The 57671-nt window shown below is 72.2% G+C and carries 51 protein-coding genes and 3 tRNA genes (1 of these 54 running past the window's edge); 9 read left to right on the top strand and 45 right to left on the bottom strand.

What is annotated here, in order from left to right:
* Window positions 1–14 precede the first annotated feature (14 nt).
* From rpsG to ACFUC1_RS03810, 23 genes are all read right to left on the bottom strand, one after another.
* The gene (gene rpsG, locus ACFUC1_RS03700) at window positions 15–485 is read right to left on the bottom strand and encodes a 30S ribosomal protein S7 (RefSeq protein ID WP_316008220.1); all 471 of its coding nucleotides are present in this window, start codon (window positions 483–485) and stop codon (window positions 15–17) included.
* The gene (gene rpsL, locus ACFUC1_RS03705; RefSeq protein WP_310154129.1) at window positions 485–859 is read right to left on the bottom strand and encodes a 30S ribosomal protein S12; all 375 of its coding nucleotides are present in this window, start codon (window positions 857–859) and stop codon (window positions 485–487) included. The genes rpsG and rpsL overlap by 1 nt, the downstream gene beginning before the upstream one ends.
* Before the next feature lie 555 nt (window positions 860–1414).
* Window positions 1415–5293, bottom strand: a complete 3879-nt coding sequence (locus tag ACFUC1_RS03710; RefSeq protein ID WP_379116746.1) for a DNA-directed RNA polymerase subunit beta' — start codon at window positions 5291–5293, stop codon at window positions 1415–1417.
* Between the two features lie 103 nt (window positions 5294–5396).
* Window positions 5397–8873: a DNA-directed RNA polymerase subunit beta gene (gene rpoB, locus ACFUC1_RS03715; protein WP_379116842.1), complete on the bottom strand. Its 3477-nt coding sequence runs from the start codon at window positions 8871–8873 to the stop codon at window positions 5397–5399.
* Window positions 8874–9266: 393 nt separating this feature from the next.
* Window positions 9267–9719 carry a hypothetical protein gene (locus tag ACFUC1_RS03720; RefSeq protein ID WP_379116747.1) on the bottom strand — a complete coding sequence of 151 codons (453 nt, stop codon included), beginning with the start codon at window positions 9717–9719 and terminating at the stop codon, window positions 9267–9269.
* Between the two features lie 313 nt (window positions 9720–10032).
* Window positions 10033–10623 (bottom strand): hypothetical protein, encoded by a 591-nt coding sequence (locus ACFUC1_RS03725; RefSeq protein ID WP_379116749.1) that lies wholly within the window; start codon window positions 10621–10623, stop codon window positions 10033–10035.
* Complete coding sequence (locus ACFUC1_RS03730) at window positions 10620–11888, bottom strand: MCE family protein (RefSeq protein WP_379116751.1); 1269 nt, start codon at window positions 11886–11888, stop codon at window positions 10620–10622. The genes ACFUC1_RS03725 and ACFUC1_RS03730 overlap by 4 nt, the downstream gene beginning before the upstream one ends.
* A complete protein-coding gene (locus tag ACFUC1_RS03735; protein ID WP_379116753.1) occupies window positions 11885–13090 on the bottom strand; it encodes an MCE family protein in 1206 nt (401 codons plus the stop codon). The genes ACFUC1_RS03730 and ACFUC1_RS03735 overlap by 4 nt, the downstream gene beginning before the upstream one ends.
* Window positions 13087–14340 carry an MCE family protein gene (locus ACFUC1_RS03740; protein WP_379116755.1) on the bottom strand — a complete coding sequence of 418 codons (1254 nt, stop codon included), beginning with the start codon at window positions 14338–14340 and terminating at the stop codon, window positions 13087–13089. The genes ACFUC1_RS03735 and ACFUC1_RS03740 overlap by 4 nt, the downstream gene beginning before the upstream one ends.
* Window positions 14340–15317, bottom strand: a complete 978-nt coding sequence (locus ACFUC1_RS03745; RefSeq protein ID WP_379116757.1) for an MCE family protein — start codon at window positions 15315–15317, stop codon at window positions 14340–14342. The genes ACFUC1_RS03740 and ACFUC1_RS03745 overlap by 1 nt, the downstream gene beginning before the upstream one ends.
* Before the next feature lie 55 nt (window positions 15318–15372).
* Window positions 15373–16419 carry an MCE family protein gene (locus ACFUC1_RS03750; protein ID WP_379116759.1) on the bottom strand — a complete coding sequence of 349 codons (1047 nt, stop codon included), beginning with the start codon at window positions 16417–16419 and terminating at the stop codon, window positions 15373–15375.
* Window positions 16416–17759 carry an MCE family protein gene (locus ACFUC1_RS03755; RefSeq protein ID WP_379116761.1) on the bottom strand — a complete coding sequence of 448 codons (1344 nt, stop codon included), beginning with the start codon at window positions 17757–17759 and terminating at the stop codon, window positions 16416–16418. Before ACFUC1_RS03755 ends, ACFUC1_RS03750 begins: the two co-directional genes overlap by 4 nt.
* Window positions 17760–17762: 3 nt before the next feature.
* A complete protein-coding gene (locus tag ACFUC1_RS03760; protein WP_379116844.1) occupies window positions 17763–18527 on the bottom strand; it encodes an ABC transporter permease in 765 nt (254 codons plus the stop codon).
* A gap of 76 nt (window positions 18528–18603) precedes the next feature.
* Window positions 18604–19374: an MlaE family ABC transporter permease gene (locus ACFUC1_RS03765; RefSeq protein WP_379116763.1), complete on the bottom strand. Its 771-nt coding sequence runs from the start codon at window positions 19372–19374 to the stop codon at window positions 18604–18606.
* Window positions 19371–20354, bottom strand: a complete 984-nt coding sequence (locus ACFUC1_RS03770; protein ID WP_379116765.1) for an ABC transporter ATP-binding protein — start codon at window positions 20352–20354, stop codon at window positions 19371–19373. The genes ACFUC1_RS03765 and ACFUC1_RS03770 overlap by 4 nt, the downstream gene beginning before the upstream one ends.
* A gap of 195 nt (window positions 20355–20549) precedes the next feature.
* Complete coding sequence (rplL, locus tag ACFUC1_RS03775) at window positions 20550–20942, bottom strand: 50S ribosomal protein L7/L12 (RefSeq protein WP_316008235.1); 393 nt, start codon at window positions 20940–20942, stop codon at window positions 20550–20552.
* A 72-nt stretch (window positions 20943–21014) separates the two neighbouring features.
* A complete protein-coding gene (gene rplJ, locus ACFUC1_RS03780) occupies window positions 21015–21656 on the bottom strand; it encodes a 50S ribosomal protein L10 (RefSeq protein WP_379116767.1) in 642 nt (213 codons plus the stop codon).
* Between the two features lie 264 nt (window positions 21657–21920).
* Window positions 21921–22670, bottom strand: coding sequence for a hypothetical protein (locus ACFUC1_RS03785; protein WP_379116769.1), 750 nt, complete (start codon window positions 22668–22670; stop codon window positions 21921–21923).
* Between the two features lie 170 nt (window positions 22671–22840).
* Window positions 22841–23560, bottom strand: a complete 720-nt coding sequence (gene rplA, locus ACFUC1_RS03790) for a 50S ribosomal protein L1 (RefSeq protein ID WP_379116771.1) — start codon at window positions 23558–23560, stop codon at window positions 22841–22843.
* Window positions 23561–23666: 106 nt separating this feature from the next.
* Complete coding sequence (gene rplK / locus ACFUC1_RS03795; protein ID WP_379116773.1) at window positions 23667–24098, bottom strand: 50S ribosomal protein L11; 432 nt, start codon at window positions 24096–24098, stop codon at window positions 23667–23669.
* 95 nt (window positions 24099–24193) lie between these two features.
* On the bottom strand, window positions 24194–25057 hold the full coding sequence (gene nusG / locus ACFUC1_RS03800) for a transcription termination/antitermination protein NusG (protein ID WP_379116776.1): 864 nt from the start codon (window positions 25055–25057) through the stop codon (window positions 24194–24196).
* Window positions 25058–25119: 62 nt separating this feature from the next.
* Complete coding sequence (secE, locus tag ACFUC1_RS03805) at window positions 25120–25389, bottom strand: preprotein translocase subunit SecE (protein ID WP_310154069.1); 270 nt, start codon at window positions 25387–25389, stop codon at window positions 25120–25122.
* A gap of 61 nt (window positions 25390–25450) precedes the next feature.
* Window positions 25451–25523 (bottom strand) — tRNA-Trp (locus tag ACFUC1_RS03810).
* Between the two features lie 245 nt (window positions 25524–25768).
* On the opposite strand from ACFUC1_RS03810, the gene ACFUC1_RS03815 reads away from it, so the two are divergent.
* From ACFUC1_RS03815 to ACFUC1_RS03835, 5 genes are all read left to right on the top strand, one after another.
* Window positions 25769–27079, top strand: a complete 1311-nt coding sequence (locus ACFUC1_RS03815; protein WP_379116778.1) for an aminotransferase class I/II-fold pyridoxal phosphate-dependent enzyme — start codon at window positions 25769–25771, stop codon at window positions 27077–27079.
* Between the two features lie 64 nt (window positions 27080–27143).
* A complete protein-coding gene (locus tag ACFUC1_RS03820; RefSeq protein WP_379116780.1) occupies window positions 27144–27641 on the top strand; it encodes a DUF5709 domain-containing protein in 498 nt (165 codons plus the stop codon).
* Between the two features lie 137 nt (window positions 27642–27778).
* Window positions 27779–29221, top strand: a complete 1443-nt coding sequence (locus tag ACFUC1_RS03825) for an MFS transporter (RefSeq protein WP_379116782.1) — start codon at window positions 27779–27781, stop codon at window positions 29219–29221.
* Window positions 29218–30231, top strand: coding sequence for a hypothetical protein (locus ACFUC1_RS03830; RefSeq protein ID WP_379116784.1), 1014 nt, complete (start codon window positions 29218–29220; stop codon window positions 30229–30231). Before ACFUC1_RS03825 ends, ACFUC1_RS03830 begins: the two co-directional genes overlap by 4 nt.
* Window positions 30232–30252: 21 nt before the next feature.
* Window positions 30253–31275, top strand: a complete 1023-nt coding sequence (locus ACFUC1_RS03835) for an adenosine deaminase (RefSeq protein ID WP_379116785.1) — start codon at window positions 30253–30255, stop codon at window positions 31273–31275.
* A 12-nt stretch (window positions 31276–31287) separates the two neighbouring features.
* Here the strand turns inward: ACFUC1_RS03835 and ACFUC1_RS03840 are convergent, their stop codons facing one another.
* From ACFUC1_RS03840 to ACFUC1_RS03925, 18 genes are all read right to left on the bottom strand, one after another.
* Window positions 31288–32361, bottom strand: coding sequence for a UDP-N-acetylmuramate dehydrogenase (locus ACFUC1_RS03840; protein WP_379116787.1), 1074 nt, complete (start codon window positions 32359–32361; stop codon window positions 31288–31290).
* The gene (locus ACFUC1_RS03845; protein ID WP_379116789.1) at window positions 32361–32783 is read right to left on the bottom strand and encodes a MaoC/PaaZ C-terminal domain-containing protein; all 423 of its coding nucleotides are present in this window, start codon (window positions 32781–32783) and stop codon (window positions 32361–32363) included. Before ACFUC1_RS03845 ends, ACFUC1_RS03840 begins: the two co-directional genes overlap by 1 nt.
* A gap of 2 nt (window positions 32784–32785) precedes the next feature.
* A complete protein-coding gene (locus ACFUC1_RS03850) occupies window positions 32786–33232 on the bottom strand; it encodes a MaoC family dehydratase N-terminal domain-containing protein (RefSeq protein ID WP_379116791.1) in 447 nt (148 codons plus the stop codon).
* A gap of 190 nt (window positions 33233–33422) precedes the next feature.
* A complete protein-coding gene (gene rpmG, locus ACFUC1_RS03855; protein ID WP_310154042.1) occupies window positions 33423–33593 on the bottom strand; it encodes a 50S ribosomal protein L33 in 171 nt (56 codons plus the stop codon).
* 116 nt (window positions 33594–33709) lie between these two features.
* A tRNA-Met gene (locus ACFUC1_RS03860) sits at window positions 33710–33783 on the bottom strand.
* A gap of 32 nt (window positions 33784–33815) precedes the next feature.
* A tRNA-Thr gene (locus ACFUC1_RS03865) sits at window positions 33816–33888 on the bottom strand.
* A gap of 102 nt (window positions 33889–33990) precedes the next feature.
* Window positions 33991–35160: an acyl-CoA dehydrogenase family protein gene (locus tag ACFUC1_RS03870; RefSeq protein WP_379116793.1), complete on the bottom strand. Its 1170-nt coding sequence runs from the start codon at window positions 35158–35160 to the stop codon at window positions 33991–33993.
* An 84-nt stretch (window positions 35161–35244) separates the two neighbouring features.
* Entirely contained in the window at window positions 35245–35694 is a 450-nt protein-coding gene (aroQ, locus tag ACFUC1_RS03875; RefSeq protein WP_379116796.1) for a type II 3-dehydroquinate dehydratase, read from the bottom strand.
* 259 nt (window positions 35695–35953) lie between these two features.
* Window positions 35954–36709: an SRPBCC family protein gene (locus ACFUC1_RS03880; protein WP_379116798.1), complete on the bottom strand. Its 756-nt coding sequence runs from the start codon at window positions 36707–36709 to the stop codon at window positions 35954–35956.
* Window positions 36710–36713: 4 nt separating this feature from the next.
* Window positions 36714–37568, bottom strand: a complete 855-nt coding sequence (locus ACFUC1_RS03885; protein ID WP_379116800.1) for an FAD binding domain-containing protein — start codon at window positions 37566–37568, stop codon at window positions 36714–36716.
* Window positions 37565–40066 (bottom strand): xanthine dehydrogenase family protein molybdopterin-binding subunit, encoded by a 2502-nt coding sequence (locus ACFUC1_RS03890; RefSeq protein WP_379116802.1) that lies wholly within the window; start codon window positions 40064–40066, stop codon window positions 37565–37567. The genes ACFUC1_RS03885 and ACFUC1_RS03890 overlap by 4 nt, the downstream gene beginning before the upstream one ends.
* Entirely contained in the window at window positions 40063–40545 is a 483-nt protein-coding gene (locus ACFUC1_RS03895) for a (2Fe-2S)-binding protein (RefSeq protein ID WP_379116804.1), read from the bottom strand. The genes ACFUC1_RS03890 and ACFUC1_RS03895 overlap by 4 nt, the downstream gene beginning before the upstream one ends.
* A gap of 98 nt (window positions 40546–40643) precedes the next feature.
* Window positions 40644–41936 carry an XdhC family protein gene (locus ACFUC1_RS03900; RefSeq protein ID WP_379116806.1) on the bottom strand — a complete coding sequence of 431 codons (1293 nt, stop codon included), beginning with the start codon at window positions 41934–41936 and terminating at the stop codon, window positions 40644–40646.
* Entirely contained in the window at window positions 41929–43062 is a 1134-nt protein-coding gene (locus tag ACFUC1_RS03905) for a VWA domain-containing protein (RefSeq protein ID WP_379116808.1), read from the bottom strand. Before ACFUC1_RS03905 ends, ACFUC1_RS03900 begins: the two co-directional genes overlap by 8 nt.
* Entirely contained in the window at window positions 43059–43952 is an 894-nt protein-coding gene (locus ACFUC1_RS03910; protein ID WP_379116810.1) for an AAA family ATPase, read from the bottom strand. Before ACFUC1_RS03910 ends, ACFUC1_RS03905 begins: the two co-directional genes overlap by 4 nt.
* Window positions 43953–44035: 83 nt before the next feature.
* Window positions 44036–44698 (bottom strand): NTP transferase domain-containing protein, encoded by a 663-nt coding sequence (locus tag ACFUC1_RS03915; protein ID WP_379116813.1) that lies wholly within the window; start codon window positions 44696–44698, stop codon window positions 44036–44038.
* Window positions 44699–44713: 15 nt separating this feature from the next.
* Entirely contained in the window at window positions 44714–45016 is a 303-nt protein-coding gene (locus ACFUC1_RS03920) for a hypothetical protein (protein WP_379116815.1), read from the bottom strand.
* A gap of 129 nt (window positions 45017–45145) precedes the next feature.
* The gene (locus ACFUC1_RS03925; protein ID WP_379116817.1) at window positions 45146–50656 is read right to left on the bottom strand and encodes a carboxyl transferase domain-containing protein; all 5511 of its coding nucleotides are present in this window, start codon (window positions 50654–50656) and stop codon (window positions 45146–45148) included.
* Window positions 50657–50795: 139 nt separating this feature from the next.
* Between ACFUC1_RS03925 and ACFUC1_RS03930 the strand changes: the two genes are divergently transcribed.
* Genes ACFUC1_RS03930 through ACFUC1_RS03945 form a run of 4 tightly spaced genes read left to right on the top strand, consistent with a single transcriptional unit; the run spans window position 50796 to window position 54760 of the window.
* Window positions 50796–52172 (top strand): cryptochrome/photolyase family protein, encoded by a 1377-nt coding sequence (locus ACFUC1_RS03930; RefSeq protein ID WP_379116819.1) that lies wholly within the window; start codon window positions 50796–50798, stop codon window positions 52170–52172.
* Between the two features lie 4 nt (window positions 52173–52176).
* The gene (locus tag ACFUC1_RS03935; RefSeq protein ID WP_379116821.1) at window positions 52177–52905 is read left to right on the top strand and encodes a CPBP family intramembrane glutamic endopeptidase; all 729 of its coding nucleotides are present in this window, start codon (window positions 52177–52179) and stop codon (window positions 52903–52905) included.
* Window positions 52902–54302, top strand: a complete 1401-nt coding sequence (locus ACFUC1_RS03940; RefSeq protein ID WP_379116823.1) for a tryptophan-rich sensory protein — start codon at window positions 52902–52904, stop codon at window positions 54300–54302. Before ACFUC1_RS03935 ends, ACFUC1_RS03940 begins: the two co-directional genes overlap by 4 nt.
* Window positions 54299–54760, top strand: coding sequence for an SRPBCC family protein (locus ACFUC1_RS03945; RefSeq protein ID WP_379116825.1), 462 nt, complete (start codon window positions 54299–54301; stop codon window positions 54758–54760). Before ACFUC1_RS03940 ends, ACFUC1_RS03945 begins: the two co-directional genes overlap by 4 nt.
* 23 nt (window positions 54761–54783) lie before the next feature.
* Here ACFUC1_RS03945 and ACFUC1_RS03950 read toward each other — a convergent pair whose 3' ends face one another.
* The 4 genes from ACFUC1_RS03950 to ACFUC1_RS03965 form a co-directional block, all read right to left on the bottom strand.
* A complete protein-coding gene (locus ACFUC1_RS03950; RefSeq protein WP_379116827.1) occupies window positions 54784–55398 on the bottom strand; it encodes a hypothetical protein in 615 nt (204 codons plus the stop codon).
* Window positions 55323–55808, bottom strand: coding sequence for an NAD(P)H-binding protein (locus ACFUC1_RS03955; RefSeq protein ID WP_379116829.1), 486 nt, complete (start codon window positions 55806–55808; stop codon window positions 55323–55325). The genes ACFUC1_RS03950 and ACFUC1_RS03955 overlap by 76 nt, the downstream gene beginning before the upstream one ends.
* A 72-nt stretch (window positions 55809–55880) precedes the next feature.
* Complete coding sequence (locus ACFUC1_RS03960; protein ID WP_379116831.1) at window positions 55881–56942, bottom strand: SIS domain-containing protein; 1062 nt, start codon at window positions 56940–56942, stop codon at window positions 55881–55883.
* Window positions 56943–56961: 19 nt separating this feature from the next.
* On the bottom strand, window positions 56962–57671 hold the 3' portion of the coding sequence (locus ACFUC1_RS03965) for a hypothetical protein (protein ID WP_379116832.1). 88 nt of this gene lie beyond the right edge of the window; only the last 710 of its 798 coding nucleotides appear in the window; its start codon lies off the right edge, out of view — the gene reads right to left on this strand; it ends in the stop codon at window positions 56962–56964.

Below are 57671 nucleotides of genomic sequence, written 5' to 3' on the forward strand. Positions count from 1 at the left end.
GCACCGGGTCGCTGTCACCAGCGGTAGTGCGCGAAGGCCTTGTTGGACTCGGCCATCTTGTGGGTGTCCTCGCGACGCTTGACCGCGGCACCGAGGCCGTTGGACGCGTCGAGGATCTCGTTCATGAGGCGCTCGGTCATCGTCTTCTCGCGACGCTGGCGCGAGTAGCCGACCATCCAGCGCAGGGCCAGGGTCGTGGCGCGGTTCGGCTTGACCTCGACCGGGACCTGGTAGGTCGCGCCACCGACACGGCGGGACTTGACCTCCAGGGTCGGACGGATGTTGTCGAGCGCACGCTTGAGGGTCACGACGGGGTCGCTGCCGGTCTTCTCACGGCAGCCCTCGAGGGCGCCGTAGACGATGGTCTCGGCGATCGACTTCTTGCCGTCGAGGAGGATCTTGTTGACCAGGGCCGTCACCAGCGGGGACTGGTAGACGGGGTCGACGACGAGGGGGCGCTTCGGCGCGGGTCCCTTGCGAGGCATTACTTCTTCTCCATCTTCGCGCCGTAACGGGAACGGGCCTGCTTGCGGTTCTTGACACCCTGGGTGTCGAGCGAGCCGCGGATGATCTTGTAGCGGACACCCGGCAGGTCCTTCACTCGGCCGCCGCGCACGAGCACGATCGAGTGCTCCTGCAGGTTGTGGCCGACGCCCGGGATGTAGGCCGTGACCTCGATGCCGCTGGTGAGGCGCACACGGGCGACCTTCCGCAGGGCCGAGTTCGGCTTCTTGGGCGTGGTGGTGTAGACGCGGGTGCAGACACCGCGGCGCTGCGGCGAGCCCTTGAGGGCAGGGGTCTTGGTCTTGGTGACCTTGTCCTGCCGGCCCTTGCGCACCAGCTGGTTGATCGTGGGCAACCTGTTCTCCGTACGTTGTGGATTGTCTTGCGCCTGCGACACGTCTCGCGACGCGCCTCGGACGCTCCTTGGTGTTGTCGCCGTGCCCGACCCCCGCACTCGGGTGTGTCGGACGTGGCGCTCTCCCCTGCACTTCCCACGGCAGACCCTTGCGGATCGGTCGGAGGTTGCCCGGCGAGAGGTGGTGCCGTCCCGGCGGCCCCTCGTGCTTCCACGGTCGGCGCCGGCTCCGGCGGTCGTGCCCGAGGCAGACCTCAGACACAGTGTTCAAAGATACCGTCTGCGCAGGAGCCGACCAAATCCGCCGACCGGCACTCCGCCGCGGTCCCCCGCGCGGCACTCCCCAGGTCCAACACCGCGCGCGCCTGCCCTATGCCCCACGGCCGCCGCACGTGCCCCTCGCTCTTCCCACTTGTTGCCACCTCGTGGTCACCGAAGGCACCCGCCAGGGCCCCGGTGACCATCTCGTGGCAACAAGTGCGGGACCCAACGCCGAAGGGCGGGTATGCCGTGTGTCTCCACACGGCATACCCGCCCTCGATGGTGCGGGGAGACTCAGTCGAGGCCGAGCTCGGCGTCGTCGAGGCGGATCGCCTCGCCGGAGCCGGGGCCGAACACCGGGTAGTCGTACTCGTAGTTGGGCATCGAGTACATCGCGGCCTTGGCCTCCTCGGTCGGCTCGACCTTGATGTTCCGGTAGCGCGGGAGGCCCGTGCCGGCCGGGATCAGCTTTCCGAGGATGACGTTCTCCTTCAGGCCCAGCAGCGGGTCCGACTTGGCGTTCATCGCGGCCTCGGTGAGGACGCGGGTCGTCTCCTGGAAGGAGGCGGCCGAGAGCCAGGAGTCCGTGGCCAGCGAGGCCTTGGTGATGCCCATCAGCTCGGGGCGACCCGAGGCCGGGCGACCGCCCTCGGACACCACGCGACGGTTCTCCTCCTCGAACCGGCCACGCTCGGCCAGCTCACCCGGGAGCAGCTCGGCGTCACCCGACTCGATGATGGTGATCCGGCGCAGCATCTGGCGGACGATGACCTCGATGTGCTTGTCGTGGATCGACACACCCTGCTGGCGGTACACGTGCTGGACCTCGTCGACGAGGTGCATCTGGACGGCACGCGGGCCGAGGATGCGCAGCACCTGCTTGGGGTCGATCGACCCCTGCGTCAGCTGGGCGCCGACCTCGACGTGCTCGCCGTCCTGGACCAGCAGGCGCGCGCGCTTGCTGACCGGGTAGGCGTGCTCCTCCGAGCTGTCGTCCGGCGTGAGCATGATCCGGCGGGTCTTGTCGGTGTCCTCGATGGACACCCGGCCCGACGCCTCGGCGATCGGGGCGACACCCTTGGGGGTGCGCGCCTCGAACAGCTCGACGACACGCGGCAGACCCTGCGTGATGTCGTCACCGGCCACACCACCGGTGTGGAAGGTGCGCATCGTCAGCTGGGTACCGGGCTCACCGATGGACTGGGCCGCGATGATGCCGACGGCCTCACCGATGTCGACCAGCTTGCCGGTGGCCAGCGAGCGGCCGTAGCAGGCGGCGCAGGTGCCGACCCGGGACTCACAGGTGAGGACCGAGCGGACCTTGACCTCCTCGACGCCGGCGGCGACGAGGGCGTCGATGACGACGTCACCGAGGTCGATGCCGGCCTCGGCCAGCGTCTGGCCGTCCTTGACCACGTCGGCCGCGAGGGTGCGGGCGTAGACCGAGGTCTCCACGTCGTCGTGCTCGACCAGGGCGCCGTCGGCCGTCTTGCGGGCGATCGGCATGGTCAGGCCACGCTCGGTGCCGCAGTCGTCCTCACGGATGATGACGTCCTGCGACACGTCGACGAGGCGACGCGTGAGGTAACCCGAGTCGGCGGTCCGCAGCGCGGTGTCCGCCAGGCCCTTGCGGGAACCGTGCGTGGAGATGAAGAACTCGAGCACCGAGAGGCCCTCGCGGAAGTTCGCGCGGATCGGTCGCGGGATGATGTCACCCTTCGGGTTCGACACCAGGCCACGCATACCGGCGATCTGCCGCAGCTGCATCCAGTTACCACGAGCGCCCGAGGACACCATCTTGTAGATGGTGTTGGTCTTCGGGAGGTTGGACTCCATCTCCTTGGCGACCTCGTTCGTCGCCTGGGTCCAGATCTCGATGAGCTCCTGGCGACGCTCGTCGTCGGTGATCAGACCGCGCTCGTACTGGGTCTGGACCTTGGTGGCCTTGGTCTCGTAGCCCTCGAGGATCTCGATCTTGCGCGGCGGGGTGACGACGTCGGAGATGGCCACCGTGGTGCCCGAGCGGGTCGCCCAGTGGAAGCCGTAGTCCTTCAGCGCGTCGAGGCTCGCCGCGACCTGCACCTTGCTGTACCGCTCGGCGAGGTCGTTGACGATCGAGGAGAGGCGCTTCTTGTCGACGACCGCGTTCACGAACGGGTAGTCCACCGGCAGCGTCTGGTTGAACAGCGCGCGACCCAGGGTGGTCTCGACCACGAGCGAGGCGACCTGGCCCTGCTCGTTGGCCTCGACGCCCTCGGGCAGCTCCGTGCCGGGCACCGGGACGACGTCCAGGAGCCGGATCTTCACGACGCTGCCGAGCTCGAGCTCGCCGGCGTCGAACGCCATCCGGGCCTCGGAGACGCTCGCGAACGCGCGGCCCGAGCCCTTGCCGTTCTCCACCTCGGAGGTGAGGTGGTACAGGCCGATGATCATGTCCTGGGTGGGCATGGTCACGGGACGGCCGTCGGCCGGCTTGAGGATGTTGTTCGAGGACAGCATGAGGATGCGGGCCTCGGCCTGCGCCTCCGCCGACAGCGGCACGTGCACGGCCATCTGGTCACCGTCGAAGTCCGCGTTGAAGGCGGTGCAGACGAGCGGGTGGATCTGGATGGCCTTGCCCTCGACGAGCTGCGGCTCGAAGGCCTGGATGCCGAGGCGGTGCAGGGTGGGTGCACGGTTCAGCAGGACGGGGTGCTCGGTGATGACCTCCTCGAGCACGTCCCACACGACCGGGCGGGCCCGCTCGACCATGCGCTTGGCCGACTTGATGTTCTGCGCGTGGTCGAGGTCGACCAGACGCTTCATCACGAACGGCTTGAAGAGCTCCAGGGCCATCTGCTTGGGCAGGCCGCACTGGTGCAGCTTGAGCTGCGGGCCGACGACGATGACCGAGCGGCCGGAGTAGTCGACGCGCTTGCCGAGCAGGTTCTGGCGGAACCGGCCCTGCTTGCCCTTGAGCATGTCGGACAGCGACTTCAGCGGGCGGTTGCCGGGGCCCGTCACCGGGCGGCCACGACGGCCGTTGTCGAAGAGGCTGTCGACGGCCTCCTGCAGCATCCGCTTCTCGTTGTTGACGATGATCTCGGGCGCACCGAGGTCGAGCAGTCGCTTGAGGCGGTTGTTGCGGTTGATGACGCGGCGGTACAGGTCGTTCAGGTCGGAGGTCGCGAAGCGGCCACCGTCGAGCTGCACCATCGGGCGGAGGTCCGGCGGGATGACCGGAACGGCGTCTAGGACCATGCCGGCGGGCTTGTTGCTCGTCGCCTGGAAGGCGGTGACGACCTTGAGCCGCTTGAGGGCACGGGTCTTCTTCTGACCCTTGCCGGTGGCGATGATCTCGCGCAGGAGCTCGGCCTCGGCCTCGAGGTCGAAGGTCTCCAGGCGCTTCTGGATCGCCGCCGCGCCCATGCCGCCCTCGAAGTAGAGGCCGAACCGGTCGCGCATCTCGCGGTAGAGGATCTCGTCGCCCTCGAGGTCCTGGACCTTGAGGTTCTTGAACCGGTCCCAGACCTGCTCGAGGCGCTCGATCTGCTGGTCCGCGCGCTTGCGGATCTGGTTCATCTCGCGCTCGGCGGACTCGCGCACCTTGCGGCGGGCGTCGGCCTTGGCACCCTCGGCCTCGAGCTCGGCCAGGTCGGCCTCGAGCTTCTTGGCCCGGGTCTCGACGTCGGCGTCGCGCTTGTTCTCGAACTCCTTCTTCTCGACCTCGATCTGGGCCTCGAGCGAGGGCAGGTCCTTGTGGCGCTGCTCCTCGTCGACCGAGGTGATCATGTAGGCCGCGAAGTAGATGACCTTCTCGAGGTCCTTCGGGGCGAGGTCGAGCAGGTACCCGAGGCGCGACGGGACGCCCTTGAAGTACCAGATGTGGGTGACGGGGGCGGCGAGCTCGATGTGGCCCATCCGCTCACGACGCACCTTGGCGCGGGTGACCTCGACGCCACAGCGCTCACAGATGATGCCCTTGAAGCGGACACGCTTGTACTTGCCGCAGTTGCACTCCCAGTCCCGGGTGGGGCCGAAGATGCGCTCGCAGAACAGGCCCTCCTTCTCCGGCTTCAGGGTGCGGTAGTTGATGGTCTCCGGCTTCTTGACCTCGCCGTGGCTCCACTGGCGGATGTCCTCCGCCGTGGCCAGGCCGATGCGCAGCTCGTCGAAGAAGTTGACGTCGAGCACGTGGTTCCTTCTCTCGTGTCTCTAGGTAGAACTCAAGGGGGTGGTCGTCAGGAGGGGCGGTGTGCCGCGTGGCCGGCGCTGAGCGCGGCCACGCGGCATACCGTCACACCTCCTCGACCGAGCTGGGCTCGCGCCGGGACAGGTCGATTCCGAGCTCCTCGGCCGCGCGGAAGACGTCCTCGTCGGACTCCTTCATCTCGATCGCGGTGCCCTCGCTGTTGAGGACCTCCACGTTCAGGCAGAGGGACTGCATCTCCTTGATGAGCACCTTGAAGGACTCGGGGATGCCGGGCTCGGGGATGTTGTCGCCCTTGACGATGGCCTCGTACACCTTCACGCGGCCCTGGACGTCGTCGGACTTGATCGTCAGCAGCTCCTGGAGGGCGTAGGCGGCGCCGTATGCCTCGAGCGCCCACACCTCCATCTCACCGAAGCGCTGGCCACCGAACTGCGCCTTACCACCGAGCGGCTGCTGGGTGATCATGGAGTAGGGGCCGGTGCTGCGGGCGTGGATCTTGTCGTCCACGAGGTGGTGCAGCTTGAGGATGTACATGTAGCCGACCGACACCGGCTCCGGGAACGGCTCGCCGGAGCGGCCGTCGAAGAGCCGGGCCTTGCCCGAGCCGTCGATGAGGCGGACGTCGTCGCGCGTCTTGAGGGTGGAGTCGAGCAGACCCACGATCTCGTCCTCGCGCACACCGTCGAACACCGGGGAGGCGACGCGGGTGCCGGCCGGGGCCTGGCGCGCGTCCTCGGGGATGAGCCTGGCCCACTCCGGGTTGTCCGCGATCTCCCAGCCGCGGCTGGCTGCCCAGCCGAGGTGGAGCTCGAGGATCTGGCCGACGTTCATACGACCGGGGACACCGAGCGGGTTGAGCACGACGTCGACGGGCGTGCCGTCCTCGAGGAACGGCATGTCCTCGACCGGCAGGATCTTGGAGATGACGCCCTTGTTGCCGTGGCGGCCGGCCAGCTTGTCACCGTCGGTGATCTTGCGCTTGTTGGCCACGTAGACGCGCACCAGCTGGTTCACGCCCGGGGGCAGGTCGTCGCCCTCGTCCTTGTCGAAGACCTTGACGCCGATGACGGTGCCGGTCTCGCCGTGGGGCACCTTGAGGGAGGTGTCGCGCACCTCGCGGGCCTTCTCGCCGAAGATGGCGCGCAGCAGGCGCTCCTCCGGGGTGAGCTCGGTCTCGCCCTTGGGCGTGACCTTGCCGACGAGCAGGTCGCCGTCGCGGACCTCGGCACCGATGCGGATGATGCCGCGCTCGTCGAGGTCGGCCAGGACGTCCTCGGAGACGTTCGGGATGTCCCGGGTGATCTCCTCGGGGCCGAGCTTGGTGTCGCGGGCGTCGACCTCGTGCTCCTCGATGTGGATCGAGGAGAGGACGTCGTCCTGCACGAGGCGCTGGCTGAGGATGATCGCGTCCTCGTAGTTGTGGCCCTCCCACGGCATGAACGCCACGAGCAGGTTGCGCCCGAGCGCCATCTCGCCACCGTCGGTCGCGGGACCGTCGGCGATGACGCCGCCGGCCTCGACCCGGTCGCCCTCGTTGACGACGACGACCTGGTTGTAGGAGGTGCCCTGGTTGGAGCGCGCGAACTTGGCGATCCGGTAGGTGCGGGTCGAGCCGTCGTCACCGGCGACGGTGACGAGGTCGGCGGAGACCTCGGTGACCACACCAGCGACCTCGGCCCGGACCACGTCGCCGGAGTCGAGCGCCGCGCGGTACTCCATGCCGGTGCCGACCAGCGGCGCCTCGGACTTGACCAGCGGCACCGCCTGGCGCTGCATGTTCGAGCCCATGAGCGCGCGGTTGGCGTCGTCGTGCTCGAGGAACGGGATCAGCGCGGTCGCGGCCGACACCATCTGGCGGGCCGAGACGTCCATGAAGTCGACGTCCTCACCAGGGACGTAGTCGACCTCGCCGCCCTTGGTGCGGACCAGGACGCGCTCGTCGGTGAAGTTGCCCTCGGCGTCGATGACGGCGTTGGCCTGCGCGATGACGTGCCGGTCCTCCTCGTCGGCGGACAGGTAGTGGATCTCGTCGGTGACGCGGCCGTTCTCGACCTTGCGGTACGGCGTCTCGATGAAGCCGAACGCGTTGATCCGCCCGTAGGACGCCAGCGAGCCGATGAGGCCGATGTTCGGGCCCTCGGGGGTCTCGATGGGGCACATGCGGCCGTAGTGCGACGGGTGGACGTCACGGACCTCCATGCCGGCGCGGTCACGGGACAGACCACCCGGGCCGAGGGCCGACAGACGCCGCTTGTGCGTCAGGCCCGCGAGCGGGTTGTTCTGGTCCATGAACTGCGACAGCTGCGAGGTGCCGAAGAACTCCTTGATCGAGGCCACCACGGGGCGGATGTTGATCAGGGTCTGCGGCGTGATCGCCTCGACGTCCTGCGTGGTCATGCGCTCGCGGACGACCCGCTCCATGCGGGACAGGCCGGTGCGGACCTGGTTCTGGATGAGCTCGCCGACGTTGCGCAGGCGGCGGTTGCCGAAGTGGTCGATGTCGTCGACCTCGACCACGACCTCCTCGCCGTTCTTGCCCGTGAGGGTGGACTCACCGGCGTGCAGGGCGACGAGGTACTTGATGGTGGCGACGATGTCGTCGACCGACAGCACCGACTCCGACAGCGCGCCGGGCACGCCCAGCTTGCGGTCGATCTTGTAGCGACCGACCTTGGCCAGGTCGTAGCGCTTGGTGTTGAAGTAGAGGTTGTCCAGGAGGGTCTGGGCGGCCTCGCGGGTCGGCGGCTCGCCCGGGCGCAGCTTGCGGTAGATGTCGAGCAGCGCGTCGTCCTGGCCGGCCGTGTGGTCCTTCTCCAGGGTGAGGCGCATCGACTCGTAGTCGCCGAACTCCTCCAGGATGTCGGCCTCGGTCATGCCGAGGGCCTTGAGGAGCACCGTGACCGACTGCTTGCGCTTGCGGTCGACGCGGACGCCGACCATGTCGCGCTTGTCGATCTCGAACTCGAGCCAGGCGCCACGGCTCGGGATGACCTTGGCGGTGTAGACGTCCTTGTCGGAGGTCTTGTCCGGGGTGCGCTCGAAGTAGACGCCCGGGCTGCGGACCAGCTGGGAGACGACGACGCGCTCGGTGCCGTTGATGATGAAGGTGCCGCGCTCGGTCATGAGCGGGAAGTCGCCCATGAAGACCGTCTGGCTCTTGATCTCACCGGTGGTGGTGTTCATGAACTCCGCCGTGACGAACAGCGGGGCGGAGTAGGTCTGGTCCCGCTCCTTGCACTCCTCGATGGAGTACTTGACCTCCTCGAAGCGGTGGTCACGGAACGACAGCGACATGGAGCCGCTGAAGTCCTCGATGGGCGAGATCTCCTCGAAGATCTCCTCCAGGCCCGAGCGGTCGGGGACGTCGCCCCGGCCCTCGGCCTTCGCCTCGGCGACCCGGGCCTGCCAGCGCTCGTTGCCGAGGAGCCAGTCGAAGCTCTCGGTCTGGAGAGCCAGGAGGTCGGGGACCTCGAGGGGTTCGCGGATCTTCGCGAAGGACAGACGGCCGGAAGCCGTCCGTGCGGTGGACACAGTCTGAGTCGCGTTGCGCGAGGCAGCCAAGGAGGGGTCCTTCCACGGGCCTTGTGTTGAAACCGATGCCGCGCCGACCACCATGTCGGCCACGAGGAGCACCGGCCACGGATCCGTGCCGGAGGGCACGGCGAAGGGCTGGTGTCGATGGGGTCGGCGAAAGAGGGCAGCGCAAAGGATGAGCATAGACCCACGAGGGCAGGACTGTCCAACCGTGTCCAGCCGGTTCGCACCAGGGCTGTCGACGGGGGTCTCGCCGAGGCCACAAGCCCCGGGTTCGGATCGACGCAGACGAGGATGACGGGCGAAGGCCGGATCGTCAAGGGGAACGGTCGGCGTGGCGCGGGGGCCGGCCCCCGGGACGACCGCGACGACGCCCCGCCCGGGGCGTCGTCGCAGGTCAGGCGGCGTGCGGCAGCCGGGTCAGAAGGCGTCGACCTTGCTGACGAGCCAGCGGTCGCCGACCTTGGTCATGGTCGCGATCACCCGGTTCTGGTCGACGACGGGCTGCTTCTGGTCGGCCCCGACCCGGGCCTGGTTGACGAAGGCGAGGACCTTCACCGTGGTCGGCGAGGAGCTCATGACGCCCACGTCGGACACCCTGGCCTGCACCACGGTCTGGTTCTTGACCGCCATCGGCTTGATGGTCTTGTCCATGGCGCTGGTGAACTCGCCCTTGAAGGACCCGGTGAGCAGGCCCTCGACCTGGGCGGCCTGCCGGTCGATGGTCTTGTAGTCGTAGCTGAGCAGCTGCTCGACCGAGGTCCTGGCCTGGCTGGCCGCCGCCCGGTCGGCCCGGTCCTGGGCCCCGGCGTCCTGCAGCGTCAGGCCCAGCACGACGGCGAGGGCGGCGAGGCTCGCCACCAGCACGACCACGGGGGCCACCCAGCGGCGACGTCCCCGTGCCGCCCGTGCCGGCGCCGCTTGTGCCGGCGCCACTTGTGCCGGCGCCACCTGTGCCGGCGCCACCTGTGCCGCTGCTGCCTGTGCCGCTGCTGCCTGTGCCCCTGCTGCCTCCCGTGCCGGACCCTCGTGTGCCGGTGCCGCCTGCGGGCGCTCCTCCCGCGCGGCAGGGGCTGGGGCGGTCGTGGCCAGCGCCTGGCGTGTCACCGTGAGGTCCTGCCCAGCGCCCCTCGGGCGCGAGCGACCCCGCTCCCCCGCGATCCGTCGCCGCCCGCCCGGCCTGGGGTCACCCGACGAACTCAAGGTTCTCCACCTTCCACGTGTCGCCGACCTTCCGCAGGTCCAGGCGCATCCGGTACGTCTTGGTCTCGCCGGCGGGCACCGCCGTGTTCCTCGTCGGCGCGACGACGCCGACGAGGGCGACGGCCGAGTCGAGGTCGCCCGAGACCAGCGCGGCCTCCGAGCGCTGCACCGTCGAGACGGTCTTGTTCGCGACGAGGACCTTCTTCAGCTCCTCGACCGAGGCCGAGTAGCTCTTGAGGAACTCCCCTGTGGCCCCGGCCCGTACGCGTGCCGTGTCGGCGTCGACCTTCTGGTAGTCGACCGTGACGAAGTTGATCGCGAGCTGTCGGGCCGCGGCCGTCGCGGCGGCGTGCGCCTGCTGGGTCTGCCGCGCGGCATACCACTCGCGGCCCGAGGTGGCCGCGAGCACGAGGGCGGCGACCAGGACCACGGCGGCGAGCAGCCAGACGTGCCTCGGGGTGATCTGCAGGGCCTTGGGCCCGGTGCGGGGGTTGGTGTCCGTGCTCGGCTCGGGCGCGGGGTCGCGCTCGGTCGCCGTCACCGCCCTCCCGGCGTGGGTGGTGAACGTGGTCATCGAGCAGCCTCCTTCATGATCCACAGCCACGAGGGGTCGCCGCTGCCGTCCGTGGGGGGCATGGGAACCGACACCTGTGGCGTCGGGATGCCCAACGAGGCAGCCATCCCCGGGGATACGGGTTGGTCACCGAAGGCCAGCGGGACGGCCGAGCCCGTGCTCGACGAGGGGCCGGGCGCGTTCTGGGCCCCGCGGACCGTGATCCCCGAGCCGCGCGGCGCCGTGCACCGCGCCGAGGTGTTCGCCTTGCCCCCGGACGTGTCGGTCGGGGAGCGTCGCCTGGTGCCGCCGTACCCCTGGGTGCAGACCGGCGGGCTCTGCGCCAGCGCCAGCCCGAAGTGCGCGGTGCCGTCCCCCGGGACGACGGTGTACCCGCCCGCCACGACGTCCGGGTAGGTGACCAGCAGCTGCTGGATGCCGTCGACCCGCGAGGTGGTCACCTGCCCGATGGTGATGAGGTTGGCCAGCAGGGTGGCGAGGTTGCCCTGGTTGTCCCGGATCAGGGTCTGCAGCTCCTGGGAGGCGACAGCCCCGCGGTCGAGCACCAGGCGCAGGTCCCCGTCGGAGGACTTGAGGGTGGCCGAGAGGTCGGCGAAGTCGGACGCGAACGTCTTCACCTGCCCAGAGGTGTCGCGCTGGGTGTCCAGGACGATCCGCCCGTCGTCGAGGAGCTTGACCGTCTGCGGCAGGGCCTCGGTGGCCGAGCGCGTCAGGCGGTCACCGCTGTCGAGCAGCCGCTGCAGGTCGGTGCCGCCGTCGGCGAACCCCTTGCCCAGCTCGTCGACCACGACCTGCAGGTCGTGCTTGTCGACCGAGTTGACCGTGTGGTCGAGGTGCAGCAGGAGGGTGTCGACCCGCAGCGGGTAGCCCGTGTCCTGGCGCGGGACGGTGTCGCCGTCCCTGAGGTCGGGGCCCGAGTCGGTGCGGGGCTGGAAGTCGAGGTACTGCTCCCCCACGGCGGAGCGGTTCTCGACCACGACCCGGGTGTCCTTGGGGATCTTCACCCCGCGGTTGATCCGGGCGTCGACGAGCACACCGTCCCTCGACAGCCGCAGCCGCTCGACCCGGCCCACCGTCACCCCGCGGTAGGACACCTCGGAGCCGACGAAGATGCCGCCGGACTGCGCGAAGTCGGCCGAGACGCGGTACTGGCCCCCCGCGACCCGGTCGTACAGGCCCACGTACTTGGCCGACAGCACCGAGACCGTGAGCAGGGTGATCATGAGGAACGCGAACAGCTGGACCTTGACCCCTCGGCGGATCATCCGGCACCTCCCGAGCACAGGATCGGGATCGAGCACACGGGCTTGGGCGTGCTGGACGGCGTCGGCGTGGGGGTGACGGGGAGGCCGCCTGTCGGAAGGCCGCCGGTGGGCAAGCCGCCCGTGGGCAGCGGGATGGGCAGCGGGAGGCCGCCACCACCACCCGAACCGCTGCCGGAGCCGCCGCCCGAGCCGGTGGACAGGTTGCCGGCGAGGTCCTTGAGGTTGAGGTCGAGGTCGGCCGACATGTTGGTGAAGTCGCCCTTCATCGCCGCCGTGGTGCTGTCCGAGAACGGGTAGGTCAGCAGCAGCTGCATCGACTGCGGCAGGGCGTCACCGGCCTTGGTGAGCTGGCTGAGGATCGGCTGCAGGGCCTTGAGGTTGGCCGCGGTGTCGGCCTTGCTCTGGGAGATGACCCGGGTGCCGACGTCGCCGAGGCGGCTGAGGGCCTGGAGCATCTGCACGAGCTGCTGGCGCTGGTCGGCCAGCACCTTCAGGCCCTTGGGCATCGACTCGAGGGCGCGGGCCAGGTCGTCCTTCTGGGCCGCGAGCTTGGCGGCCAGCTTGTCGATGTTGTCGATGGCCCGCACGATCTCGGCCTTCTGCTGGTCCAGCCCCCCGACGAAGGTGTCGAGCTGCTTGATCACGTCGCGGATCTGGGTCTGGTTGCCCCGCATCGCGTTGTTCAGCTCCGTCTCGATGATCTTGAGCTGGGCGACCCCACCGCCGTTGAGCAGCAGCGACATCGCGGACAGGACCTCCTCGACCTCGGGGTTGCGCCCCGTGCGCTCGATCGGGATGTTGTCGCCGTCGCGCAGCCGGCCCTCCGGTGGGGTACCGGTGGGCGGGGCGAGCTCGACGTACTTCTCCCCGAGCAGCGAGGTCTGCCGGAGCTCGGCGACGGCGTTGTCGGGCAGGTCCACCGACTTGGGGATGCGCAGGGTGACCCGGGCGGTCCACCCGTTGAGCTCGATCTTCTCGACCGACCCGACGGTGACCTCGTCGACCTTGACCGAGGACTGCGGCACGAGGTCGAGGACGTCGGCGAACTCGGCGGTCACGCGGATGACGTCGCCGTGCTGGGCGGCGCCGCCGGGCAGGGGCAGGTCGAAGGCACCCTGGCAGCCGCTCACGGTCACCACCGAGGCACCCACGGCGAGCGCCACGAGCGCCCGGCCGCATGGCATGCGGGACGGGGTCGTCATCGTGCACCTCCCAGGAGGCCGCCCAGGGTGGGGTCGGCACCGTTGACCACGACGGCGGGTGCGGCGGACGACGCATCCGCCCCGGCGCCGCCTGCCCCGCCCTGCGGGATCGCCGAGAGCAGGTTGACCGGCAGCTTCACCCCGGCACCGGAGAGCTGGCCCAGCAGGTCCTCGACCGGCTTGAGCGCCGTCTTGGCCTGCGAGCAGATGGCGGCCGCGCGCGGGTTGTTGCTCGCCTCGACGAGGCTGCACACCAGGTTGTCCAGCTTGAGGTTCTCGTTGACGTTGGCGCGGGTGTCCAGGGTGCCGGTCGCGGGGTTGTAGGCGTTCTGCAGGTTGCTCACGGCGACGGGGGCGTTGGTCAGGGTCTCGGCGAGCGCGTCGCGCTGCTTGGCGACGGTGCCGGTGACCGACGCCAGCTGGCCCAGGTTGGTGGTGAGGGCGGCGCGGTTGTCGTGGACGAACGAGCTCACCTCGCTCAGGGCGACCGCGAGGTTCTTGAGGGCGGCGGCGAGGTCGTCGCGCTCCCCGTCGAGCTGCTCGGACACCGTGGCGAGGTCGGCGTTGAGCCGGCGCACCTGGTCGTCGTTGGTCGCCAGCATCGTCGTGAAGGTCTGCAGGTTCTTCACCGTCCCGAACAGGTCGTTGCGGCCACCGGAGAGCGTCTCCAGCGCCATGGACAGGTCGTGGTTGGTGTCGTGGAGCTTCTGGCCCTGCCCGTCGAGGTTGGCCGCACCCGTCTTGAGCACCTCGGAGAAGGCGCCGTTCTTGTTCGCCCCGTCGGGTCCGAGCGCGACGAGCAGGTCGTCCAGGCTCTGGGAGATCCGGTCGAGCTCGACCGGGACCGCCGTGCGGTCGAGCGGGATTGTCGCGCCGTCCTTCATGACCGGACCTGCGTGGTATGCCGGCAGCAGCTGCACGTAGCGGTCGCTCACCAGCGACGGGGCCACGACGGCGGCCTGGGCGTCCGCCGGCACCTTGTACTTGCGGTCGAACTCGAACCGGACCCGCACCTTGTCCCCCATGGGGGTGACCTCGGTGACCTTGCCGACCTGGACGCCGAGGATGCGGACGTCGGAGCCCGGGAAGAGGCCCACCGCCCTGGTGAACTCCCCGGTGACGTGGACGACGTCGTGGCGCGGCCAGAACGCGTACGCGCCGGCGGCGAGGGCCACGACGACGAGGGCGGAGACGAGCTTGCCGACGAGGCCCACCCGGGGCAGGCGGGGCAGCGAGGGGAGACGGGGCATCAGTTGCCACCTCCGGGCGCGGCGACGGGGGTCGTGAGGTTCGCGATGTAGGTGTCGAACCAGCGGCCGTTGCCGAGGACGTTGGCGAAGAGCCGGGTGAACGGCGCCATCGCGGCGATGGTGTCGCTGAGGTCCTGCTCGTGCTTCTGCAGCGTGGCCAGGACCTTGGTGAGCTGGTCGAGGGCCGGCTTGAGCTCGGCCCGGTTGTCGCGCACCAGGCCGGTGATCTGCTGCGCCATCGCCGAGGTGTTCGTGAAGAGCGTGTGGATCGCGTCCCTGCGGGCGTTGAGCTCCACCATGAGCAGGTCGGCGTTCTTGATGATCGACTCGACCGCCTTGTTCCGCTGGGCCACCGTGCCGCTGACGCTGTTGGCCGAGGCGAGCAGCTGCTTGAGCTGCGCGTCGCGCGAGGCGATGGTCCGGGAGAGCCGGCCGAGGCCGTCGAGGGCCGCCCGCACGTCGGCGGGGCTGTCCTTGAACTCGGTCGCGAGCGTGGTCAGCGACTTGGCGAGCTCGCCGGTGTCGATCCGCTCGCTCGTCGTCGCGAGGTCGGTGAAGGCGTTGACGATGTCGTAGGAGGAGACCGTGCGGTCGAGCGGTATCTGCGAGTCGGCCTCGAGCTGGCCGGTGCCCCCGGGTTCGAGGGCGAGGTACTTCTGGCCGAGCAGGGTCTTCATCCGCACCGAGGCACCCGTCTGGGTGCCGAACTTCACCGGCTCGGTGACCTTGAAGTCGACGACGACGTGGTCACCGGCGAGGTCGACCCCCTCCACCTTGCCGACCTTGACGCCGGCGATGCGGACGTCGTCGCCCTTGACCAGGCCACCGGCCTCGGAGAAGGCCGCGCTGTAGTGCCGGCCGCCGCCGACCAGGGGCAGGCTGTCGATGTTGAACGCCAGGACGAGCAGGACGGCGATGACGGCGAGCCCGGCGGCCCCGATGGGGACCGGGTTGCGCTCGCGGAAGGGGATGCTCATCGGGGCCCCCGCGAGGTGTCGGAGCGACGAGGGAGCTCAGGACGTCGTGGGGTGTTCACTTGCACCTCGCAGCGGAGAGGGCGGCCGGCTTGTCCAGGGGCACCTTGACGGCGGGCAGCCCCGGTCCGGCTGAGGGGATGACGACCGAGCCGCTGAAGTCGCACATGTAGAAGTTGAACCAGGAGCCGTACGTCGCAGTCCGGGTGATCGTGTTGATCTTGTCCGGGGAGGTCGAGAGGAACTTCTCGAACGCCGCCGTGTTGGAGGGCTTGTTGAGGTTCTGGCCCAGGGCCTGCAGCTGCGCCACGTCGTCCTTGATGGACGGGCGCGTGACCTCGAGCAGGTCCGCGGTCTGGGCGGTGAGCGAGTTGATGTTGGTCAACGAGGCCCCGATGGTCTTGCGGTCGGCCGCCAGGCCGGAGACGAACCGCTGGAGCTGGTCGATGAGCTCCTTGAGGGCGGTGTCGTGGGCGTCGACGGTGCCGAGCACGGCGTTGAGGTTGTCGATGGTCCGGCCGATCACGGCGTCGCGGTCGGCCAGGGTCGAGGTGAGGGACGCCGTCTTGGCCAGGAGCGAGTTGATGTTGCCGCCCTCGCCCTGCAGGACGCTGATGATGTTGGACGACAGCTCGTTGACGTCCTTGGGCGACAGCGCCGCGAAGAGCGGCTTGAACCCGTTGAACAGCGTCGTCAGGTCCAGGGCCGACTGCGTGTGGTCGAGCCCGATGCGCGCGCCGTCGCGCAGCGGGGTGGCTCCCCCGACCTCCTGGGTGAGGGCGATGTAGCGCTCGCCGACGAGGTTGCGGTACTTGATCGTGGCCTTGGTGCCGGCAGTGAGGACGCTGGTCTTGAGCACGTCGAAGGTGACGTCGGCGTGGATGCGGTCCTTGTCCACGGCGATGGCCTTGACCTCGCCGACGCGCACGCCGGCGATCCGGACCTCCTGACCGGCGGCGAGGCCGGTCACGTCCTGGAAGACAGCGTGGTAGGTGTTCTTGTCGCCGAACTGGGTGTTGGCGATGGTGGCCGCCAGCGTCCCGGTCGCCAGCAGGGTGGCGACGACGAAGACGATGAACTTCACGAGGCTGGCACGGGTGCTCACTGCTGGCTCACCACCGATCCGCGGAGCATGGGGCCGGCGAGCAGGGTGGTGATCGCCGTGGAGTCGCTGGTGCGCTGCGCCCCGAGCAGGGCGGAGACGAGCGCCTGCTCCTGCTCGGTGCCGGCGAGGCCGGAGTCCGGGTCGGGTATGCCGACGCCGGACGACCCCGCGAACATCGCGGGCAGCGCGCTGCCGGCGCTCGACCCGGAGGCCGACGTGCCGTCGGAGAAGTGGATGCCCGGGCGCGGGTTCGCCTGGCTGCCGTAGTGGTCGGGCAGGCCGTAGCAGGTCGGGCCGCGGTGCTCGCCCCAGCGGGGCTCCTCCCCCGGCCGGTACCCGGGGCGCTGCGGGCTGGTCTCGACGGTGATGTGGAACGTGGCGTCGCGCCAGGCCTGGTCGATGCGGGGGATCCAGTTGGTGAGGGCCTGCGCCATGCAGGGGTACTCCGGTGAGTAGCGCGCGAAGAGCTCGAGGCTGGGCCGGCTGACCTGCCCGACCCGGATGATGCGGTCACCGTTGGCGTCCAGGAAGTCCGCGGTCGTGTTCGCGAACCCCGCCGTCCCCGCCAGGAACCCCGCCAGCTGGTCCTTCTTCGTCACGATCGTCGTGTTTGTCGTGATCAGGTTCGTCGCCGCCCGCACCAGGTCCGGCGCCGCCACGGCATACGTGCTCGCCAGGTCCGCCAACCCACTGATGTCCGCCTTGATCACCGGCATCTTCGGGTTCAGGACCTTGAAGTAGTCATCCACCAGCACCAGGTTCTGCCCCAGCCGCGTCCCCCGACCCTCCAACGCCGACGCCAACGCGTTCAACGTCGTCGCCAGCTTGTCCGGACGCACCGTCCGCAACAACGGCAACAGGTCGTCGAACACCTTCTCCAGCTCGATCGCCACACTCGTGCGGTCCTGCTCGATCGTGTCCCCGTCCTGCAGGTGCCGCGCCGGGCTCCCCGCCTGCGGCGAGACCAGGTCGACGTACCGCTCACCGAACAGCGTCTTGGGCAGCAGCCGTGCCGTCACGTCCGCCGGGATCAGGTCGACCATGGACGGGTCGAGCGCCAGGACGAGGCGCGCACCCCTGCCCGTCGTCTCGACCTTGCGCACCTCACCGACGATGAGTCCGCGCAGCTTGACGTCGGACGACGCCTGCAGCTGCGAGCCGACCCGGTCGGTGAGGAGGGTGACGGTCACGACGGGGGTGAAGCGCTTCTGGAAGGAGGCCACGGACAGGCCGACGAGCAGGAGCACGACGACGACGAAGCCGACGCCGTACGCGCGGTTGCCCAGGCGCGACAGCCAGCCTCGCGCGGGTCCCACGCCGTCCTCGGGGTGCTGCGACATCGGCTACCCCGCGATCCGGACGGTCGTGGTGGCGCCCCACACGGCGAGGGAGAAGAAGAAGTCCACGATGTTGATGGCCACGATCGAGGTCCGCACGGCCTTGCCGACCGCCACGCCGACGCCGGCCGGGCCGCCGGACGCGGTGTAGCCGTAGTAGCAGTGGATCAGGATGATCACGACCGCGAAGACCACGACCTTGAGGAAGGAGTAGAGGACGTCGATCGGCGGCAGGAACAGGTGGAAGTAGTGGTCGTACGTGCCTGCCGACTGCCCGAAGTAGTGGACGACGATGAAGCGGGTCGCACCGTAGGAGGAGAGCAGGCCGAGCACGTAGAGCGGCACGACGGCGACGAAGCCGGCGATCATGCGCGTCGTCACGAGGAACGGCAGCGACGGGATGCCCATGACCTCCAGGGCGTCGACCTCCTCCGAGATCCGCATGGCGCCGAGCTGCGCGGTGAAGCCGCAGCCGACCGTGGCGGCGAGGGCGAGGCCCGCCACGAGCGGGGCGATCTCACGCGTGTTGAGGTACGCCGACACGAAACCGGTGAACGCCCCGGTGCCGAGCTGGTTGAGCGAGGAGTACCCCTGCAGGCCGACCTGGCTGCCGGTGAAGAAGGCGAGGAAGGCGATGACACCGACGGTGCCGCCGATGACCGAGAGGGCGCCGGAGCCGAGGGAGACCTCGGCCAGCAGCCGCACGACCTCCTTCTTGTAGCGGCGCAGCGTGCGCGGCGTCCAGGCGAGGGAGCGCACGTAGAAGCGCATCTGCTCGCCCAGGCTGTCGAGCGCCTGGACGGGGCGCCCGGCGACGTCGAGGACCTTGCTCACGGGTGCACCTCCTTCAGATCTTCTGGGGGACGACTTGGAAGTAGACGGCGCTGGCGACGAAGTTCACGACGAACAGGAACATGAAGGTGATGACCACGCTCTGGTTCACGGCATCGCCGACGCCCTTGGGGCCGCCGCCCGCGGTGAGGCCCTTGTAGGAGGCGACGACCGCGGCGATGAAGCCGAAGATCAGCGCCTTGATCTCCGAGGTCCACAGGTCGGCGAGCTGGGCCAGCGCCGTGAACGAGGCGATGTACGCACCGGGGGTGCCGCCCTGGATGATCACGTTGAAGAAGTAGCCACCGGCGACGCCGACGACCGACACGAGCCCGTTGAGCAGCAGGGCGACGAGCATCGCGGCGAGCACGCGCGGGACGACGAGCCGCTGGATGGGGCTGATGCCCAGCACCTCCATGGCGTCGATCTCCTCGCGGATCTTGCGCGAGCCGAGGTCGGCGCAGATCGCCGAGCCGCCGGCCCCGGCGATCAGCAGGGCCGTCACGATCGGCGATGCCTCACGGATGACGGCGAGCACCGAGGCGGCGCCGGTGAAGGACTGCGCGCCCAGCTGGCGGGTCAGCGTGCCGAGCTGGAGGGCGATGACGGCCCCGAACGGGATCGAGACGAGCGCGGTCGGCACGATCGTCACCGAGGCGATGAACCAGCACTGCTGGATGAACTCCTTGGCCTGGAACGGCCGGCGGGGCAGCGACCGCACGACGTCGAGGACGAGCGCGAACAGCGACCCGCTCTGTCGGAGCGCACCGGTCACCGGGTTGCTCATGACAACGCCTCTTCGGGCTCCGACGCGCGCGGGGAGGCCTGCCCGGCGTGGAGGGACTGGAACGAGCCGGGCGGCGGGGTGACGCCGTTGGCCCGGCACCACTCACCCGGCGGCCGCTCACCGCGGCGCGGCGAACCGTCGCTGGTGCGCAGCTGCAGCGGGATCGGGGGCAGCGGCGGGAGCTCCTGGCCGGACTCGGCAGCCAGCTCGTCGGCGTCCTTCTCCTCGGACATCCCGATCGGGCCGATGGTCTGGGCGTTGAGGAACTGGCGCACGACCGGCTCCTCCGAGCTCAGCAGCATCTCGCGGGGGCCGAACATGGCGAGGTGCTTGTGGTAGAGCAGGCCGATGTTGTCGGGCACCGTGCGCGTGGAGTTGATGTCGTGCGTGACGATGAGGAACGTCGCGTCGATCTGGGCGTTGAGGTCGATGAAGAGCTGGTTGATGTAGCTCGTGCGCACCGGGTCCAGGCCCGAGTCGGGCTCGTCGATGAGCAGGATCTCGGGGTCGAGCACCAGGGCGCGGGCGAGCCCCGCGCGCTTGCGCATGCCGCCCGAGATCTCGCCGGGCAGCTTGCCCTCGGCGCCCTGGAGGCCGACCAGCTCCATCTTCTCGAGCACGATGTTCCGGATCTCGGTCTCGGACTTCTTCGTGTGCTCGCGCAGCGGGAACGCCACGTTGTCGAAGAGGTTCATCGAGCCGAAGAGCGCGCCGTCCTGGAACAGCACGCCGAACAGCTTGCGCACCTCGTACAGGTCGTGCTCGCGCAGCCGGGTGAGGTCCTGGCCCTGGATCCAGATCGAGCCGGCGTCCGGCTTGAGCAGGCCCACGAGGGTCTTGAGGAAGACGGACTTGCCCGTCCCCGAGGGGCCGAGCATGACCGAGATCTCGCCTGCGGGGAGGGTCAGCGTGACGTCGTTCCAGATCAGCTGCGACCCGAACCGCTTGGTCAGGCCCTCGACCTTGATCTCTGTGCCCACGTCTCACCTCGTCGTGAAAATGCATGCCCGATGAGGGCCCCGGTTCGCACAGGACAACGAGTCGGGCCGTCGCAGGTTACGGCCCGGTAGCGAAGGCCGCATGTCGGACGAAGCGGCCGTCGACGCACGAAGGCGGGCCCGACCGTGGTCGGACCCGCCTTCGCGGAGTTCGTGCTCCCCGGAGGGAGCGCGAGGTCACTTCAGGGTGACGGTGGCCCCGGCGCCCTCGAGGGCCTCCTTGGCCTTGTCGGCAGCAGCCTTGTCGACCTTCTCCAGGACCGGCTTCGGAGCGCCGTCGACGAGGTCCTTGGCCTCCTTCAGGCCGAGGGAGGTCAGCGCGCGGACCTCCTTGATGACCTGGATCTTCTTGTCGCCAGCGGACTCGAGGATGACGTCGAACTCGTCCTGCTCCTCGGCAGCGGCGGCGTCGCCGCCGCCCGCGGCGGGCGCACCGGCGGCCGCGACGGCAACCGGGGCGGCGGCGGTGACGTTGAAGGTGTCCTCGAACTGCTTCACGAACTCGGAGAGCTCGATGAGGGTCATCTCCTTGAAGGCCTCAAGGAGCTCGTCGGTGGAGAGCTTCGCCATGGTGGGCGTCCTTTCTTCTCTTACTTCGTATGCCGTGAGTGGCGGTTTGGTTGGTGAGCGGGCCCCGGGGGGTCAGCTCTCGTCGCCACCCTCGGCGACGTCTGCGGTGGCCTCGGCCGCGGGGGCCTCGGCGGGGGTCTCCGGAGCGTCGGCCGCGGGGGCCTCGGCAGCCTCGGCGCCAGCGGCGGCCACGGGGCCCTCCGCCTCGACCTTGGCCCGCAGCGCGTCGACGACCCGAGCGGTCTGCGACAGCGGCGCGGCGAAGAGGTAGACGGCCTGGCTGAGCGACGCCTGGAGGGCACCGGCCAGCTTGGCCAGGAGGACCTCGCGGGACTCGAGGTCCGCGAGCTTGGTGATCTCCTCGGGAGACAGGGCCTTGCCGTCGAGGACGCCGCCCTTGATCACGAGGAGGGGGTTCGCCTTGGCGAAGTCACGCAGGCCCTTGGCGGCCTCGACCGGGTCGCCATCGACGAAGGCGATGGCGGAGGGGCCGACGAGCTGGCCGTCGAAGGCCGTGACTCCGGCCTCCTTGGCGGCGAGCTCGGTGAGCGTGTTCTTCACGACGGCGAAGGTGGCGTTCCCGCGCAGCGAGTTCCGCAGGTCGGTGATCTGCTTCACCGACAGCCCGCGGTACTCGGTCAGCACGGCCGCGCCGGAGTTGCGGAACTTGTCCGACAGCTCGGCGATGGCGGCAGCCTTGTCAGCCTTGGCCATGGGGCCTCCCTTCCGTGGTGTGCGACCGCCCGGGTCCGGCTCCCACATGAAGAAGGCCCCGGCGCAGGGCGCGGGGCTCACGGCATACCGACGGTGCGGTAGCTCGGTGTTTCCGGCCTGCGCTGGCGCCCACCTCAGGTGGGACCTTCGGTCTCCGTGCCGGGCACGGCGACAACCAAGCGGTCTCTGGTCACTGCCTAGGGTACGCGGCAGGGGCCGCGGCGACCAAATCGCCACGGCCCCGGCACCCGGGACGGGGCGGGCTCAGCCGGTGGGAAGCTTGAAGGTGCCCACCTGGTCGGCCGGCGGCGCGGTGATCGTGGACTTCTTGCCCCAGTCCGAGAAGGTGATCGTCAGCGTCTGGCCCTGGACCTGGGTGGTCATGAGGGTGGGACGGTCCTGCTTGTCCAGCGTGTAGTGCGCGGTCACGGGCGCGACCGAGGGTGCCGCCGTCGAGCCGCCGGTGCCCCCGAGCAGCTTGGTCGGGTCGATGGTGACCTCGTACTCGGTCGTGTCACCCGAGGTGCCCACGACCTTGGCCTTGGTCCCCTGCAGCGCCTTGGCGAACTGGCGGGGGTCGTTGTCCTGGCCGGCCAGGCCGGCGAACATCTTGCTCACGGGGTCGTCGGCCTTGGGGTCGATCTTGACCCACGGCTTGTCCGAGCCGGGCAGGCCCTTCATGTAGACGACGCCACCGAGGGCGACCACCTCGAGCTTCTCGCCCTGCAGCTCCATGGTCATCTGCTGCTCCATGGAGCTGTCCTTCATGACGAAGCTGCCGCTGGCCTTGCCCTGGCCACCGAAGTCCATCGCCATGGAGCCGGAGCCGGCCGCCACCATGGCGTCGGTCATCCGCTTGGCAAGGGCGGCGCCGTCGACGGAGTCGCCCGACTTCACGGCCGCCGGCGAGGAGCTCTTCGCCGCGGCGCCGGAGCCGGAGTCGGTGGCGCTGCCGCAGCCGGCGAGCCCCAGGGCCGTCGCCAGCACGGCAGCGGCGATCGTCGTGCGCTTCATGGGTCCCCCTCGGTCGACCGCGTGCTGCGGCCCGTCTGGTTTCCGGGGGTTCGCCCCCCGCGTTCGGTCCCCACCCTACGTCCCTGCCCGGACGACGACGGGCGGGGATGCCGCGAGCCCGCCACCTGCAGGAGGTGGCGGGCTCGCGGTCGGCGCGGTGAGGCGGGGGCTCAGGCCTCCGCGCTCTCCTCGCTGAGCAGGTTGCGGGTGCGGGTGTAGTCCAGCGGGATGCCCGGGCCCATCGTGGTGCTCATCGTGGCCTTGAGGATGTAGCGGCCCTTGGAGGCGGACGGCTTGAGCCGCAGGACCTCCTCGAGCGCGGTCGCGTAGTTCTCGACCAGCGACTTCTCGTCGAACGAGGCCTTGCCGATGATGAAGTGGAGGTTCGCGTGCTTGTCGACGCGGAACTCGATCTTGCCGCCCTTGATGTCGGAGACGGCCTTGGCGGTGTCCATGGTGACGGTGCCGGTCTTCGGGTTCGGCATGAGGCCGCGCGGGCCGAGGACCTTGCCGAGGCGGCCGACCTTGCCCATCATGTCGGGCGTCGCGACGACGGCGTCGAAGTCGAGCCAGCCGCCGGAGACCTTCTCGATCATGTCGTCGGAACCGACGTAGTCGGCGCCGGCCTCACGGGCGGCCTCGGCCTTGTCGCCGTTGGCGAAGACCAGGACGCGGGCGGTCTTGCCCGTGCCGTGCGGCAGGTTGACGGTGCCACGGACCATCTGGTCGGCCTTGCGCGGGTCGACACCGAGTCGCATCGCGACCTCGACGGTCTCGTCGTACTTGGCCTTGGCGGCACCCTTGGCGAGGCGGACGGCCTCGAGCGGGGCGTACGACTTCGAGCCGTCGATCGTCTCGGCGGCCGCGCGGTAGGCCTTGCTGCGCTTCATGTTCTGCTCCTGTTGTCGGTACTGCGGTTGGAGTTGTGGTCAGTCGGACCAGCGCTGGTCCTGCCACGGGGTCCGGTGTGCCGCCGGGGCGGCACACCGGGGGGCCTCACAGGGAGGTGTCGATGCCCATGGAGCGGGCGGTGCCGGCGATGATCTTCATCGCCTGCTCGACGTCGTTGGCGTTGAGGTCTTCCATCTTCTGCTCGGCGATGGCGCGGACCTGGTCGGCCGACAGCGACGCGACCTTGGTCTTGTGCGGCTCGCCGGAGCCCTTCTGCACGCCCGCGGCCTTCTTGATCAGCTCGGCAGCCGGCGGCGTCTTGGTGATGAAGGTGAAGGAGCGGTCCTCGTAGACCGTGATCTCCACCGGGATGACGTTGCCGCGCTGGGACTCCGTCGCAGCGTTGTACGCCTTGACGAACTCCATGATGTTGACGCCGTGCTGACCGAGCGCCGGGCCGACCGGGGGGGCCGGGGTGGCCGCGCCGGCCTGGATCTGCAGCTTGATGAAGCCGGAGACCTTCTTCTTGGGAGGCATGTCTGTTCCTTCTGGTGTGGTGGGCCGACGCCGTGGGCGATGACCCGGTTGCAGGCCCGGGAGACCGTGCGGTCACCCGGGGTGTCGCCGTCCGGTCAGATCTTGGCGACCTGGTTGAACGACAGCTCGACCGGGGTCTCCCGGCCGAAGATCGAGACGAGCACCTTGAGCTTCTGGGTGTCGGGGTTGATCTCGGAGATCGTCGCCGGGAGGGTCTCGAACGGGCCCTCCATGACGGTGACGGACTCGCCGACCTCGAAGTCGACGACCGCGACCTCGCGGGGCTTGCCCGCGGCGGCACCCGTGCCGGTCCCGCCGGCGGCGGCCTGCTCGGCACCGAGGTCCGACGGCGCCAGCATGGTGAAGACCTCGTCGAGGCTCAGCGGCACCGGCTGGTGGGCGTTGCCGACGAAGCCGGTGACGCCGGGGGTGTGCCGCACGGCGCCCCAGGACTCGTCGGTGAGGTCCATGCGGACCAGGACGTACCCGGGCATCCGGACGCGACGGACCAGCTTCTTCTGGCCGTTCTTGATCTCGGTGACCTCCTCCATAGGCACCTCGGCCTGGAAGATGTAGTCCTCCATGTTGAGGGAGGTCGTGCGGTTCTCGAGGTTGGCCTTCACGCGGTTCTCGTAGCCCGCGTAGGAGTGCACGACGTACCAGTCGCCGTACTGGCTGGCGAGCATGTCCTTGAACTCCTGGACGGGGTCGCCGGCGGGGGCGTCGACGGGCTCGGCTGCCTCGGCCACCGCAGCGGCGTCGCCCGGCTGCTCCTCGAGCGCGGAGTCCTCGGCCGCCTCGGCCTCGGGCTGCTCGTCGCCGGTCACGGGGGCGTGGTCAGTGGTCTCGGGCTCGGCGGACTCGCCGGCGAGGCCGTCCTCGAGCTCGAGGGACGCGCCGTCGACCGAGGTCGACTCCGTCTCGGGCTCGGAGTTCTCGGTGGTCCACTGGTCGGACACGCTGATGACCTACTTCCTTCTGGGAAACCCGGGGAGACCGGGCGAGTGCGGCAGGGCGGCGACTAGCCGCCGAAGACCCACAGGACGAGCTTGGTGAAGCCGAAGTCGATCGACGACACCAGCGCCATGATCACCGTCACGAACACGATCACGACGATCGTGTAGTTGACGAGCTCGGAGCGCGTCGGCCGGACGACCTTGCGCAGCTCGTCCAGGATCTGGCTGACGAACAGCGACACCGCCCGGAAGAACCGCGACACCGGGTTGCCGCCCTTGCCGCCCTTGCGGCTGGTACGACCGGAGCCGCGGGTGCCCGCGCTCACATCCGTCACGACGACTGCTCTCCCTGGGGTGTGCCGCGCCGCCGGCTGACGTCACGGGTCCTGCTGTGCGCAGGGCAGGAGGGACTCGAACCCCCAACCGCCGGTTTTGGAGACCGGTGCTCTACCAATTGAGCCACTGCCCTACGGGAGCGCCGGTGGGGCGGTGCTCCCGCTGGCCGAAGCCGACCGGGTTCCGGGCACGCCGGAAGCATGGTCGAAGTCAACCGAGGAGCAAGCATACGTGAGGCGCGGGGCCGAACGCGAACTCGCCCCGGCGGCCCGGCAACCACGCACGGCAGGCGGCGCGACCGGCACCGGGCCGGACCCGGGCGGACCCGGGTGACCGGCGACCGGACGCCGCCGCGCGGCATACGAGCGCTCTGGGACCATGGGGCACGTGACCGAGCAGAGCACCCCCACCGCCACCCCCCTCGCCGAGCGCTCGCAGGACGAGCTCGCCACGTTCGCGCAGGAGCAGCAGGAAGCGTACGACGCCCTGGTGCAGCGCGGCCTGAGCCTGGACCTCACCCGCGGCAAGCCGGCCAGCGCCCAGCTCGACCTCGCCGACGGGCTGCTGGGCCTCCCCCACGGCACGACCGACGCCGCGGGCGTCGACGTCCGCAACTACGGCGGGCTCGAGGGCATCCGCGAGCTGCGCGAGATCTTCGCGGAGCTGCTGTGGGTCTCCCCCGAACAGGTCGTGGCCGGCGGCAACTCCTCGCTGACGATAATGCGCGAGGTGCTCGTCGACCTGTGGCTGCACGGCGCCGTCGACGGCGAGCGCCCGTGGGGCCAGGAGGAGAAGGTCCGCTTCATCTGCCCCGTCCCCGGGTACGACCGGCACTTCACGCTGCTCGACTGGTTCGGCATCGAGATGGTGACCGTGCCGATGCGCGAGGACGGCCCCGACGCCGAGGCGATCGCCGAGCTCGCGGCCAAGGACCCCAGCATCAAGGGCATGTGGGTCGTGCCGACCTACGCCAACCCCACCGGCTCGGTCACCACCCAGGAGGTGGCGGCACGGCTGGCGTCGATGGAGACGGCCGCGCCCGACTTCAAGATCTTCTGGGACAACGCGTACGCCTTCCACCACCTCACGCAGGACGAGGCCAAGAGCGCCGACATCCTCAGCCTCGCCGCAGCGGCCGGGCACCCACACCGCCCGGTGATGTTCGCCTCGACCTCCAAGATCACGTATGCCGGCGCCGGCGTCGCCTTCCTCGCCGGGTCGGTGGAGACGGTGAAGTGGTACACCGGCCACCTCGGCAAGGGCTCGATCGGCCCCGACAAGGTCAACCAGCTGCGGCACGCCCAGTTCTTCGGCTCCGCCCAGGGCGTGCGCGACCACATGGTGAAGCACCGCGAGGTCATCGCGCCCAAGTTCGCCGAGGTGGAGCGCGTCCTCACCGAGCGGCTCGGTGGCCTCGGGGTGGCGGAGTGGACGCACCCGACCGGTGGGTACTTCGTCAGCCTGGACGTCCTCGACGGCACCGCCTCGCGGGTCGTCGAGCTGGCCAAGGCGGCCGGGATCGCGCTGACGCCGGCCGGGTCCTCGTTCCCGCACGGTGACGACCCGCGCGACCGCAACATCCGGCTGGCGCCGACGTTCCCGCCGCTGGAGCAGGTCACCGCGGCGATGGAGGCCGTGACCACGTGCGTCCTGCTGGCGAGCGCCGAGAGGCTGCGCTCGCGGGCCTGAGGCCCGACCGCGACGGGACCTTCTGCTGGTTGCGAGGTGCACCCTGCTGGCGTTGGCTTGTCCCATGAGCGACCAGCCAGGAGTGGAGAGCATCGAGGACGACGCGACGGGCAGCTACAGCGTCGACGACGCCGTGGACGCGGGCATGGGACAGGGCGAGCTGCTCGACACCAGCGAGGGCGACAACGAGCCCTGGTCGCCCCCGGACATGCAGCCGCGGGGCACCGAGTGGGGCACGACCGCGGCCGAGCAGGAGCAGGGCGAGTCCCTCGAGCAGCGGATCATGCAGGAGGAGCCGGACCCGACCAGCGCCTACGGCGCCCCGGACAACGAGTCGGGGCTCGACGAGGACCCCCGCGACCGGGTCGGCGGCGACGACCCCGACTCGATCGCGGCCGAGGACGACTTCGTCGGTGACGCCGAGGTCGGCGACATCGCCGCCGGCGAGCTCGTCGAGCCGGACGAGGGCGTGCGCGAGGACACCGAGAAGGACCTGGACGCCAGCGAGGCAGGGCTCGCCGAGGGCCCCGAGGAGACCGCGGTCCACATCGTCGAGGACTGACCCCGGCGGGGCCGGCAATGTACCCGAACCCGGCCCACCTGTGAATCCCCGCGAGGACGATTTCTCGCGGGGATTCGCGTTCCTAAACTTCCCGCCACGCGGCGCCGGTCGGCGCGCCCGTGACGGGGGAGGGGCAGGTGTACCTCAGCGAGCGCCCACGGACCGGGTCCGGGCCGCAGGCGTCTGCCCCCGAGCGCGAGGGGCGGCTCGGCGGCGACCTGCAGGGCGGTGGCCACGAGCCGGGTGACCGGCAGGGCGACGTCCGGCCGCGGGGCCGAGGGCGACGCGGTGTCGGCGGCACCGTGGTGCTGCTCGGTCTCGTCAGCCTGCTGACGGACGTCTCCTCGGAGTCCGTGTCGGCCGTCCTGCCGCTCTACCTCACCGCCGTGCTGGGGCTCTCGCCCCTCGCCTACGGCTTCGTCGACGGCCTCTACCAGGGCGTGAGCGCGCTCGTGCGGATCCTGGGCGGGTGGCTCTCGGACCGGGCCGACCGCCCCAAGTGGGTGGCCTTCGCCGGCTACGGCCTGTCGGCGGTGACCAAGGTGTTCCTCCTGCTGGCGCAGGGGCTCGGGGCCGTGACCACCGTCATCACTCTCGACCGGCTCGGCAAGGGCCTGCGCACCGCGCCGCGCGACGCGATCATCGCCGCGTCCACGCCACCGCACGCGCTGGGGCGTGCCTTCGGCGTGCACCGGGCGCTCGACACCACCGGTGCGGCGATCGGCCCGCTGCTGGCGTTCGCGATCCTGTGGTTCGTCCCCGGCGACTACCGCGGGGTCTTCCTCGCCTCGCTGGCCGCCGCCGTCCTCGGGCTGGCGCTGCTCGGCCTGATGGTGCCCGACCTGCGTCCGCGCCGAGGGGCCGCGACCACGCGGGCCGCATCCGGGGCGGCGGCCGCCGCCCCAGCCTCCGGGCCCGCCCCCACCGCCCCCACCGCCCCGGACGGGCCCTCCCCCGGCCCGGCTCCGCTGGCGACTCCGTCGTGGCGGTCGCTGCGGGACCGGTCGTTCGCACGCGTGGTGCTCGCCTCCGGGGTGCTGGGCGTGCTCACGATCAGCGACGGCTTCCTGTACCTGTCGCTGCAGCAGCGCGACTCCTTCGCCGCCACGTGGTTCCCGCTGCTCTTCGTCGGGACCAACGTCGCCTACCTCGCCCTGGCGGTGCCGTTCGGCCGGCTCTCCGACCGGCTGGGCAGGGCCCGGGTGCTGGTCGGCGGCCACGTCCTGCTCGTGGGCGCGTACCTCCTCGCGGCGCTGCCCTCCGGCGGCCTCGGGCTGACGATCGGCTGCCTCGTGGCGCTCGGTGCGTTCTACGCGGCGACCGACGGGGTGCTCGCGGCCCTGACCTCCCAGCTCGTGCCGGCCGGCGCCCGGGCCCGCGGCATCGCGACCGCCCAGACCGTGCAGGCCCTGGCGCGGTTCGGGTCCTCCCTGGTCTTCGGGGCGCTGTGGACCGGGCTCGGGCGCGGCCCGGCGGTCGTTGCGGTCGCGGCCGCCCTCGCCGTGGCCGTCGTCGCCTGCGGCTGGCTGCTGCGCGGGCTGGGCGGCAGCACCCCGGCGGGCTCCGAGGTGGCCGCGTGAGCACACGGCTGCGCCTCGCGGTCCTCCTCGCCCTGGCCGTGGTGCTGGTCGGCGGCACCGCGGCATACCTCGTGGAGTCCCGCGACGCGCAGCTCACGGCGGCGCGCGCGGCGCCCGCCCAGGCCACCGTCGCACCGGCGAGCGTGGCCTCGGCGCCGCGGATCGTCTTCCGGAACACCGCGATCGGGCCGGCCTACGGGCGCGTGGCCATGGTGCCGCTGTCCGACCCCGGCGGCCCGCGGGCGATCACCGACACGTCGTGCGACCGGGTGTTCGCGGCGGCCGGCCACACGCTGTGCCTCGCGTCCGACACCGGGGTGGTCGCCGCCTACTCCGCCCGGGCGTGGGCCGACGCCGGAGGGCCGAAGGTGGACCTCCCGCTCACCGGGACCCCCAGCCGCGCCCGGCTGTCCGACGACGCGAGGTTCGCGGCGACGACCAGCTTCGTGGCCGGCGACTCCTACTCCTCCGCGCACTTCTCGACCCGCACCGTGGTCACCGAGCTCGCCACCGGGAAGTCGGTCGACCTCGAGACGTTCCGGCTGGTCCACCGGGGCCGCGCCATCAGCCCGGCGGACCGCAACTTCTGGGGCGTGACGTTCGCCGCCGACGACGACCACTTCTACGTGACCGTGCAGTTCTCCGGCACGACGTGGCTCGCGGCCGGCCAGCTGTCGACGCGGACGGTGCGCACGGTCCGACCGGACGCCGAGTGCCCCTCGCTGTCCCCCGACGGGACGAAGGTCGCGTACAAGAAGCGGGGCGACCGGCGACCGGGCGACTGGCGGCTCGCCGTCATGGACATCGCGACCGGGCGCGAGACCGTGCTCGCGGAGCAGCACTCGGTCGACGACCAGGTCGAGTGGCTCGACGACGGGACGATCCTCTACGGGCTGCCGGGCGAGGGCACGGCCGCGGCCGAGAGCAACGTGTGGGCCGTGCCCGCCGACGGCACGGGCTCACCGAGGATGCTCATCGCGAAGGCGTGGTCCCCCGCCGTCGTCCGCTGAGCGGGTGCAAGACTGCACGGCATGTCGCGAGCGGTGGTCGATCTGCCCAAGGCGCACCTCCACCTGCACTTCACGGGGTCGATGCGGGTCGCGACGGTGCACGAGCTCGCGACCCGGCACGGCATCCGGCTGCCGGATGCGCTGACGAGCGACTACCCGCCGCGGCTGAGCGCGCGCGACGAGCGCGGCTGGTTCCGGTTCCAGCGGCTCTACGACGCGGCGCGAGCCTGCGTGCGCGACGAGTCCGACCTGCGCCGGATCGTGCGGGAGGCCGCGGAGGACGACGCCGCCGAGGGCTCGCGCTGGCTGGAGATCCAGGTCGACCCGACGTCGTACGCGCCGTTCGTCGGCGGCATCACGCCCGCGCTCGAGATCGTCCTCGACGAGGCCCGGCTCGCCTCGGCCGCCGGGCCCACCGGGGTCGCCGTCGTCGTGGCGGCCAGCCGCATCAGGCACCCGCTCGACGCCCGGACCCTGGCCCGCCTGGCGGCCCGGTATGCCGGCGAGGGGCCGGGCGAGGTCGTGGGCTTCGGGCTCAGCAACGACGAGCGCCGCGGCGTGACCGAGGAGTTCGCACCCGCCTTCGAGATCGCCCGTCGCGCGGGCCTGGCGCTCGTGCCGCACGCCGGGGAGCTGCTCGGCCCCACGGCCGTGGAGACGACGCTGGAGTCGCTCCGCCCGGACCGCATCGGGCACGGCGTGCGCTCGGTCGAGGACCCTCGTGTCCTCGACCTCGTGGCGGAGTCGGGTGTGGCCCTCGAGGTCTGCCCGCGCAGCAACGTGGCCCTCGGCGTCTACGGCAGCGCGCAGGACGTGCCGCTGCGCACGATCGTCGACCACGGCATACCCGTGGCGCTGGGGGCGGACGACCCCCTGCTGTTCGGTTCCAGGCTGGCCCCGCAGTACGAGTCGGCGCGCGAGGACCTGGTGTTCTCCGACGACGAGCTGGCAGGCCTGGCCCGCGGCTCGTGGCGTGCGTCGCGCGCACCCGAGGACGTGCGCAAGCAGGCCCTCGAGGGCATCGAGGCCTGGCTGGCGGGCTGAGGGTGCGCCCCGTCAGAGGCTGGTGCCGACGAGGACCGGCTCGTTGACGAGGGTCACGCCGAAAGCGGCGTCGACCCCGTCGCGCAGCTCACGCGCCAGGGCCACGACGTCTCGGGCGGTCGCCCCACCCCGGTTCGTGACGGCCAGGGTGTGCTTGGTGGACAGGGCAGCCGGACCCGGCATGCGGTAGCCCTTGCCGAAGCCCGCGTGCTCGATCAGCCACGCGGCGGAGGTCTTGACGTCGCCCTCGGCGTCGGCGAACCGGGGTGGCCTGGGCCCGTCGGGACCCAGCCGCTCGGTCGCCCGTCGCTCGAGCTCCTCGAACCGCTGCGGCGACAGGACCGGGTTGGTGAAGAACGACCCGCACGACCAGGTGTCGTGGTCGTCCTCGTCGAGCACCATCCCGCGGCGGCGGCGCTGGGCCAGCACGGCCTCGCGGGCGTCCGCGAGCGGGACGCGCCCGCCCACCTCCACCCCGAGCTGGCGGGCGAGGTCGGCGTATGCTACGGGCCGGCTGAGGTCGCTCGGCACCAGCTGGAACAGGACGTCGAGGACGACGTACCGGTCGGTGGCCTTGAAGACGGAGTGCCGGTAGGTGAAGGCGCAGTCCGCGTTGGCGACGGTGCGGACCACCTGGTCGCGGCGGTCCCAGACCCGCACCGAGGCGATGGTCTGGGCGACCTCCTGGCCGTAGGCGCCGACGTTCTGCACCGGCGTCGCCCCGGTGCCGCCGGGGATGCCCGACAGCGCCTCGATGCCGGCCCAGCCCTCGGCGACGGCCCGGGCGACGAGGTCGTCCCACGGGACGCCCGCCGCCACGCGCACCATGACGCCGCCGCACAGGTCGGCGGACTCGACGGTGATGCCATCGGTGGCGACCCGCAGGACGGTGCCGGCGAAGCCGTCGTCGGCCACGACGACGTTGGACCCGCCGGTCAGGACCAGCAGCGGCTCGTCGGCGTCGTCGACCTCACGCGCGGTGTCGACGACCTCGTCGGTCGTCTCGGCGGTGACCAGCCGGGCGGCCGGGCCCCCGACGCGCATCGTGGTCAGGGGCGCGATGGGCGCGTCGTGCTCCTCGCGCATCAGGCGAGCGCCACCACCGCGAGGCACCGGCCGAGCGCCTTGGTGCCGTCGGCGGTCACGGTGAGCTCGACGGTGGCCCGGCGGGCCTGCTCGTCGAGGGACTTCACGGTGCCGGACACCTCGAGGTCGGCGCCGTCGCGGGGCACGACGACCATCGAGGTGAAGCGGGTGCCGAACTCGAGCACGCGGCCACCGTCGCCCACCCACTCCTCGAGCACGGCACCGGCCGCGCCCATGGTCCACATGCCGTGGGCGATGACGTCGGGCAGGCCGACGGAGCGGGCGAATTCCTCGTCCTGGTGGATGGGGTTCTGGTCGCCGGAGGCGTTGGCGTAGGCCACGAGGGTGTCGCGGCCGACGTGCACCGTCGTGGGGCCGAAGGTCTCGCCGGCGGCGACGTCGTCGAAGCTGCGGACGGCCATGCTCACTCCCCTCCCCGGACGACGATGGTGGAGGTCGACGTGCACAGGGCCTCGCCGTCCTCGGTGGCGAGCTCGGTGCGGGTCGTCACCATCGAGTGGCCGCCGGCCTGGCGGATCGAGTCGACGGTGAGCGTGCCCACGACGGAGTCGCCGGCGGTGATGGGCCGGTGGTGCACGAACTTCTGCTCGCCGTGGACGACGCGGCTGTAGTCGATGCCCGCCTCGGGGTCGGCGACGTACTGCCGGTCGACCTGCTGGGCGATGCTCACCGCGAAGGTGGGCGGCGCGATGACGTCGCGGTAGCCGGCGGCCCGGGCCGCCTCGGCGGAGGAGTGCACCGGGTCGTGCGAGCCGACCGCCTCGGCGAAGGCCGTGAGCATCGCCGCGTCCACGGCATACGGGCCACTGGGCGGGTAGGTGCGCCCCAGGAAATCTGCGTTGACGGCCATGGCGTCCACTCTAGGGGCGCGCCCGGACGGGCACCGACCCAGCCCACAGCGCCGCCCCGGGGACGACGAAGCCGCCCGGCGGACGGGTGGGCCCAGGAGCAGGTGGCGGCCGCCGCCCCGGGGACGACGAAGCCGCCCGGCGGACGGGTGGGTCCGGGGCGGCTTCGGGGTGCGCCTGTCGGCGCGCTGCTCAGCGGGTCTCGCGGTGCAGGGTGTGCTTGCCGTCGCGAGGGCAGAACTTCTTCATCTCCAGGCGGTCGGGGTTGTTCCGACGGTTCTTCTTGGTGATGTAGTTGCGCTCCTTGCAGTCCACGCACGCCAGGGTGATCTTGGGGCGGACGTCTGCGCTCTTGCTAGCCACGGGGCAACCTGCTCTCGAAACTGACGGGGTCTGAAACTCGTGTGATGGGCCGCGCACGACGCGGCAGCGACACATCAGGGTACGCGACCTCGGGCCGAAACCTGAAATCGCCGTTGTAGCGGGAGCGGGGCTCGATCCCGCGACCTCACGATTATGAGTCGTGCGCTCTAACCAGCTGAGCTACCCCGCCTCGGGGCTCGACGCCCTGCGGCGCCGGACCAGAGCCCCCTGTCGGAATCGAACCGACGACCTTTTCCTTACCATGGAAACGCTCTGCCGACTGAGCTAAGGGGGCCTGCCGTCCTGCGCAGGAAGCCCTGCGCGGAAGTGCGACGGTGAGACTACAGGGTGAGCCCGTCGGGAGTGAAATCGACTGCCACCGCCCGCCGGAGGCTGCTCAGCGGAAGGCCGAGACCCCCGTGAGCGCCTCCCCCACGACCAGCGTGTGCATCTCGACCGTGCCCTCGTAGGTCAGCACGGACTCGAGGTTGTTCATGTGCCGGATGACGGGGTACTCGAGGCTGATGCCGTTCGCCCCGAGGATGGTCCGGGCCGTGCGGCAGATCTCGAGCGACTCCCGGATGTTGTTGAGCTTGCCGAGGCTGACCTGGGTCGGCGTGATCGTGCCGGCGTCCTTGCGGCGCCCCAGGTGCAGCGCGAGCAGCTGGCCCTTGACGAGCTCGAGGGCCATGTCGGCGAGCTTCTGCTGGGTGAGCTGGAACCCCGCGAGGGGGCGTCCGAACTGGTGCCGCTCCACGGCATACCGGCGGGCGGTCTCGAGCGAGGAGCGGGCGGCGCCGAGCGAGCCCCAGACGATGCCGTAGCGCGCCTCGGTGAGGCAGGACAGCGGGCCCTTGAGCCCGCGCACCTCGGGGAACACCGCCTCGGCGGGCAGGCGGACGCCGTCGAGCACGAGCTCGGAGGTGACCGAGGCCCGCAGCGACATCTTGTGCTTGATGAGCGGGGCGGAGAACCCGGGGGTGTCGGTCGGCACGACGAAGCCGCGGATGCCCTCGTCGGTCTGCGCCCACACCACCGCGACGTCGGCGATGGAGCCGTTGGTGATCCACATCTTGGCGCCGTCGAGCACCCAGTCGTCGCCGTCCCGCCGCGCACGGGTGCGCATCGAGCCGGGGTCGGAGCCGTGGTCGGGCTCGGTGAGGCCGAAGCAGCCGATGGCCTCGCCGGCGGCCATGCGGGGCAGCCACTCCTGCTTGTGCTCCTCGCTGCCCCAGCGGTGGATGGCGAACATCGCCAGCGACCCCTGGACGGACACGAGGGACCGTATGCCGGAGTCGGTCGCCTCGAGCTCGAGGCAGGCCAGGCCGTAGTCGACCGAGCTCAGGCCGGCGCAGCCGTAGCCCTCGAGGTGCATGCCGAGCAGTCCGAGGGCGCCGAGCTCGCGCGCCAGGCCCCGGATGTCGTCGACCTCGCCACGCTCGAACCAGTCCGCGACGTGCGGCTCGACCCGCTTGTCGAGGAAGGCGCGGGTGCTGTCCCGGATCGCCTTCTCCTCGTCGGAGAGCAGGTCGTCGATGCCGGCGAGGTCGAGCGGGTTCCGGTCCATGGGGCCAGTCTGCCGCGACCGGGCCCCGCGGCGGGCACAACCGTGGCCGGTCTCACCGCGCGGGGTCCGCGTGCCGGCGGGACGTCAGGGCTTGGGGTGGGCGAGCTCGCTGATCCGCGCGATGGCGTAGGCGTAGCCGCTGGGCCCGCAGCCGACGATGACGCCGGTCGACACCGCGGACAGGTAGGAGTGGTGCCGGAACTCCTCGCGGGCGTGCACGTTGCTCAGGTGCACCTCGAAGACCGGGACCGGCACGGTGGCGAGGGCGTCGCGCAGCGCGACCGAGGTGTGCGTGTACGCCCCGGCGTTGACGACGAACCCGACGGCCTGGTGGCGCAGCTCGTGGATGGCGTCGATGAGCACGCCCTCGTGGTTGCTCTGCCGGAAGTCGACCGCGAGCCCCGCGAGGCTGGCGGCCTTGCGGCACAGGGCCTCCACGTCGGCGAGGGTCTCGTGGCCGTAGACCTCCGGCTCCCGCTCACCGAGCAGGTTGAGGTTGGGGCCGTTGAGGACGACGACGGTCGGCTCGCTCATGGGGGCAGCTCCTGTGCTGGCGGGGGGCCGTCGGTCCGGACCCGTGGGTGCGGGTCACTGTGGCACGGCCCGGTCGCACCTACAGGGTAGGACAGAAGTTCGGCATGTCCGGTGGAGCAGCAGGTCAGCCGTTCGGTGACCGGCTCCGGGGCGGCCAGAGGGAGGGTCCCGGCCCCGTGCGCGCGAAACGGCAGTTGCTGACACGAGACGGGGGTTCGGAACCACCGTTTCGTGCCAGCAACTGCCGTGTTGCGGGGCGTCAGCGACGGAGGCGGCGCAGGAGCAGGACCGCGACCACCGCCGCGAGGACCGCGAGCACCGGCTTGGCGTAGGTCTTCACCAGCACCGGCAGCACCGTCGAGCCGAGGTCGAGCGCCTCCTGGGGGGCGGGCTGCCTCGCCGCGGCGCGTTCGGCCCGCGAGGGCGGGTATGCCGTGGTGCCGGGCGCGCCAGCCGGCGAGGGTGCCGGCGTGGCCGGGGCCGCGGCCGCCGGTTCCTCCACCGTCGCGGTGGACGGGGCAGGCTCGGGCTCGGGGGTGACCTGCGCCCCGGCCTCCTCCTCGGCCGGCACGCCGCCGATCCGGCCCTCGATGCAGGCGACGAACTGCTGGAGCAGCTTGTCGGACACGTCCTGCATCACCCCGCGGCCGAACTGGGCGGGCTTGCCGGTGACGGCGAGGTCGGTGACGACGTCGGCGGTCGTCCCTCCCCCGTCCGCCTCGGACAGCCGGATCGTCACGGTCGCGCCGGCCGTGCCGTTGCCACGCTTGTCCTTGCCCTTGGCCTCGATGACGGCGTGGTGGGCGGCGTCGTCGCGCTCGACGAACGACCCGGACCCGGCGTACTGCAGGGCGATCGGGCCGAGCTTGACCTTGACCGTGCCGGAGAACCCCTCGTCGGTGACCTCCGTGACCGCCGCGCCGGGGAAGCAGCTCCCCACCGCCTGGAGGTCCATGAAGGTCGCCCAGGTCTCCTCGACCGACGCCGGGACGGTGAACGAGTGGGTCAGCTCCACGCGCTCACGCCCCCGCTGCGGCCAGGACGGCGCGCCGCGTCAGGACCGTCGCGAGGTGCCGGCGGTAGTCGGCGTCGCCGTTGAGGTCCGACGGCGGGTTCGTGCCGTCGGCGGCCGCGGCGCAGGCGTCGCGGACGGCGTCCTCCGTCGCGGCCTTCCCGACGAGCGCCTGCTCCACCGCGGTGGCCCGAAGCGGGGTGGACCCCATGTTGGTCAGCCCGATCCGGGCCTCGGCGATGCTGCCGCCGTCGACCCGCACCGTCGCCGCGACCGCGACGATCGACCACTGGTGCGCCACCCGCACGAACTTCTCGTAGCGGCTGCCCCAGCCGGTGTGCTTGGGCACCCTGATCGCCGTCAGAAGCTCGCCCTCCGCCACGGCGGTCTCGAACAGGTCGCGGAAGAAGTCGCCGGCGGCGACGGTGCGCTCCCCGCCTTGGCCGGCGACGACCAGCTCGGCGTCGAGGGCGAGCACCGGGGCACCGACGTCTCCCGCCGGGTCGGCGTGGACCAGCGCGCCACCGACCGTGCCGCGGTGCCGGATCTGGGGGTCGGCGACCTCCTTCACCGCGGCGTGCAGCACCCCCGCGTGCTCGCGCACGAGGTCGGAGGCGAGCACGTCGGCATACGTCGTCATCGCACCGATCACGATGCTGTCACCGTCCTCGCGGATGCCGCGCAGCTCCTCGACGCGGCCCAGGTAGATGACCTTGTCGGGCGCGTTGAGCCGCATGCGCAGGATGGGCAGCAGGCTCTGGCCGCCGGCCAGGACCTTGGCGTCGTCCCCGGCCTCGGCGAGGGCGGCCAGGGCGTCCGCGACCGAGGTCGGGGCGAGGTACTCGAACGGGGCGGGGATCACTGGCCTGCTCCTTCCGCCGAGGCGCTGCTACTGGGGTCCGTGGGCGCCTGGTTGGGGGCGCCCCCGTCGAAGTGCGGCTGGGCGTCGGGTGTCGTGACCGCCGCCTGCTCGCCACCGGCGGAGCGGATGGCCCGCCACACGCGCTCGGGCGTGCAGGGCATCTGGATGTCGTGGATGCCCAGCGGCCGCAGCGCGTCGACGACCGCGTTGACCACGGCCGGCGTGGAGGCGATCGTGCCGGCCTCGCCCACTCCCTTGGTGCCCAGCGTGTTCGTGGTGGACGGCGAGGTGGTGTTGTCCGTGACGAAGCTGATCGTGTCGGCCGCGGTGGGCAGCGTGTAGTCGACGAACGAGCCCGTGACGAGGGTGCCGTTGTCGTCGAAGACCGCCTCCTCCCACAGCGCCTGGGCGATGCCCTGGACGAGGCCACCGTGCACCTGCCCCTCGACGATGAGGGGGTTGACGACCTGGCCGACGTCGTCGACGCAGACGTACTTGCGCATCCGCACCTGGCCGGTCTCGGTGTCGACCTCGACGGCGCACAGGTGCGTGCCGTGCGGGAAGGAGAAGCTCTCCGGGTCGAACGTGGCGTCCGCGTCGATGCCGGACTCCATGCCCTCGGCCAGGTTGTGCGAGGTGAACTGCGCGGCCGCGACCTCCGTGATGCCGATGCCCTTGTCCGTGCCCTTCACCGTGAACCGGCCGCCGGAGAACTCCAGGTCGTCGACGCTGGCCTCGAGCAGGTGGGCCGCGACCAGCTTGGCCTTGGCGACCACCTTGTCGGCGGCGCGCACCACCGCCTCGCCACCGACGACCAGCGAGCGCGAGCCGTAGGTGTCGAGGCCGCGCGGCGCGATCTGGGTGTCGCCGTGGAGGACCTCGATGTCCTCGAACGGCACCCCGAGCCGGTCGGCCGCGATCTGGCTCCACGCGGTCTCGTGCCCCTGCCCGTGCGGAGAGGTCCCGGTGATGACCTCGACCTTGCCCGTCGGCAGCATGCGGATGGAGGCGTGCTCCCAGCCGCCTGCGCCGTAGTTCAGCGTGCCGAGGACCCTCGAGGGCGCCAGGCCGCACATCTCCGTGAAGGTGGAGACGCCGATGCCGAGCTGGACGGGGTCGTTGCGCTCGCGCCGCTCCCGCTGCTCGCGGCGCAGCGCGTCGTAGTCGAACAGCTCCGTGGCGCGGGCCGTGGCAGCCTCGTAGTTGCCGGAGTCGTAGGTCATGCCGGCGACGGTCGTGAACGGGAACTCGTCGTGCCTGATCCAGTTGCGCTCGCGGATCTCGAGCGGGTCGACCCCGACCTCGGCGGCGAGCTCGTCCATGAGCCGCTCGATGGCGTACGTCGCCTCGGGGCGGCCGGCACCGCGGTAGGCGTCGACCCACGTCATGTTGGTGAGCACCGTGCGGACCGTGAACCGGTAGGCGTCGAACTTGTAGATCGAGTTGAACATCCACGCGCCCAGCACCGGGACGCCGCCGCCGACGAGGGCGACGTAGGCGCCGAGGTTGGCGATGAGGTCCACCTTGAGCGCGGTGACCTTGCCCTCCTTGGTCGCCGCCAGGGTGAGGGTCTGGTACTGGTCGCGGCCGTGGTGGCCGGAGACCAGCGACTCCGAGCGCGTCTCGGTGTACTTCACCGGCTTGCCGACGTGGCGGGCGACGGCCAGGGTCACGAACTCCTCGGCCGTGGTCTGCAGCTTGCCGCCGAAGCCGCCACCCACGTCCGGGGCGATGACGCGGACCTTCGACTCCGGCATACCCGTCGTCGCGGCGATGAGGAAGCGCAGGATGTGCGGCACCTGCGTCGAGGTCCACACGGTCACCTGCTCCCCCGTCGGGTCGACCACGGTCGAGCGGGGCTCCATGAAGGAGGGGATGAGTCGCTGCTGGCGGTACTCGCGCTCGATGACGATGCCGTCGGCGCGCGCCTTCTCGATCGCCTCGTCGACGTCGCCGCCGGTGCCGCCCTGCGCGGAGTCGAGGGTCCACACCGCGGAGGTGTTGGTCCCGAGGTCCGGGTGGGCAAGGACGGCGTCGCTGACGGCCTCCTTGGCGTCGAGCACGGCGGGCAGCTCGTCGTAGTCGACGTCGACCAGCTCCGCGGCGTCACGGGCCGCTGCAGCGGTCCGCGCCACGACCGCGGCGACGATCTCGCCGGCGCAGGCGACCCGGTCGATCGCGAAGGGCAGGTGCGGCGGCGTCTTCTGGTCGGTGGTGATCGGCCAGGCGTTCGCGACGACGCCCTGGGTGTCACGGACGTCCGCGCCCGTCACGACGGCCACGACACCCGGCGCCCTGCGGGCGGCCTCGGTGTCGATGCCCGTGATGGTGGCGTGGGCCACGGGGCTGCGGACCATCGCGATGTGCAGCATGCCCGGGAGCTGCAGGTTGTCGGTCCACCGGGTGCGACCGGTGATGAGGCGCTGGTCCTCCTTGCGCAGCCGGGCCCTGCCGACCTCGCCCGTCGCCGTGTCGGGGCGGTCGTCGACGGCGGTCACGACTGCGCTCCCGCGGTGGCGCCCTGGCCGGCCGCCTGCTGCACGGCCCTGACGATGTTGTGGTAGCCGGTGCAGCGGCACAGGTTGCCCTCGAGACCGACCCGGATCTCCTCCTCGGAGGGGTTCGGGTTGTCGTTCAGGACGTCGATGGCCTGCATGATCATGCCGGGCGTGCAGTACCCGCACTGGAGGGCGTGGCACTCGTGGAACGCCTTCTGCACCGGGTGCAGCTCGCCCCCGGCGGCGATGCCCTCGATGGTGGTCACCTCGTGCCCGTCGGCCTGGACCGCGAGGACGTTGCAGGACTTCACGCTGTGCCCGTCGAGGTGGACCGTGCAGGCACCGCAGTTGCTGGTGTCGCAGCCCACGACCGTGCCGGTCTTGCCGAGCGTCTCTCGGAGGTAGTGGACGAGGAGCGTTCGCGGCTCCACCTCGTCGGAGTAGTCGACGCCGTCGACCGTCACGTTGATGCGGGTCATTCGATCACCTCTCTGTGTTCGAAAACGCTGCGCGTGGTGCGCCCTGCACGACCCCGGCTCCTCGGATCCTCACCCGAGCGGGCCGCGGGCCACAACCATCACTGCGGATGGTTCGTCGGGTGGTCCCCTCCTCCTGCGGATGCCGGGGTGGGTGGGGAGGAGGACGTCGAGGCGAGCTCGGCGCCGTGGTGGTGGATGGGCCCCTCGCGGTGGGCCAGCCGCTCGCCGCGGCCGCCCCAGCGCAGCGCCACGATCTCGGCCGCGATGCTGACGGCGGTCTCCTCGGGCGTCCGTGCCCCGAGGTCCAGGCCGATGGGGCTGGACAGGCGCGCGAGCTCGTCCTCGGACAGCCCCGCCTCCCGCAGCCGCTCCAGCCGGTCCTCGTGCGTACGCCGCGAGCCCATGGCACCGACGAAGCCCACCTGGGGGAGCCGCAGGGCGATCTCGAGGACGGGGACGTCGAACTTGGGGTCGTGGGTGAGCACGCAGACGACGGTCCGTCCGTCGACGCGCCCGGCGTCGCGCTCGGCCGCGAGGTAGCGGTGCGGCCAGTCGACGACGACCTGGTCCGCGTCGGGGAAGCGGGTCCGGGTCGCGAAGACCGGCCGCGCGTCGCACACCGTGACGCGGTACCCCAGGAAGTGGCCCTGGCGCGCGACGGCGGCGGCGAAGTCGATGGCGCCGAAGACGAGCATCCGCGGGCGCGGGGCGTACGACGCGACGAACACCCGCATGCCCTCGCCGCGGCGCTCCCCGTCGGGGCCGTAGGTGAGCGTCTCCGTGCGACCGGCTGCGAGCAGGCCGCGGGCGTCGTCGGCGACGGCGTCGTCGGCCCGCGCGCTGCCGAGCGAGCCCTCCACCACGGGCCGGGGGGCGTGCGGGCCCATGGCCGCTGCCGTGTCCCCCCCGTCCGGGTCCGGGCCCGGCGGGCGACCGCCCTCGACGGTCGGGTCCTCGGGCCGCACGACGAGGCGGCGCCCGACGCGGGACGGGTCCGGGTGCTCGATGACGGTGGCCACCGCGACGGGCCGGCCCGCCTCGACGTCGGCGGCGACGTCCTCGAGCTGGGGGAAGGTGGTGCGGTCGACCGCCTCGACGAAGACGTCGAGGATGCCCCCGCAGGTGAGGCCCACGGCATACGCGTCGTCGTCGCTCACGCCGTAGCGCTGCAGCCGCGGCACGCCGTCGGCGACCACGGACTGGGCGAGCTCGTAGACGGCGCCCTCGACGCACCCGCCGGACACCGAGCCCACGGCCTCCCCGCCCGGGCCGACGAGCATCGCCGCACCGGGCTGGCGCGGCGCCGAGCGCCACGTGCCGACGACCGTGCCGACGCCCACGGTGGCCCCCGCCCGCCACCACCGCAGCAGCTCGTCCATCACGTCACGCACGCGCCACCACCTCCACGAGCTCCTCGAAGGTCGCCATCGAGTGGCCGGCCACGAAGTCGTCCACGTGCGGCAGCGCGGCGACCACGCCCTGCTGCACCGGCTGGTAGCCGACCTTGCCGCGGTGCGGGTTGACCCACACGACCCGGTGCGCGACGGCCCGCAGCCGGCGCATCTGCTCGCCGAGGGCGGCCGGGTCCGAGCGCTCCCAGCCGTCGCTGAACAGGACGACCACCGCGCCGCGGGCCATGCCCCGGCGTCCCCAGCGGTCGAGGAACGCGGCCACCCCCTGGGCGAGGCGGGTGCCGCCGGCCCAGTCGGGCACGACGTCGCCGCAGGACGCCAGGGCACGGTCGGCGTCGCGCTGGCGCAGGGCACGGGTGACGTGGGTGAGGCGGGTGCCCAGGGTGAACACCTCGACGGGCAGGCCGGAGGTGGCGTACGCGTGGGCGAGCCGCAGCAGCGAGTCGGCGTAGCCGCTCATCGACCCCGACACGTCGACGAGTAGGACGACCCGCCGCGGCCGCGTGCCGCGGCGGCGCCAGGCGATCGGCCCGGGCTCCCCCATGCGGCGCAGCTGGTCGCGCAGGGTGCGGTGGGCGTCGACGGAGCCGCGGGGCGCGGCGGTCCAGCGGTGTGCCCGGCGGCGGGGCGCGCGCGGCCGCAGGTGGGCGAACAGGTCGGAGAGCCGGGCGCGCTCGGCCGGGCTGAGGGTCGCGACGTCGCGGTGGCGGAGCACCTCGGTGTCGCTCGCGGTCGCGCGCAGGACGTCGTCGTCGGCGCCGGCACGGGTCCCGGCGTCCACGGCGTCGAGCGAGGCCTGGGGCACCGTCGCCGGCTGGGCCTGCCGCGGCCGCGTGCGCGCGCGCTCGAGCCCGAACCACGCGGCATACACCTGGTCGTAGCGCTCGAGGTCCGCCGGGGAGCCGCACAGCGTCGCCCGCCCCGCCCAGTAGACGCCGCGCTCGGAGCCGGCGCCGACCTCGGCGACCGCGGTGAGGTACGTCCGCTCACGGTCCGCGGTCACGGCCACACCGGCGGCCCGCAGGGCGCGGGCGAAGCCGAGGAGGATCGCATCGGGCGCGTGGTCGCCCCCCACGGGGACGGCCTCCTGGGTCGCCACGCTCATCGCGACAGGATCCGGTCGAGGGCCGCGCGGACGCGTTCGGCGTCCTCGCGGTACTTCACGGCGGCGCCGAGGCTGACAGCGGCGGTCTCGAGGTCGAGCTCGCGGGCGCCGAGCTCCTGCAGGGCGCGCGCCCAGTCGAGGGTCTCGGCGACGCCCGGTGGCTTCACGAGGCCGCCGTCGTCGCGCAGCCGGTGGACGGCCGAGACCACCTGTGCGGCGAGGGACTCCGACACCTCGGGTGCACGGCTGCGGACGATCTCGAGCTCGCGCTCCAGGCCCGGGTGGTCGATCCAGTGGTAGAGGCAGCGGCGCTTGAGGGCGTCGTGCAGCTCGCGGGTGCGGTTCGAGGTGAGGACGACGACCGGCGGGGTCGCGGCCGTCACCGTGCCCAGCTCGGGGATGGTGACCTGCCACGTGGAGAGCACCTCGAGCAGGAACGCCTCGAACTCGTCGTCGGCGCGGTCCACCTCGTCCACGAGCAGCACGGCGGGGGCGTCCCGCAGCGCCCGCAGGACGGGGCGGTCGAGCAGGAACCGCTGGTCGAACAGCTGCTCCTCCACCGCCCGGACGTCCGCGGCGGTGTCGGCCGCCACGGCCTCGACCGCACGCAGGTGCAGGATCTGCCTGGGGAAGTCCCAGTCGTACAACGCCTGGCTCGCGTCGATGCCCTCGTAGCACTGCAGCCGGATGAGCGGCAGGTCGAGCGCACCGGCGACCGCCTCGGCGAGGGCGGTCTTGCCGGTGCCGGGCTCTCCCTCGAGCAGCAGCGGGCGCTGGAGCCGCAGCGCGAGCCACGTGACGGTGGCGAGCGCGTCGTCGGCGAGGTACCCGGTGGAGGCGAGCCCGTCGCGGAGGTCCCCCGTCGTCGCGAAGGCCTCCCGTGGCTCCATGGGCACAGCATCACAAATGCGCGGCCCCGAAGGAACCCCTGCGGCCCGGCCGCCGCGACGGACGGTCGGCCAGGCGAGGTCGGTCAGGCGAGGTCGGCGGGCGTGTCCGTGTCCCGCCCGGTGGCGAGGTCGCCGCACTCGACCACGACGTGGGCGTGCGTGGCGAGGTAGTCGCGCGCGCCGGCGTCCCCCTGCAGCGACGCCAGGACACCGTCCCAGTGGTCCCGCCCGATGACGACGGGGTGCCCGGGGACACCGGCGTATGCCGCGCGACCGAGGACGCGGCGCCCGTCGCCTCCCGCGGCGGTCGCCGGCGTGGGGACGTCGCCGGGGGCGCCCGTCGTGACGGCGGCGACGACCCGGCGGACGACCTCGGCGTCGACGTCGGGGAGGTCGACGAGGAGCACGCACACGGCCTCGGCGGCGGTCTCGTCGACGGCGGCGAGTCCGGCGCGCAGGGAGGCGGCCTGACCCGCGGCCCAGTCGGGCGCCTCGACGACACGGTCGGCGGCGGCGGCATGCCCGCGCACCTCCTCGGCCTGCGCGCCGACGACGACGAGCACGGGGCTGCAGCCGGCCTCGCGCAGGACGGCCAGGCCGCGCTCGACGAACCGGCGTCCGGAGGGTTCGCGCAGCAGCGCCTTGGCACCCCCCATGCGCCGGCCACCACCGGCGGCCAGCAGGAGGCCGGCCGTGCTCACGAGGATCGGCTCCGGCGCACGGCCCCACCCTGCCACGGCGCGCACCGGGCCGTCGTCAGGTCAGCGCGGGTCGTCCTCTCCCGTGCGCTGCTCGCCGAACTGACCCGGCTCGGTCGGGTCCTCGACGTACCGGTTGCCGGCCACGAGCTCGGTGGCGACGGCGTCCACCCACGGCGCCGGCTGGTCCACCACGCCCCGCTCGGCCAACGCCCCGACGAGGGTCGTGGCCACCGCACCGGGCTCCCTGCCGCGGGCGTCACGGCCGACGCCGTCGATGACCTCCTGGATGACCGCCTGGGTCCGGCGGTGCCGGGCGTGCTGGTCGTCCTGCATCGAGGCCAGTTCGCGGTCCTGCTCGCTCATCGTGTCTCCTTCGGGGTCGGGGCGCTTCCACGTCCCGCATACCCAGACTGGGCGCGGTCATGCCCCCGCTGCCCCGGTGCACGGGAGGGGGCGGGACCTCCGCAGCGGCCCCGCCCCGTGGACCTGCGCTCAGCCCTTGAGGCCGGCCTCGACGGCGGCGATGATGCGCGGGCGCAGCTCCGCGGCGCTGATGACCGCGTCGACGGAGCCGACCTGCACGGCGCGGTGGATGCTGTGCACCGCGTCGAACTCGGACGCGACCTGGCCGAGCTTCTCCGAGCGCACCGCCGCGCGGACCTCCGCGAGCTCCGTGGCCAGCTCGGCCCGGCGCGCGCCGGTGGCCTCGTTGACGGCCGCCTCGAGCTCGGTGACCCGCGGGTCGGCCGCCGTCCGGGCGTCGACGTCGCGCGAGAAGACCACGGCCGCGGCAGGGGCGCCGCCGATGACCGACGCGAACGAGCCCTCGACCGCCAGCACGGTCATCCGCGGGTTGAGTGCCTTGGAGAACACCACGAACGCGCCACCGTGGTAGCGGCTGACGACGCAGAAGACGATCGGCCCGTCGAAGTTGACGATGGCCCGGCCGATCTCCGCGCCGTACTCGAGCTGCAGTTGGCGCATCGACTCGGGCGACCCGTCGAAGCCGGACAGGTTCGCGAGCACCACGACCGGGCGGTTGCCCGACGCGGCGTTGATCGCGCGCGCCGTCTTCTTCGACGACCGCGGGAACAGGGTGCCCGCGGTGTAGGTGTCGGGGCCGTCCGTGGGCGGGAAGCCGCGGCGGGCGACGTTCTTGGACTCGATCCCGATGAGGCAGACGGGGATCCCGCCGAGGTGGGCGTCCTGCACCACCGAGGTCTCGGCGTCGGCCATGCCCGCCCAGCGCTCGAGGGTGGGGTGGTCCTGGTCGGCGACGGCCGCCATGAGCGTGCGGATGTCGAACGCCTTCTTGCGGTCGGGGTTGGTCGCCGTCGAGAAGATGTCGCCGATCGTCGTGAACCCGGAGTCGGGCAGCTCGTGCGGGTAGCTGGTGACGTCGCGGTCGGACGGGTCGGAGGTCCTCGCCCGGCGCGGGCCGTCCTCGCCCGGGTGGACGTACGTGTGGTCGTAGTGGGCCATCAGGACGTCGAGGGCGCCCGCGAGGTCGGGGGCCCAGTACTGCGCCTGCCCGTTGGGGCCCATGACGCGGTCGTAACCGCCGATGCCGTGGTTGTCCTCGGCGCTGACGCCACCGGAGAAGTCGAGCGACTGCTTGCCGGTGAGGACCATCGCGCTGTCCGGCGTCATGACCAGGATGCCCTTGGTGTGCATCAGCATCGTGGCCTCGGCGTTCCAGTACGGCTGGGCGCCCACGTTGATGCCGGCCACGACGATGTTGATCTCGCCGCCGTCCTGGGTGAACTCGACGATCCGCTTGAGCGCCCGCGCCACCCAGTCCATGTTCTCGGTGCCCGAGTCCATCGAGATGCGGGCACCTGCCGACAGGGCGAACCACTCGACCGGCACACCCATCTCCTGGGCGAGGTCGAGCGCGGCGATGATCCGGGTGCACTCGGCCTCCGAGACGGCGCCGAGGGCCTTGAGCGGGTCACCGCACAGGAGCACGCGCGTCACGCCCTCCGGGTAGCGCTCGGTGGGCGTGGTGATGACCCCGGCGATGATGCCGGCCTTGTTGAGGCCGTAGGGGCGGTCGACCGGGACGAGGGAGCCCTTGTCGTCGAGGTCGTACTCGGTGGCGGTGCCACCCGGGCCGGCGATCATGGCCTGCAGCTCGTACGGGTAGACGACGCCGCGGCGCCGGGCGCGGACGACCTTCTGCGCGTAGTCGTCCAGCGGCTTGAGCCGCTCGGTCGGCGGCTCCTCGACGGAGGTCACGACCCCGGAGCCGGGCTGGTAGTGGAACCGCGCGGCGAGGGGCGCACTGGCCCCGTCCGGGGTGGCGATGCGGCCCTGGACGAGGACCTCCTCGATGCCCGCACCGGCCGTGAGCGGCGCGATCTTGGCCTGCAGCGCGGTGAGCTGGTCGAGGTCGGCCTCGACCGGGGGCCAGATCTGCACCCACACGTGGTTCATGTCGAGCCGGGCGCCGGCGGCACCGCGGGCGGACCGGGCGCGACGGATCGCCTCGAGGCAGTTGGCGATCGCGCGCTCGGCGTGCGGGAGGGCGGTGACCCGCCCCTGCTCGTCGCGCACGACGGCGAGCTGGCGCACCTGGGCCAGCGCCACGAGCCGCCGGTCGTCGGAGTTGCCCGGGGCGACGCACTCGTAGAGCAGGACGTCGGCGGGTGCCTCGAGCCGGGTGACCTCGAAGTCGCGCAGCCGCCACAGGTTGAGCCGGCGGCCCACCATGGGGTGCACGCCGCGCACCAGCCGGTCCTCGACCATGGTCCCGTCCTCGGGACGGAAGCTGAAGTACCCGACCGGCCGCCCGTCACCGGGGCAGACGGCGACGGCGACACGGCGCACCTCGCAGGCGAGCTCCAGGCCGGTCAGCGCGGCGGCGAGCCGGGCCGACGCGTCCTCGGGCGACTCGGGCTCGTCCGGCCAGGCGAGGTAGAGGTCGACGACGGCCTCGTGCCCGGCGGCACGCTCCGCGAGCTGGGCCGCGACGCCCTCGACCAGCGGGCTGCCCGGGGCGAGCTCGTCGACCCGGCCCACGGTCGAGACCAGCCGCGTCGGCCGGCCGTCGAGCGCGTAGTCGGCCACGGCATACGGGCGCTCGCCGACCTCGACCTCGCGCAGGCCGGTGAGGTCGTGCTCGCGGTAGTGCCGCTTGACGAGCACGGCGAGCATCGGCTCGCGGCGCGGGACCCCACGCTCGAGCCGGTCGGAGAGGAACTGCACGATCTGCTCGGGGATGGCCGCGAGCTGGTCCATGCGCTGGGCCCGCTCCGGGCCCTCGGGCATGGCCTCGAGGGCCGCCACCTCGTCGGCGACGCCGCCGAGCACGCTGGCCCGGTCGGCGTCGACGAGGGGCTGGTCGAACCACCGGAAGCGGACGCTGCGGGCGAGGTCGCCGATGACGGGGAACCGCAGCTGCGTCGCGACGACGAGGCGGTCGAGCACCTCGCGCGCGGCCGCGTCGAGCGGCGGCTCGGGGCACGGCTCGGCGATCCACCGCTGCAGCAGCGCGGTGCCGAGCGCCACCTCGGGGGCCGATCGCTGCTGGGCGAGGAAGACGCGGAAGACCGCCTGCTCCAGCTCCGGCGTGCGGTCGAGCCCGTCGACGGCGTAGTGCCGCAGCACCTGCGACAGCTTGTGGCGGAAGTGCTCCGGCAGCGCCCCGCGCTCGACGTCGAGGCTCTGCAGGTAGGTGTGGAAGTGCTCGCGCGGGCTGTGCACCCGGTGCTCGACGTGGTCGTCCTGGCCGGCGGGACGGTTGCGGCTCAGCTCGGCGAAGTCGGCGAGCACCTCGAGCACCGCGACCTCCCGGCCCACCTGCGACTCACCGCGGGCCGTGAGCTGGTCGCGGGCTGCGAGGTAGGCCGCGAGGGCGTCGCCGCGCGGGTCGACGTCGTAGCCGAGCAGCATCGCGCACAGGTCGGCGCGGGTACGGCGGACGGCCGCGTGCGGGTCGCCGTCGGACCCGTCCCCGTCGGGCAGGTCGAGGTCGACCGCCTGCTCCGCCGCGGGCGCTGCAGCGGCCTCGGCCCCGTCGTCGACCGGCTCCAGGCGCACGAGCGGGGCGCCGGTCTCGACCTGGCTGCCGGAGGAGACGAGCAGCTCCTTGACGCGCGCGGCGAACGGCGCGGGCAGGACGGTCTCCATCTTCATCGACTCGAGCACCAGGACCGGGGCGCCCTGCGCGACCTCGGACCCCACGGGCACCGGCGTCGCGACGACGAGCGCCGGCGCGGGCGAGCGCAGCACGCCGCCCTCGTCGCGGCTGACCCGGTGGGTGACGCCGTCCACCTCGACCAGCTGCACGGGTCCGTGGGTGGCCGTCGTGAGCCGGTGCAGCCGGCCGCCGACGGTGATCCGGCTGGTGTACTCGTCGAGGCGGTCGAGGTCGGCGGTGACCGTCTGCTCGGAGGCCGGGCCGGCCACCGTGACGCGGAACCGGTGCGGCCCGGTGCGCCAGACCGTGACCTTGTACGCGGTGCCGCGCAGCTTGAGGTCGATGGCGCGGCCGGTGCGGTGCTGGACCTGGGGCCGTCCACCGCGTGCGGTCTCGAGCAGGCGGGTGCGCTCGACGCCCTCCTCGTCCTCGTACGCCTCGATGCCGGCGGCGACGAGCGCGATGCCGGAGTGCCGGTGGGAGACCAGCCGGCCCTCGGCGCGGACGCGGTCGATCCAGCCGGTGTCGGCAGTGCCGTCGACGACCTCGGGCTGGTCGAGCAGGTCGAGGATGAACGACTTGTTGGTGGCGCCGCCCTCGATGACGACAGTGGTCTCGGCCATGGCGCGGCGCAGCCGGGCCAGCGCCTCCTCGCGGTCGGCGCCGACGGCGATGATCTTGGCGATCATCGAGTCGAAGTCGGCGGGGATCGAGTCCCCCTCCCCCACACCGGTGTCCACGCGGATGCCGGGTCCGGCGGGCAGTGTCAGCAGCGCGATCCGGCCCGGGGAGGGGGCGAAGTCGCGGTCGGGGTCCTCGGCGTTGAGCCGGGCCTCGACGGCGTGCCCGACCTCGACGGGGCGCTCCCCCTCGAGCCGGCCGCCGGACGCCACGTGGATCTGCAGCTTGACCAGGTCGGTGTCGGTCGTGGCCTCGGTGATGGGGTGCTCCACCTGGAGGCGGGTGTTGACCTCGAGGAACGCGAAGAACTTCTCGCCCGGGTGGTACAGGAACTCGACGGTGCCGGCACCGGCATACCCGACGGCGATGGCGAGCCGCTCGGCGGCGGCCTTGACCTCCGCCACCTGCTCGGGGCCGAGGACGGGCGAGGAGGACTCCTCGATGACCTTCTGGTTGCGGCGCTGCACCGAGCAGTCGCGCACGCCGAGCGCCCACGCCGTGCCCTGGCCGTCGGCGATGACCTGCACCTCGACGTGCCGCGCGCCGGTGACGAGCTTCTCGAGGAAGACCACCCCGGAGCCGAACGCCCGCTGTGCCTCGTCGCGCGTGCGCTCGTAGGCGTCGGTGAGGTCGGCGTCGGAGTCGACCCGGCGGATGCCGCGCCCGCCGCCGCCCGCGGTGGCCTTGAGCATGAGGGGGTAGCCGATGCGCGCGGCCGCGGCCTTGGCGTCCTCGAGGGTGTCGACGCCGCCGCGGCTCCACGGCGCGACCGGGACCCCGACCTCCTCGGCGATGAGCTTGGAGCCGATCTTGTCGCCGAGCTTGCGCATGGCCTCCGGGCTCGGGCCGATGAACGTCACGCCGATCCGCTCGCAGAGGGCGGCGAAGTCGGGGTGCTCCGCGACGAAGCCCCAGCCGACCCACGCGGCGTCGGCGCCGGTCTCGCGCAGCGCCCGCTCCAGGACGGCGTAGTCGAGGTAGGGCCGGTTCGCGGCCGGGCCGAGGTCGTACGCGGCGTCGGCCTCGCGCACGAACATCGCCCGCTTCTCGCCCTCGGTGTGCAGCGCCACGGTCTCGATCCGGTGGCCGCCCTCGCCCGCCTGGGCGTTGAGGTCGCGCACCGCGTGGATGAGACGCATGGCGGCCTCGCCGCGGTTGACGATGGCGATGCGCGAGAACATCGGGCGGGCCTCCCAGGAGCAGGTGACGGACGACGCGACCCGTCCGCCCGGAGGCGTGGGTCACCGCCCGAGCCTGCCACCCCGGGACGGTGACTCGCGAGTAATGCGGGGTCCGGTGTGCCCACCTAGGGTGGACGGCATGGCACGGGCCGGGTCGATCCTCTGGTTGCGCAGGGACCTGCGCCGCGGCGACCTGCCCGCCCTGGGGGCCGCGGCCGAGGCCGCCGGCGACTCCTCGGTGCTCGTCCTCTACGTCCTGGACCCGAAGCTGTGGAAGGGCGCCGGCGACGCCCGCCGCGCGTGGCTGGCCGCGACGCTCGAGGCGGCGAACGAGGCGTACGACGGCCGGCTGTGCCTGCTGCGCGGCAACCCGCGCACCGTGGTCCCGCGCGTGGCGAAGGAGACCGGCGCCGGCTCGGTCCACGTCTCCCGCGAGACGACGCCCGCCGGGCGGCGGCGCGACGAGGCGGTGCGCGAGCGGCTCGAGGAGGCCGGGGTCGGCTGGGTCGAGACCGGGACCCCGTATGCCGTGGGGCCGGGGTCGGTGGTCAACGGCAGCGGCTCGGAGTACAAGGTCTTCACGCCCTTCTCCAAGGCCTGGCGCGACCACGGCTGGCCGGACCCAGCGACCGAGCCGCGCGACCTGACCCTGTCCCGCGTCGCCTCCGACGACGACGCGTGGAAGGAGGTGCGAGCGGCACTGCGCGGCAAGGACCTGCCCGAGCTGCCCGAGGCCGGGGAACAGGCCGCCCTGCGCCGCTGGCACGAGTTCCTCGAGGACGGGCTCGCCGACTACGGCGACCGGCGCGACCGGGCCGACCTGCCGGGCGTCTCCCGGATGTCGGCCCACCTCAAGATCGGCGCGATCCACCCGCGGACGATGCTCAAGGACCTGGCCGGCCGCCGGGGCAAGGGCGCCGAGACGTACCGCACCGAGCTGTGCTGGCGCGAGTTCTACGCCGACGTCCTCTGGCGGCACCCGGGGTCGGCGTGGTCCGACCTGCGCCCCGCCCTGAAGGGCATGTCGTACGAGAGCCACGAGGACCTCGTCGAGGCGTGGCGGCAGGGTCGCACCGGCTACCCGGTCGTCGACGCCGCGATGCGCCAGCTGCTCGCCGAGGGCTGGATGCACAACCGGATGCGGATGGTGACCGCCAGCTTCCTCACCAAGGACCTGCACGTCTGGTGGCCGGTGGGCGCCCGGCACTTCCTCGACCACCTCATCGACGGCGACATCGCCTCGAACAACCACGGGTGGCAGTGGGTCGCGGGCACCGGCACCGACGCCTCCCCCTACTTCCGCGTGTTCAACCCCGTCACGCAGGGCCAGCGCTACGACCCCGACGGCGACTACGTCCGGCGCTACGTGCCCGAGCTCGCGCACCTGCCGGGCGGCGCGGTCCACGAGCCGTGGAAAGCCGACGACGGCTACGAGCACGGGTACCCCGCGCGCATCGTCGACCACGCGGAGGAGCGGCTCGAGGCGCTGCGCCGCTACGAGGCCACCCGGGCGTGACGTCGTGATCAACCCGGTGGCGGAGGTCCGCGCGTTCGTCCGGGCCGCGCTCGTCCAGCCCGTGCCCCGAGACCACACCGAGACCGACGCCGCGTTCCACCGGCGCAGGGTCGTCGCCGTGGTCACCCTCGTCGTCGGGACCGTCGTGCTGGCCCTCGCCCTGCGGATCGAGCCCGGCAACCCCCTCTTCTACGTCGCGTCCTTCGGCCTCGCCGTCGTCTGGGCGGTCGGTGCCCTGCTGTCCGGGCCCCTGCACCTCGGGCACGCGCGCACGCGCGCCGGCGGGTACGACGCCCGGCCGGTCGTGCAGTCCCTCGCCCTCGGCGCCGTGCTGCTCGGCGTCTTCCTGCTCGGCGGCATGGTGGTGGCCCGGGTCCCGTTCCTGCGCGACCCGGTGAACCAGCTGCTCGACCACGCCCGGCTCGGCTCGCTCGCGCTCGTCGCGGTCATCACCGCGGTCAACGGCATCGCCGAGGAGCTCTACTTCCGCGGCGCCCTCTACGCCGCGGTCGGCCGCCGGCACGCCGTGCTGGTCACGACGGTCGTCTACGCGCTGACCACGGTCGGCGCCGGCATACCCCTGCTCGTCCTCGCCGCGGCCGCGCTCGGCCTGATCGTGGCCCTCCAGCGCCGGGTCACCGGCGGGGTCCTGGGCCCGATGATCACCCACCTCACCTGGTCGCTGGGGATGCTCTTCCTGCTCCCCCACGTCCTCGGGACAGGAGCCCCATGACCACCGTCCTCGTCACCGGAGCCACCGGCTACATCGGCGGGCAGCTCGTGCCCGTGCTGCTCGACCGCGGCCACCACGTGCGCGTCCTGACCCGGTCCCGCAAGGGCCTCGCGGGCCGGCCTTGGGCCGACCGGGTCGAGGTCGCCGAGGGCGACGCCTCCCGCGGCGAGGACGTGCGGCGCGCGCTCGACGGCGTCGACGTCGCGTACTACCTGCTGCACTCGATGGACGGCGGCGGCTCGTTCATGGAGCGCGACCGGTCGATGGCGCAGACCTTCGCCGACGCCGCCGGCGAGGCGGGCGTGGGGCGCGTCGTCTACCTCGGCGGCCTGCACCCCGAGGGCGAGCTCTCCGACCACCTCGCCTCGCGGGTGGAGGTCGGCGAGACGTTCCTGCGCGGGCCGGTGCCGGCGGTCGTGCTGCAGGCGGGTGTCGTCCTCGGCAACGGGTCGGCGTCGTTCGACATGCTGCGCCACCTCACCGAGCGGCTCCCGGCGATGGTCGCCCCCAAGTGGGTGGGCAACCGGATCCAGCCGATCGCCGTGGGCGACGTCGTGCACTACCTCGCCGGGGCGGTGGACCTCCCCGAGGGGACGAACCGCACCTTCGACCTCGGCGGCCCCGAGGTCATGACGTATGCCGAGATGATGCAGCGGTACGCGTCGGTCGTCGGCCTGCGACCGCGGCACGTCGTGAGCGTCCCCGTCCTCACCCCCCGGCTCGCCGGGCTGTGGGTCGACGTCGTGACGCCGATCCCCGCCGGCCTCGCCCGCCCCCTCGTCGGCAGCCTCGTGCACGAGGCCGTGTGCCGCGAGGACGACATCCTCGAGGTCCTCGGCCCGCCCCCGGGTGGGCGCACCGGGTTCGACGAGGCCGTCCGCGCCGCCGTGGCCGACGTGGACCCGCACCGGTGGGGCCGCACGCTGGCACGCACCTCGGCGGTGGTCGGCGCCGCCGCCGTCGTCGGCTCGCTCCTGACCGACCCCGCCTCCCGCTGGTACCGCCGGCTCGACAAGCCGTCGTGGCAGCCGCCGCCCGGCGCCTTCCCCGTCGTCTGGACCGCCCTCTACGCCACGACCGCCGTCGTCACCGCCCGGGCCAGCGCCGAGCTGGCCGAGCGTGGCGACACCGCGGCAGCCAAGGACCTCGAGCGCGCGCTGGCCGCCAACATGGTCCTCAACGCCGGGTGGTCCGGCCTGTTCTTCCGCGCGCACCGCCTCGGCCTCGCCACGGCCGGCGCCGCCGCCCTCGCCGCGAGCAGCGCCGACCTGGCCCGCCGCGCCGGCAGCACCGGCAAGGGCAAGGCCGCCGGCATCGGCGCGTATGCCGCGTGGTGCGGGTTCGCGACCCTGCTCACGGCCGCCATCGCCCGCCGGAACCCGAGGGCGGGACGATGACGAGCTTCGACGCCCGCAAGGTGTCCAGGGCGGTCGTGCCGTACACCCGCCAGCAGGTCTGGGAGGTGCTCTCCGACCCCGCGGCCGTGGCCCGGCTGACGCCGATGGTGCGCGGCATCGACGGCGCGGGCGACCTGTGGCGCTGGCGCTTGGCGCCGATCGAGGTGCTCGGCAAGGACATCGGGCTCGCGTTCACCGAGCGGATGGCGTTCACCGAGCCCGAGCGGATCGAGTTCACCCACGAGCCGGACGGCCACGAGCGCGCCGGGGTCAACGGCACGTACACGCTGACGGCGGCCGGGCAGGGCACCCGGCTGGCGATCGACCTGGCCGTCGAGGTCGACCTGCCCTTCCCGCGGCTGGCGCGCCCGGCGGTCACGACCTCGATGCAGGCGGTGCTGGTCGCGATGGGGGCGGGCTTCGCCCGGCAGCTCGACCGGCACCTGTCCGGCTCCTAGCCAGCCCTCGGCCGGGCCCTGGATCAGCCCTCGACCGGCTCCGGGACCGGCGCGCCCCCGGGCGGCCTCGCCCACGCCGGGTCGGTGGCGAGCGGCCCGAGCGGGTCCGGGGTGCCGGCGGCGGGGTCCGGGGCCGTCGACGGGCGCGGAGCCGGGGCCGCGAGCGCGCGGCTGATGGCCTCGGCCACCGGCACCGTCCGGGCGCCGGGCGCCAGCAGGTCCCGCACGTAGTCGTCGTCGCGGCACACCATGTCGTGGCGCAGGCTCGCCACCAGCGACCGGACGGTCGAGGCCGGGACGTCCGTGAACAGGGGGGCCACCCGGGCGACCAGCGCCGTCGGCAGCAGGGCCGGGACCTGCAGGGCGCGGCCGCCGGCCAGCCGCGCGTAGAGCCGCAGCAACGCGGCATACGACATGTGCTCCCCGCTGCCGACGTCGTAGGTGCGTCCGCCCCCGGACGCCGTCAGGGAGCCCACCAGCGCCGCCACCACGTCGCTCACGGCGACCGGCTCGACGGCGCTGCGCATCCACGACGGCACCACCTGCACCGGCAGCCGGCGGCTCAGCTGGCGCATGATCTCGAACGACGTCGACCCGGCCCCGACGACCATCGCGGCGCGCAGTGCCCACGTCGGCACCCCGCTGTCGCCGAAGACCTGCTCGACCTCGAGCCGCGAGCGCAGGTGCGGTGACAGGTCCCCTCGGGGACGTCCGGGACGAGACCGCCGAGGTAGACGATGCGGCCCACGCGGGCGCGCACTGCGGCGTGCGCGGCGTTGTAGGCGCCCTCGCGGTCGGCGGTGGTGAAGTCCGGGCCGGCCAGGCCGTGCACGAGGTAGACGAGCGCGTCCGCCCCGGCGGCGGCGTCCCGGGCCGCGGCACGGTCGGCGACGTCGAGCCCGGCCACGCGCACGGCGCCGGCCCAGGGGAACCGGCGGGCGCGGGCCGGGTCGGTGAACGTCGCGGTGACCTCGTGGCCGTCCGCGAGCAGCACGGGGACGAGCCGGCTGCCGATGTACCCGCCCGCGCCCATCACGGTCACGCGCACGCGGGGTCCTCGGACGTCGGGGTCGGCACCCGCCCAACCTAACCCGGCGGGCCGTGCCCCACCGGCGTGGGCTCAGGTGGTGCGGGTGACCTTCGACAGCCCGCGCGGGGCGTCGGGGTCGTGGTGGCGGGCCACGGCCATGGCGTGGGCCACCCGCTGCAGCGGGATGATCTCGAGCAGCGGGCTGAGGTCCTCGCGAACCCGCGGCACGGGCACCACGACGTTCGCCGGCCCGAGCGACCCGTCGCCCACGAGGGTGACGTCCGCGCCCCGGTCGGCGAGCCGCGCCAGCACGGGCTGCATGGCCACACCGGCGGTGCCGTGTGGCGCCACCGCGACGACCGGTCGGTCCTCGTCGACCATGGCCAGGGGGCCGTGCAGCAGGTCGGCGCCCGAGAACGCGTGCGCTCCGAGGTAGGACGTCTCCATGAGCTTGAGGGCGGCCTCGCGTGCGGTCGGGTAGGCGTAGCCGCGACCGGTCACGACCACCTTGTCGACGAAGCGGAACCGCGCCGCCACCTCGTCGGCGGCCGGCTCGGCGACCGCCTCGGCCGCGAGCCGGGGCAGGTCGGCAGCCGCCCGGGCGTCGCCGCCACCGAGCGACTCGACCAGGAGCCAGAGGGTGAGCAGGGTGGCGGTGTACGTCTTCGTCGCGGCGACCGCCCGTTCCACCCCTGCCCCGATGTCGAGCCCGAGGGCTGCGGCCCGCGCCAACGGGGAGTCCGGGGCGTTGGTGACCGCCAGCGTCAGCGCCCCCGCGCGACCCGCCGCCGCCGTCGACTCCACGAGGTCGGGCGACCCGCCCGACTGGCTCACCGCGACCCACAGGACGTCACGCAGGTCGGGCTGCGCGCCGTATGCCGTGATGGTCGACGGGGACGCGAGGCCGCACGGCAGGCCGAGCCGGATCTCCACGAGGTACTTGAGGTAGAGCGCCGCGTGGTCGCTCGTGCCCCGTGCGGCCACGAGCACGAAGCGCGGGCCGGCGGCCCGGATACGGGCCGCCACTGCACCCCGGTCGGCACCACCGGCGCCGGCCAGCAGCCGCTCGAAGACCCCGGGCTGCTCGGCGATCTCGGCGGCCATGAGCGCGCCCGGGCGGTGCTGCACGGCGCCGTGGTCAGTCGCCTCCACGGGGGACTCCTCTCTGCGCTCAGTCGGGGTCGGGGAACACCAGTGGCCCGAGCTCGGCGCGAGCAATCGTGTGGGCCATGAAACCGGGGACGTCGTCAACGCTGAACCGGTCCACCCCGGCAGCCACACAGCTCAGCAGCGTGTCGACCCGCATCATGGGCGCCGTCCACTTGAGCAGGACGTCCCTGGGGATGACCTGGCGCATCGCCTTGACCTCGCTGAAGCTGGGCAGGGTGGAGCGCCACAGACCGCCCTGCACGAGCCAGACGCCCGTGTGGCCGAGCTTCTCGCAGGCGTCGAGCAGGACGCACCGGGCCAGTCCCCTGGTGTCCACCACGACCCGGACGCGGGCACCGACGCCCGAGGCGAAGTGCGCCACCTCCTCGACCTGTTCGAGCAGCCCGGCGAGGTCGCCCTCGATGCGCTCCGCCGGGGCCATGACGGCCAGGTCGTCCGCGCCCTCCCGGATCAGGTCACGCGCCTCCACCTGCAGCGGTCGCGGGTCCGTGTCGTCCAGCCCCAGGGCCGTCACCACCCCCGGGCCGCGGTGTGCGAGCGTCGCGGCCGCTGCCCGCACGTGCTCGGGGCGGGTGAGCACGGCGCCGACGCCCCACTCCACCGCGACCGCGCACCCGAGCTCGACCGCGCTCGTGGTCGGCGGGCGGTCCCCGTGCGCGCCGTACAGCCGGAGCTCGAGCAGGGCCAGCACCTCGGCGGGGGTCACGCAGC

It is taken from the genome of Pedococcus sp. NPDC057267 (assembly GCF_042668795.1).
Lineage (GTDB): Bacteria > Actinomycetota > Actinomycetes > Actinomycetales > Dermatophilaceae > Pedococcus.

Excerpts from the sequence above, each read along its gene's own strand:
- rpsG (WP_316008220.1), bottom strand. The coding sequence starts at position 485 with ATGCCTCGCAAGGGACCCGCGCCGAAGCGCCCCCTCGTCGTCGACCCC.
- ACFUC1_RS03725 (WP_379116749.1), bottom strand. The coding sequence starts at position 10,623 with ATGACCACGTTCACCACCCACGCCGGGAGGGCGGTGACGGCGACCGAG.
- ACFUC1_RS03730 (WP_379116751.1), bottom strand. The coding sequence starts at position 11,888 with ATGATCCGCCGAGGGGTCAAGGTCCAGCTGTTCGCGTTCCTCATGATC.
- ACFUC1_RS03735 (WP_379116753.1), bottom strand. The coding sequence starts at position 13,090 with ATGACGACCCCGTCCCGCATGCCATGCGGCCGGGCGCTCGTGGCGCTC.
- ACFUC1_RS03740 (WP_379116755.1), bottom strand. The coding sequence starts at position 14,340 with ATGCCCCGTCTCCCCTCGCTGCCCCGCCTGCCCCGGGTGGGCCTCGTC.
- ACFUC1_RS03745 (WP_379116757.1), bottom strand. The coding sequence starts at position 15,317 with ATGAGCATCCCCTTCCGCGAGCGCAACCCGGTCCCCATCGGGGCCGCC.
- ACFUC1_RS03755 (WP_379116761.1), bottom strand. The coding sequence starts at position 17,759 with ATGTCGCAGCACCCCGAGGACGGCGTGGGACCCGCGCGAGGCTGGCTG.
- ACFUC1_RS03760 (WP_379116844.1), bottom strand. The coding sequence starts at position 18,527 with ATGCGCTTCTACGTGCGCTCCCTCGCCTGGACGCCGCGCACGCTGCGC.
- ACFUC1_RS03765 (WP_379116763.1), bottom strand. The coding sequence starts at position 19,374 with ATGAGCAACCCGGTGACCGGTGCGCTCCGACAGAGCGGGTCGCTGTTC.
- rplL (WP_316008235.1), bottom strand. The coding sequence starts at position 20,942 with ATGGCGAAGCTCTCCACCGACGAGCTCCTTGAGGCCTTCAAGGAGATG.
- rplJ (WP_379116767.1), bottom strand. The coding sequence starts at position 21,656 with ATGGCCAAGGCTGACAAGGCTGCCGCCATCGCCGAGCTGTCGGACAAG.
- ACFUC1_RS03785 (WP_379116769.1), bottom strand. The coding sequence starts at position 22,670 with ATGAAGCGCACGACGATCGCCGCTGCCGTGCTGGCGACGGCCCTGGGG.
- rplA (WP_379116771.1), bottom strand. The coding sequence starts at position 23,560 with ATGAAGCGCAGCAAGGCCTACCGCGCGGCCGCCGAGACGATCGACGGC.
- rplK (WP_379116773.1), bottom strand. The coding sequence starts at position 24,098 with ATGCCTCCCAAGAAGAAGGTCTCCGGCTTCATCAAGCTGCAGATCCAG.
- ACFUC1_RS03815 (WP_379116778.1), top strand. The coding sequence starts at position 25,769 with ATGGGGCACGTGACCGAGCAGAGCACCCCCACCGCCACCCCCCTCGCC.
- ACFUC1_RS03820 (WP_379116780.1), top strand. The coding sequence starts at position 27,144 with ATGAGCGACCAGCCAGGAGTGGAGAGCATCGAGGACGACGCGACGGGC.
- ACFUC1_RS03835 (WP_379116785.1), top strand. The coding sequence starts at position 30,253 with ATGTCGCGAGCGGTGGTCGATCTGCCCAAGGCGCACCTCCACCTGCAC.
- ACFUC1_RS03840 (WP_379116787.1), bottom strand. The coding sequence starts at position 32,361 with ATGCGCGAGGAGCACGACGCGCCCATCGCGCCCCTGACCACGATGCGC.
- ACFUC1_RS03845 (WP_379116789.1), bottom strand. The coding sequence starts at position 32,783 with ATGGCCGTCCGCAGCTTCGACGACGTCGCCGCCGGCGAGACCTTCGGC.
- ACFUC1_RS03850 (WP_379116791.1), bottom strand. The coding sequence starts at position 33,232 with ATGGCCGTCAACGCAGATTTCCTGGGGCGCACCTACCCGCCCAGTGGC.
- ACFUC1_RS03870 (WP_379116793.1), bottom strand. The coding sequence starts at position 35,160 with ATGGACCGGAACCCGCTCGACCTCGCCGGCATCGACGACCTGCTCTCC.
- aroQ (WP_379116796.1), bottom strand. The coding sequence starts at position 35,694 with ATGAGCGAGCCGACCGTCGTCGTCCTCAACGGCCCCAACCTCAACCTG.
- ACFUC1_RS03895 (WP_379116804.1), bottom strand. The coding sequence starts at position 40,545 with ATGACCCGCATCAACGTGACGGTCGACGGCGTCGACTACTCCGACGAG.
- ACFUC1_RS03905 (WP_379116808.1), bottom strand. The coding sequence starts at position 43,062 with ATGAGCGTGGCGACCCAGGAGGCCGTCCCCGTGGGGGGCGACCACGCG.
- ACFUC1_RS03910 (WP_379116810.1), bottom strand. The coding sequence starts at position 43,952 with ATGGAGCCACGGGAGGCCTTCGCGACGACGGGGGACCTCCGCGACGGG.
- ACFUC1_RS03920 (WP_379116815.1), bottom strand. The coding sequence starts at position 45,016 with ATGAGCGAGCAGGACCGCGAACTGGCCTCGATGCAGGACGACCAGCAC.
- ACFUC1_RS03925 (WP_379116817.1), bottom strand. The coding sequence starts at position 50,656 with ATGTTCTCGCGCATCGCCATCGTCAACCGCGGCGAGGCCGCCATGCGT.
- ACFUC1_RS03930 (WP_379116819.1), top strand. The coding sequence starts at position 50,796 with ATGGCACGGGCCGGGTCGATCCTCTGGTTGCGCAGGGACCTGCGCCGC.
- ACFUC1_RS03940 (WP_379116823.1), top strand. The coding sequence starts at position 52,902 with ATGACCACCGTCCTCGTCACCGGAGCCACCGGCTACATCGGCGGGCAG.
- ACFUC1_RS03945 (WP_379116825.1), top strand. The coding sequence starts at position 54,299 with ATGACGAGCTTCGACGCCCGCAAGGTGTCCAGGGCGGTCGTGCCGTAC.